Raw genomic sequence first — 44,181 nt, 5'->3', positions numbered from 1 at the left:
CTCCGCAGACACGACGCGCCGCCGCTACGCGGCGGAAGACGACAACGCACTCCGTGCGTTGTTCCCGGACTTCGTCCGGGGTTGCCGGTCCACTCCGTGGCCCGGTCAGTCAACTTCGTTGATTGCGGCCCGGATCGCTCCGCGATCCGGGTGGCGGGCCATGAGTTGGGGGTGGTCTTGCTGGGATGTTCGGTGACGGGTCGTGAGGACCGGGGCTTCCTGCCCGTTCTCTGGTCCCTTGAGTCCCTGTCAGGAGGGTTCAGGGGCTGGCAGGGGCGGTCCTGCGCAGATGACAGACTAGCGGTTCGGAAACACTTCTACTGTCGGTGTGCGTCACTCTTAATGCCCAGCTAGATTAAGGAGTGGGAGCCGACACCCTGCCGCTGTCCCTGGGGTCGATTGTCTGTGCTTGGTTGTCGCTGAAAAATGCATGTTGCTGCACAGGGATCCGGGTCTTTTCTGGCTTGGAAATATGTCTGAAGCGGTTGAGGAGAGGAAGTTCTGGTGACGCTGAAGGAGTTGTTTCCGCATCAGGTGGAGGCGGTCGACGCGGTTCTGAGGGGCTTGCAGACGCCTGCGAGCGGGCACCTGCCGGCCGAGGGGCTGCGGACCCAGGTGATCGCCGCGACCGGCTCCGGGAAGACCCTGATCGCCGTCGCGGCCGCCGAGAAACTCGGCGCGCGGCATGTCCTGGTCCTGGTGCCGACACTGGATCTGCTGACCCAGACCGCGGCCGCATGGCGGGAAGGAGGCCGTACAGGGGCAATGGTCGGGGTCTGCTCTCTCCGGGCCGACGACTCCGACGGTGTGCCGTGCACGACCGACCCTGGCGAACTCGTCTCCTGGGTAAGGGGGCTGGAGCGGGTCACGGTGTTCGCCACGTACGCCGCCGTCGGACTCGGCATCCTCCAGAACGCCCATACAGTCGGCCTTGGTGCGTGGGACCTGATGGTCGTCGACGAGGCGCACCGCACCAGTGGGTACGCGGGTAAGCCGTGGGCCGCGGTGCACGACCAGGTGCGGATCCCGGCGACCCGCCGTTTGTACATGACCGCCACGGCCCGGATCTGGGAAGCGCCCGAGCATGCTCAGGGTGGTGAGTCGGGTGAGCCGCGGTTGATCGCGAGCATGGATCCGGGGTCGCGGGTGTTCGGGCCGGTGGCGTACAAACTGACGCTCTCACAAGCTGTGAGCCGGGGCCTGGTGGCCCCGTACCAGGTGGTGTGCGTCGACATCTCCGACCCTGAGTTCCATCAGCTGCGCGAGGAAGCCGGGTACGGGTCGGACGCCGCACGCGGGGCACGGCTCGCGGCGCTGCAGACCGGGCTCGTGACCGCGGCCGCCGAGGAGAACCTGCGGAAGGTGTTGACGTTCCACAGCCGGGTCAGTGAAGCCGAAGCCATGGCCACCGGTGTGGTGGATGCGGCCCGGAAGCTGTGGGAAGACGATCCGCGACGCTATCCGGAGCCGGAGCGGGTATGGGCCGACTGGCTGTATGGCGAACACTCGCCCGCCCACCGGCGGGCTGTGCTGGAGGAGTTCGCCTCCGACACCATCGAGAACCAGGGTCAGGCGCAGGGTCAGGCGCAACTGGTCGAGGGTGGCGTCGAGGGGCGCAGCAGGGATGGCAGGGGCGGCGGGCACGGCAGGAGTGGGCAGCGGTCGGGGAAAAGGCCGGTGCCGGCGGCGTTGCGGGTGCTGAGCTCGGTGAAGGTGCTGGGCGAGGGTGTCGATACGGCGAATTGTGATTCCGTCGCTTTCTGTGATGCGCGGGGGTCGATGATCGATATCGTGCAAATGGTCGGACGTGCCCTGAGAATCAAGCCTGGTCAAGGGAAAATTGCTTCTCTGATTGTTCCGGTATTCCTCGCTCCGGGTGAAACACCGGACGAAATGCTGACCTCGGATGCCTATGGAGCCCTGGCGAAGGTTCTCTCAGCGCTGCGGGCGCACGACACCGAAACGATCGAGCACCTGGCGGATCCTCGTGTCCGGAGTGGGAGTTGGCTCCCGGAGGGTGCCGAGGTAGGCGAGGCGGTAGCTGAGCGGGAAGTGTCGGAGGGTGAGCGGGGACCGAGCACGCCTGCGCAGGAGCTGCTGAAGTTCAGCACGCCCCGGGATCCTGCGTTGCTGGCGCGGTTCGTGAAGCTGCGGGTGATCGAGCCGGAGAACACGTTCTGGCGGCGTGGTATCCAGGCATGCGTTCGGTATGTGAAGGAGACCGGGGCAGGGCAGTTGCGGGTGCCGTACGACTACGTCACCCCTGATGACTGGGTGCCGGCCGGGTTCCCGCTGGGGACCTGGCTCGCCGACCAGCGGAAATCCCACAAAGTGGGGCGTCTGGATGCGGGGCGGGTGGAACAGCTCGATGGGCTGGGGATGGTGTGGTCCCATCAGGACGTTGCGTTCGAGGAAGGCCTCACAGCCGCCCGCGCCTGGGCGGCCGTGCACGGTCACCTGTTGCCGCCCGTCACCGCGGTCTGGGACGGATACCCGGTCGGGACCTGGACCAAGAACCAGCGATTCGCCGCCCGGACCGCGGACACGAACGCGGAACGCCGTGAGGCCGGCCTGGCTGTCGAGAGCAGTGCGGGTGCGTCGACCGAGGCACGGCGCGCAGCGCTGGACGAGATCGACCCGGGATGGTGCCCGGTATGGGACACCGGGTGGCAGCGGTGCTTCCGGCTCATCCAGAACCTCCTCCAGGACGGCGGGGCCCTGCCGGTGACGGCCGACAAAGTGATCGTGCAAGGAGAAGACCTCGGAAGGTGGGTCACCGCGCAGCGGCACGGGTGGGAACAGCTCCTGCCCGCACAGCAATGGCTCCTGGAAAACGTCCTCGGAATCGAACCCGCCGAAGAGACAGAACGGCCGGTGAAACGGACGCAGGACACCATGTGGGCCCTCAACCTCGCAGCGGCACGGCAGTACCACGCCCGGGAAGGACACCTACGCGTACCCCGCAAACACGTCGAACACCTGGAAGGAGCAGCAGAGGGGACGACGGGCCCAGCAAGCCGTCAAGCAGGCGCTGGAGAGCCTGTGACCGTACGGCTGGGCACCTGGCTCGACAACGTCCGCAAACGCGCCCACAAGCTCACCGAGCAACGCCACGCAGACCTCGATCAGCTTGGTATGCGCTGGTAGGCGTTGTGCCTCGCTGTCTGCCAAGAGCCGAATGCCTCGCGGGGCAGTCCATCCCGTCGGCGCGGCCCGTCCGCGTTGTCGCCCGGCCCGAGTAGTTCGCCGCCGGTACCTCCCGGTGTGGAGGGGTTTGCCTGCTCCCGGCCTCAGCTCCGGTGCGGGACAGCGCCCGTCGAAGGAACCCGGTTGCACAGACGCGCCCCGCACGGAGGAGGATACGGGGCGGGAGGGGATTTGAATGCGTTCAGAAATGCAGGATCCGGGGCAGAGGCAGGCGCGCGTAAGGGACAGGTTCGGCGCGGTGCTGACGGCTTCGACGTCGATGCTGTTCGTCGAGGCGGTGATCGGGACGATCGCGCTCTTCGTATGGGGGCTGACCCAGGCGAGCCCGGACCATCCCTACAACGCGATGGGGCTGATCGTGCTGGCGCCATTTGTTGCGGCGGCCGAAGCTGTCCTCTGCGCCCTGCTGACGGTCGGCGTCGTGATGCCGCTCCTGGTCCTGGGCGGATGGCTCGGCCGTAGGCTCTCGGGGCGCGAGGCGTGGTGGTGGATCCCGGCGCTGGCGGCCACCGCAACTGCCCTGCCCTTCCTGGCCGCGGCGGTACTCGGAGAAACCGGCCTCCTGGGGGGTCTCGGCGGGTGGCTCGCTGTGACGGCGGCGCTCGCCGCTCCGCCGCTGGTCGCCCGCAGGCTACTGCTGCCGGACCGCCCGCAGCTCTCCGGCGGCGCGATGTTCGGGTGGGTGGCGTTGTACGGGACGCTCGCTGTCGTCACCGCCGGCACGCTCGCCAGCATCGGCCTGTACGCCGCCGGGATCGGGTAGGAGCCTCCGCAGCGGAGCGCGGAACGGGTCGCCGGGACACGGTCCGACGGGAAGGGAGGCACGCTCATCCTCACAGCAGACGGCAAAGCCACGGCGACCCGCGTCGAGACGCTCGGCTTCGATCCCGAGGTGCACAAGTGCTCCGGCACCGGAACCTGGGGGTACGACCCGGGTGCCGGACCGTGGTCCCAGGAGGTGGATGCGTCCGTCGACGACTGCTCCATGGACACCTGGCACGTGTTCGGGACCCCCGAACATCCGAAGCTCTTCGTCTACGATCGACGGTCGCGCCTGCTGATCCTGCGGACCTCGACTGTCCGATAGTCATATTCCGATGAAGTTCACGGTTTCCGTCATGTCTGCCCGCCCGGTGCGCAGCGGTGGCGCGCCTTCCTTCTCGAATCCCACCGAGACACCGCAGAGCAGCACGAGCCTGTCGTCGGCCCCGACTATCTGGCTGACGGTCTTGCGATACATCGTCCACATCACCTGGGGGCAGCTGTGCAGCCCTTCCGCCCTCAGTAACAGCATGACCGTCTGCAAATACATCCCCGCGTCCGCCCACTGCCCCGGGCCCATCGTCCGGTCGAGGTAGCAGAACAGCACGAGCGGCGCCCCGAACGCCTCCGAGTTCAAGGCGGCGATCTTCATGGGCCGGTCGGGGTCGTCGCGCTCGATGCCCAACGCTTCGTACCGCTGGGCGGCCGCGGCAGCGAAGCGGTCCATATACGGCGAGGCCAGTTCGGCTGGGTACATCGGGTACTCCCGCTCGTCGCCCGGGTCGCCCGCCAGTGCCCTGGCCGTCGCGCGCCGCTTCAGTTCGGCCAGGGGCTCGCCGGCCACGACGTAGACATGCCATGGCTGGAGGTTCCCACTCGACGGAGCCCGCGTCGCTGCGGTCAGCACTCGTTCGAGAACCTCCTGGGACACCGGCTCGTCGCTGAACGCCCGCACGGCCCGGCGACCATCCACGGCTTCATACACATCCACGTGGTTCTCGTCCTCTCACTCAACGTAGCTCGACCTGCCGGTCGGCAATGATCTCCGCCAGTCCTGGATTGTTTCGGTTCAGCTCCTCCTCGACGGTGCGGAAGGTGGCCGCGGGACTGTCGGCGGGCTTGCGGGCACGGTGTCCTTCGTCGCCAGCGTGTTGCCTGACCAGCAGAGCCGATAGAGGTCGACCTCGGTCAACAGGTCGCGGCCGGATCGGTAGAACTCGCAGCGGGTGCCAGGCGGTTGGGGCGCGGAACGGGCACGGTCGGGCGGGTAGGGGTAGGCGTAGGCCGGCAGCAAGGGAGCGAGTTCGGCACGCGGGCGGCCGATGGTCAGCTCGTCGAACCGGGACGGCGGCAGCACGCTGGTTGTCAACTGCCAGGCCAGGTAGACGGCTGAGGGTACGAAGAAGGCAGCTGCGACGACAGGAGCCACGAAGGCGGCGACGGAGCGGCGACGGGCGGCATTCCGTACGGAGGCGAGCCGCTTGACGGACTCCGGTACGACGGTGTCCGTACCCGGGGCCGGGCGAGCGGCCCCTGCGCGCAGCCTGGGGAGTGCGGGCGCCACCCCCGGTTGTGACATCGGCGTCCCTGGGCAGGCCGCGACCTGGTGCGGGAAGACCGCGATGACGCGGAATCCGCCCTGGTACGGGCCGGTCCACAAGGAACCGCCGAGTACTGTCACCCGCTCCCGAAGCCCCGTCAGACCTCGGCCACCGGCGCCGACCATCGGGCCTTCGGCCGCGAGCGCTGGCCGGTCAGCCGGCGCAGCGGCGTTCACGACGCTCACGCGGGTACGGTCAGCCTCGTGTGAGATCCGCACCCTGATCTCACCGTCCGACGCGTGCTTCACCGCGTTGGTGAGTGACTCCTGCACCGCCCGGTACATGCCCCGTTGGACCAAGGGGGACAGCACGGGCATCGCCCCGTGCTGCTCCCAGCGCACCGGCACCCCGGAGGCGACCGCCCGCCCGAGTAGGTCCTCGACAGTGTCGGGGACGGGCAGACCCGCACCCGGTTCCGTTCCGGCCGGGTCGTGCAAAACTGCGACGGTCTCGCGCAGTTGCTCCACGGCGTCCGCGATCGTCCCGCGCAGCTCCGCGAGATCGGCGCGGTCGCGGTCGGTGAGGTCGGGAGAAAGTTCCAGGGCACCGGCACGCAGGGCGACCAGGCTCAGCGCGTGCCCGAGAGAGTCGTGCATGTCGGCCGCGATGTCCGCGCGTTCGGTCAGCCGCGCCCGCTCCGCAACCAGGTGCTGGCGCTCCTCCAGGCTCCGGGCCAGCCGCCAGCCTTCCCGGACCAGTTCGCGCCGGCCGCTCCAGTGCCGTCCGGCCAGCCAGGGCAGCAGGAGAGCGGCGGGCAGCACGGTCAGTGCGTAGAACCACCACACGGCCTGTGTCCGCAGCACCGCGCACGTCGCGAGATCGGCTGCAAGGCAGCAGGCCAGCACCAGGAGCGGGCGTCGTGCCGCGGCGACGCGGGCCCCCAGCAGACAGCTCAGGGCGGCCAGCGAGAGGACATGGGCGTTGGCGGGGGTCGCCGGGTCGGCCATGCCCAGCGCGCACAGTGCGTTGACCAGGACGACTGCGGTCCCCGGCCGGCGGCGGGACAGCGGCACGGCCACCGCCAGGACGGCCAACGGGAGACACAGGTCCTGGAGCGGCGATGCCGCTGCGCCCGCGTCTCGGAACCCGTAGCCGGTGGCAGCGGCGAGCACGCTCCACAGGGCCACATCACCGCACACGAGTCTGACTGGGGGCATGTGTATGTACGGCATGGTGCGTCGACCGTCCTTCTGGTACATGGCCTCACCTTTCCGGGTCGATTCTGTGGGACGGGCCCGGACGCCTGGCGAGAGAGTGGGCCGGGCGAGGGTTTCGGGCCGCCACCGGAGGCAGGGTCAGGCGTCTCGTCGACGTAGCACGTACAGGCCGATCAGGTGCGCGGTCGCGGCCCACGCCGCCACGATCAGGACCGCCGTCACCGGCGGGTACGGCGCCTCGGCCCCGAGACGCATGAAATGGTTCCCTGCACCATGCGGCAGACGATCGTTGACGTCCGAGAGCGTCGGGCCTCCCAGTCCCAGGATGATGCTCGGCAGTGCCCACAGGAGTGTGACAAGGATCGAGAGAGCGCCTGCCGGATGACGCGTGGCGAACGCCACCCCGACACTCAGCACAGCGACCAACGCCTCGTAGAGGCCCACCGCGAGGACCTGCAGAAGGCTCGGGCCGGCCGCGTAGGAGGCCCGCCCGTCGAACCCCACCCAGGCAACCGCCGTACCCACGACGGCGAACGTGGTGCCAGCGACGAACGCGACCACGGCCACCACCAGCGCCTTCGCGCCCTGGGCCCGATGCCGGCGGGGCACCGACAGCAGGGAAGCCCGCACGCTGCCCGTCGAGTACTCGGAGGTGACCGCGACCGTGGACAGGACGACGACGGTGAACTGGACGAGGACGGCGGAGGAGGCCGCCGCGCTCCCGACAGGCTGCATCGGATGCTCGTTGATGCGGGCGATCGAGGCGTAGTAGTAGGTGAAGACACCGGTGATCGCAAGGCCCGCCAGAAGACACAGATAGGGACCTCGGACGGACCACAGTTTGGTCCATTCGGCGGCGACGGCCCCGGCGAAACCTCCCGGTGCGCCCCGGCCAGGAGTGTCAGGGACGGCCCGCGGCAGGCCCGTCCGCCTGACGGGTGTCGTCGGGACGGTCACTGTCGTCCCCCTTCGTTCGGAGCCGCGGAGGCGGCGGTCATGCCCGCAGCACTGCTGCCCGTCGTGTACTCGACGCTGCGTGCGGTCAGTTCCATGTACGCCTGCTCCAGCGAGACCTGGACGTCGCTCAGCTGGTGCAACCGGACTCGGCAGTGATGGGCCAGGTCGCCGACCTCGGCCGCGGTGCGACCCTCGACGGTGAGTTCGCCGGTCCCGGAGGACTCGACGCTCACCGCGTCAGCCGCCATCAGACGCCGCACCAGCGTCGCTCTCTCCTCGGCGTCGGGCACCACGGCGCGCGCCGACGCGGGAGAGGCAGCAGCCAGGAACTCGGTCATGGAGGTGTCGCTCAGCAGCCGCCCGCGTCCGATGACGACGAGATGGTCGGCCGTCAGCTGCATCTCGCTCATCAGATGGCTGGAGAGAAACACGGTGCGTCCCTCCGCCGCCTGGTCCCGGACGAGCCCGCGAATCCACCGCACGCCGTCCGGGTCGAGGCCGTTGACCGGCTCATCCAGGACGAGCACCGGCGGATCGCCGAGCAGGGCACCCGCCACCCCGAGCCGCCCGCTCATTCCGAGCGAGTACGTGCCCGCAGGCCGACAGGCCGCCTTGGCCAGGCCCACCCGCTCCAGCACCTCGTCCACGCGGCGCAGCGAGATACCGTTCGACCGGGCCTGGGTGACCAGATGCGTGCGGCCGGAACGAGCCGGGTGGACGGCCCGGGCATCCAGCATCGCACCGACCGAGCACAGCGGCCTGCGCAGGTCCGCATAGGGGCGCCCGGCGATCAGGGCTCGCCCGCGCGTGGGATGGTCCAGGCCCAGAATCATGCGCATGGTGGTGGACTTCCCGGCCCCGTTGGGGCCGAGGAAGCCGGTCACGCGACCGGCCCGGACATCGAATGTCAGCTCGTCCACGGCAAGGGTGTCGCCGTAGCGTTTGGTCAGTCCTCGGAGGGTGATCACGGAATTCCTTCGTGTCGGTTACGGACCGCGGAGTACAGCTCGCGAAAGGTGACGGGGGCGCACATCGACGTGCGGTCGGCCCGGAGCGGCTGCCTCGTTTCCTGTACGGAAGCGACGCTAGAAGTCCGTGGCGCCCACTCCCATCGGTCGAACGGCAGCGGCGTCCTGACTTTCGTCAGGGGTGCCCTCCGTCCCCGGGCGGATCTGCGGCACTCGACGTCCGCGCGGTGGCGCACCGGCCGTAGGCTCGCCGCGTGGAAGAGACGACACCCAGCAGCCGCCAGGTCCGGGTCCTTGTGGCCGACGACGAGGCGATGGTCCGAGCCGGCGTGCTGGCCGTCCTGGCCAGGGATCCGCACGTCGAAGTGGTCGCCGAGGCGAGCAACGGGCACGAGGCCATCGCGCTCACTCGCCGGCACCGGCCGGACGTGGTCCTGTTGGACATCCAGATGCCCGGCATGGACGGGCTGACGGCGGTCGCGCGGCTCCACCGGGAGCTGGCCACGGTGGGTGTGATCATGCTGACCACCTTCGGCCAGGACGAGTACATCACCCGCGCCCTGGAGGAAGGCGCCGACGGCTTCCTGCTGAAGGCCGACGACCCGAGGGAACTCCTCAACGGCGTGCGGGCGGTGGGCGCCGGTGGCGCCTGCCTGTCCCCCAGAGTCGCCGGCCGCGTCATCACCGGGATGCGCGCCCACAGGGCGGCACACCCCCACCGCTCGCTGGAACGGCTCACGGAACGGGAGCGCCAGGTACTGGCCGGACTCGGGGCCGGGCAGTCCAACGCAGAGATCGCAAGCAGTCTGCACCTGGTCGAAGGCACGGTGAAGGCCCACGTCAGCGCAGTGCTCTCGAAGCTGGGCGCGCGCAACCGAGTAGAGGCGGCCATCGTCGCGTACGAGGCCGGCCTGGCGCCGTCACGCCGCGCCTGACCCTGTGTCAGCGTGCCCCACTGCCCATCCGTCTGAGCTGTTCAGTGCTTCCAGCGACTGCTCTGGCCGGACTGACGACGGGACAGGTTGAGCTGAGGAAGGCGCTGGAGACAGCGACGCAGAAACGGACCCCGTGATCAGCACGTCACGCCGTGCCCTCTACCGATCCGGAGGATGGGGGGAGCACCGCGGGGGCGATCGGTGCGCGGCCGCGTCGCATACCGCTAGAAGTCTGCCTCGCGGCCTTCCCCACAGCAGTGCCACCGCGACGACGCTTGCCAGGCAGGTAATCATCCCAGCCCAGCGCCGACGGCAGGCCGGTCGCGCCGGAGGTGTCCTTGGCGAGCAGTCCGGTGAGTCCGACGCTTGTGCCGAGCATGAACACCACGGTCAAGCGGGGAGCAATTGTCAAGAGTTGTGGATTGACTGAGATGCTGATGCGTTCTTACGTTCCAGCAGTGTGACCGTGACGCCGGGCGCGACTTGGCGCTCGCCGACTGGTATGAATCCGCGCTGACGATAGAGCGCGACCGCAGGCAGGTTGGCGGTTCCGGTGGAGACGACGGTCAGTTCCGCAGGCTCGATCGAGTCCAGAGCGTCGAGCAGTGCCGTTGCGACGCCGCGGCGATGCGCGACGGGATGGACCACGAGGCGGCAGATGTCCAGAGCACCATTCGACAAGCGGGTCCAGGCGACCGCTCCGACAAGTCTCAACTCGTCGCGAACCCCGAGGAAGGACTCGTCACACGCGCGCAACTGCTCAAGGGACTCGTGCAGGGGCGGGATGCCGTCGAAGCCGGTGAGCCGGGCTTCGACCGCGTAGGAGGCCCGCTGAAGGTCCCACAGATGACGCAGGGTGTCGGGATCGGACAGGTCGAGCCGGACCGGTTCAGCAAAGGGCCGGTGGGATTCGGTGGCGGCGTGGCGTTGGCCGGTCATGCTGCGATCCTCTCAGAACGCTCGACCAGGACGCCGTTCTCGAACTTCGCGCCGGAGCGGACCAGGGCGACCAGGTGGGCTCCGGTGACCGCGCGCCAGCGTTCCTGGGCGGACTCGACGAGCTTGAACACCATCGCCAGGGCGGCGGCCGGGCTGCCGGCACCGCGGGTGACCTTGGTCCGCAGCCGGACGGTGGCGAACGTGGACTCGATCGGGTTCGTGGTCCGCAGATGGATCCAGTGCTCGGCCGGGAAGTCGTAGAACGCCAGCAGTTCGTCCAGGTCGCTGGTGATCTTCTCCGCGGCCTTGGGCCACTTCGCCCCGTAGTCCTTCGCGAACTGCTTCGCCGCCTGTTCGGCGTGGGCCCGGTCTTCGGTGTTGTAGATCTCCTGCAGGGCCTTCTTTGCTCCCTGTCGGCGTACTCGTGAGAGTGCTCCACCAGGTACGGAGATCTGTGCACCAGTCTTGCCTACCTGGTCCAGCCCAAAGCCGTTCCGAGGCCGAGTACGCTCCCTTGGAGTGGAGGGGGTGTCATGGAATCGCTCGGGACGTTGTTCATGGCCGCAGCCTGGGGTGTTCCGCTGGTGAGCTTGCTGGGCGGGGTGATCGCCATTGCTGCCGTCACACGTTGGCGCCGCCGGACGATCAGCGCTCTGGAGAGGGCCGATGAAGAGCACGGCGTCTGATCGGTTGGAGGCTGCGGGGCCAGGGTGGCCGATGACGAGGGCGTCCGAGATGCCCAGTTCGGCATCTTGGCAGGTCAAGGCCGGTCCGGTGGCGGGATCTTCAGGCTGAGTCGTCTCGCTCTCGTTCGATCGCGGCAAGTCGGTTCTTGAGGCGGTAGCTTGGGCCGTTGATTGAGATGACTCCGCAGTGGTGGAGGAGCCGGTCGAGGATGGCCGTGGCCAAGACCTCGTCGCCGAACACCTGTCCCCATTCGCTGAAGGTCTTGTCCGAGGTCAGGATGATCGAGCCCTTTTCGTAGCGCTTAGAGATCACCTGGAAGACCAAGTTCGCCTCGGCGCGAGCGAGGGGCTGGTAGCCGACCTCGTCCAGAACAAGGACGGCTGGCCGCAGGTAGCTGCCGAGTTTGCTGGTCAGGCGCCCTGCGGATTCGGCGGCGGTGAGGTTGCGGACCATGTCGTCGAGGCTGGTGAAGTAGATCGAGTAGCCGGCCCGGCAGGCCGCGACCGCGAGAGCGACGGCGATGTGTGTCTTGCCCACCCCCGGCGGCCCGAGCAGGGCAGCGTTGGCCTTGGCCTCGACGAACGAGAGGGTGGCAAGGTCCTTGACCTTGCGGGGGTCGAGCTCGGGCTGGAACGAGAAATCATAATCATCGAGCGTTTTGTGATGCGGCAGCTTCGACAGCCGCAGGCCCTGGCGGAAGCGGCGGTCGTCCCGGACGGCGAGTTCTTCGGACAAAACCAGGTCGATGAAGTCGAGGTAGCCCATCTTGGCCTCATCGGCCCGCTGCGCGTACTGGGTCAGAGCCTCGGCCAGGTGGGGCAGGCCCAGCTTGCCGGCCGTGTTGCGGATGCGGGTGGAGACCAGCTCGCTCAAGACGATTCCTTCGTGCTTGGGTGGGTGGTGAAGGGGCGGGTGCCGGTCAGCTCGTCATAGACCGACAACGGCCGTCGGCCGACCTCGACCTGGGTGGCCGCCGCCCGGTTCAGCAAGGCCAACAGCGATCCCGCCTCCGACCCGCGGTTCTGCTGGCGGGGTGCGGGCAAGTCTCCGCCCGCCGTGACGCGGCGGCCGGCTCCGGTGGGCAGACCATCCCAGTGCCGCTCGTCCACGACCCTGGCACCGCGGCCAACTGCCCGCGGGTGGGTGGCCAGCAGGGTCTCTCCCTGGCGGTCGGGTGTGGTGGCATGGAGGGTGACCTGGGACTTCGTGGCCCTGACCTCGACCAGCTGCCACGGGCGGATCCGTAGAGCTGGCACCGAGTAGAGGTTCGCTTCGAAAGCGACGAGGCAGTCCTTGCCGACGTAGCGGAGATGCCGCTGGGCGACCACATATGGAGTAGCCGGCAGTGGGCGGAGAGCCATGTGATCACGGACCGCTCGCAGACCGATGACCTCGCCGTGGGTGCCGTGGACCTTGGCCCGCCGCAGCGGAACCCAGGCAGTGAACGCGGAGTCCAGTTCCTCGGTGGAGGAGAAGGCGCGTCCGGCCAGGACGTGGTCGCGGACGATCAGGACCTGGCGCTCGACCCGGCCCTTTCCAGTGGGCCTGTATGCGGCCAGGACATCGGGATCGAAGTCGTAGTGACCGGCGAATGCGACCGCCTCCGGATGCAGAGGAACGGCCTCACCAGGGGCGACATGCCGACGGACCACGGTCTTGGTCCGGTCGTAGACGATCGACATCGGGACACCGCCGAAGTGGGCAAACGCCTGACGGTGGCAGTCGAAGAACGTGGCCAGGTCCTGGCTGGTGGTGAAGCAGCAGAACGGGTCCCGCGAGTAGGACAGCGTCATGTGGAACGAGTAGACCTTCGGGGTCCCGACATGGGCGAGGATCTTGCCCTCGTCACCTCAGTCCACCTGGGCCTGAGCTCCGGGCACCACCTCGAACCGGCGGTGCAGCCCGGCCAGCTCACGCGGGCTGATGCCCAGTTCCTCCGCGACCCGCGGCCTGGCCTCCTGCAAGTACATCTTCACGCGCTGGTAGTTGCCGGTGAACCCGTACTCCGCCACCAGCCGCTCGTGGATCACCGCCCCCTTGAGCAGGATCTCCGCCCGCAGCATCGCATCGATCAGCGGCGCGACCTCGTCCACCACCCGCTGACGCGGCTGACCGTTCGCCGCCCTCTTCGGCGGCGCAACCGGCACCTCACCCGACAGGTACTTGGCGACCGTGCGACGGTTCAGCCCGGTCTCCTTCGCGATCTCCCGCAGGCTCATCGCACCGGACTCGTACAGCCCGCGAAACCGCCTCAGCTCCAGCCACCGATGCGGATCTAACACCACTGCAAGCCGCCCTCCGCCGATCCTCAACCGACGACAGCAGGCTCCCGGCCACGGCCTTTCAACGCATCAAGAATGGTGCACTCTCATCCGTACGTGGTGGTGCACGTTCACTTGTACGCCGACACCCAACGAAACAGGCCGCCGACTTCGTCGACGGCCCATCAAGAAAGATCGAGGCTAGTCGGCTCGGTCTTCGGTGGGCTGCTTGGCGAGCCAGATGCGGTAAGCCTCCTCGCCGACGATGCGCCAGAAGTTAGCCCAGCACTCCTCTTGGGTGGGCTGGCGTGAGGTACCCGGGGAACGGTCGTGCGTCAACATGACATTGACCTTTCCCCGGGTGCTGCTATGTTGGCCAGCGGCCATTAGGGTGATCGAATTACATTTCGAAAATATCCCGCAGAGAGGCAAGATATGAGGCGCGGAAGCACTCCGCCACTATGGCGTCGACCTGCTCGACTGGCACCGCGGCCGGCTCTCCTCCCGCCGACTCGCGGTGCTCGTCCAGCACCTGCCACGCGACAGCGCCCTCGTCCGCGGGACCCACGGCGAGGCCGCCGAATGGTCGGTGACCGACCACCTCCTGGCAAACGCCGTCGACCACCTCACGGTGGCGAACTGGATGTTCGCCACCGTCAACCGCGACGAGGACTCCGAAGCCCTCGACTATCCGGAACCGACCCCCCGGCCCGGCACCACCTCGGACGCCGATTCCACCGCCCCGCAAGACACCATCGTCACGGAGAACGGCATGCCCACACCGGCAGAACTCAGCGCCTTCTTCTCCTGACCGCCCGACGCCCCCGTCTCCGTTGCGGGCGGAACCCAGTCCGGCACCGCCCGCGCTCAGCCCGTGGGCGTCCGCTTCTGCCAACGCGTCACAGCACGGCGAATGCGGCGGCCCGTGCGCCACTTGGTGAATGCGGACCAGTCCCTTGTCTTCACGATGACGAAATTGTCCGGGTCACCGGGCTCCGATCCGAGCGTGTCCACAGCACCGAGGTGGACCAGAGGTTTGACGGACGGCCCGGTTCCGATGAAGACCCAAAAGACTGGATACCTGGCGGCCCTCCGTACCGTTCGTATGAAGTCAGCGCCATCGTGCGGCGGGCCGGTCAGAATCACCATGGCCAGTGTGTGGCCGCTGAGCCCGCTGGAAGACTTGGCGATCCTGTTCAGTACGGGCGCCAGATCATCCGTACCGGAGAAGAGCCGACCGTCTCCCCTCAATCGCGCGAGGCCGTTGTCCTTCTCCTCCCCTCTCGACAACTCATGGAATGTTTCGAGGGTCAGCCATTCATTCGCCCAATTTCCTGCCTTCCCAGCCTCTGGGACAGGTATACCCACCGGCCTATTGGTGAACATCCATACACCCACATTAGGCCCACCAAAATATCGCTCGGATAATTCAATAGCGAAACATGCCGCCCCCTTCTCCACAGCAGGAATCCCCGCCGTCGTACCGAAGGCTGATATTCCGATCGCAACGTTCACAACGCACCCCGCCCCTGATCGCCTGACCGAAATTCGCTCCGAGTCTTCCATCTGACGGCGTCGTGCGCAATGGGCCACGATGAAGTCCCGCACCTGAAAGCGAGCCCGCCATGGCCGGCACCGGAAAGCCAGGACCCGATTCACCGCATGCCTGGGATTGGGACACCCCAGATTTCGCTCGCCTGTACTTCAGGAAGGAAGAAGCGAACACTCTGGTGATGAAGGTCGCAGCCCTGGACCATACAACGGACCTCATGAAGGTCGCATTGGCCGGCGTGGCCACGGGACTGACCGTGATCAAGGCAGACTTCTCCCTCTTCAAGGTCGACGAGAAGGGGTTCTCCATCCTGGGAAATCCTCGCTACGCCTTCCCTTGGGCAGAAGAGGGGGACAACTGGTTCTGGAAGAAAGCCGTAGGAAAGAAGAAGATCCAGGAACTGAAGGAACTGGAAGAAGATGCGCTGAAAGAGAAGGAGGAGCACAAGGAGCTGAAGAAGAAACCGGAAGAGCTCCGGAAATACATGGACAAGACTTTCTACAGGATGTCGCGTGCGGGCGGACTGAACCTGGATCCACCGGCTTGATTTCGGAGTGATCGTTTCGGGGTTGTCCTGGCGGTCGGCGAGATGATCTGGCCGTTCGGGCAGGGAGTACCCGCTGGTCTGTCCAGCTCTTCCACGTGTTCGGCGGTCTCGGGCCCTTGCGGGCGGGGTGGCCAGGGCTTCTCAGGTGGTGGGTGGTGGCGCGTGCACCAGGTCGAAGAGGTGGTTGAAGTCGTTGGCCCAGGGCCAGTGTTCGGGCAGGTGGAGGATGAGGCGCCGGGCCGAACGGGCCAGGCGGGCCGGCACGTTGATCAGGTGGTCGCGGATCGTTGCGGTGCTGGCCTTGGCGTGGAAGGCGGACGCCAGGGCGCCGGCGGCGCGGGTCAGATTGTGCGCGAGAGCGGCCAGCGCGAACCAGGCGGCGTTCGCCTGGAAGTGCCCGGAGGGGGCGTGGGCGAACGGGCCGTTCTTCAAGTCCGCGATCACCTGTGCCACGACAGCGTGCCGCCTGTGATCACGTTCGGCATCGATGCGGGAGAGGACCAGGTCGGTCATCTCGGTGACCGGCCCTCGCCAGCGCACCGGCGGGACCGGCTTGCGCAGGGCGGCGGGGTAGCTGGCCGGGTCGTAGTCGTTGGCGAGCCGGTAGACGTGGAATCTGTGCTCGCTCGGTGTCCGTGAGGATCTGGGGCAACGCATTCCAGGGGCTCGATTCAGCTAACTCGCCTTGCTTCTCAGTAAGTTGACTTACAGGAGGCCACCTCCGGTCTTAGCATGTACACAGCTGACTCATGGGGGAAACGATGGATCCAACGGAGCTCGTGTCACAGACCGTGCGAGTATTAACAGAGTTTGCCGGGGGCGCAGCCACCGCGGCGGCCACCGGAGTCGGGCAGGCCGTCTCCGACCTCGTACGGCAGCGGCTCAGCGGTACGCCATCGGGACAGGCGGCCTTGGCAGCTGTGGACGCGCAGCCTGATGACCCGGCTGCCGTCGCAGGGCTGCACAACGAGCTCAACGCCGGGGTCACGGCCGACCAGGACTTTGCCGACGCGTTGACTGCGGCCCTTGCTCCGGTCCTTGCCGGGCCGCCGCCCGAGGAGCCGCCCATGCAGACCATCAAGAACAGTGTGGTGATCGACGGTGGGTCGCGGGTGCGCGGCAACACCATTTCGCTCGGGCCGGTGACCTTCAACAACACTCCTGCGGGACGCACCACCTTCGGTGCGATCTGCGTCGCGCTGGCGACCTTGGTGGCGCTCTTGGTCTACGGCAGTATCCAAGCCCTGGACGGTGACTCTCCAGGCTCCCAGGCCAGAGGCGGGTCGGAGCCGGGGCAGGGCCAACAGAAGACCGGGACCGACAGCAACGAAACGGGCAACGACACAGCAGGCATCGGCAATGCGGACCGTGCGATGCCACTCGCCGATGAAGAGGCCGTCCGCAACGTACTGCCGGACGCGAAAAGCCTGCCGTCGGGCTGGACCGAGAGCTCAGCACCCACCGCAGACGTCTCCTCGCAGGATGACGGCTCCACCTTCGAAGGCGAGGCCGAGTATCTGGGGCGCTACAGCATGGAGACCCAGTTCCTGGTTCGCTCCTACCCGGACGAGGACACGGCACAGACGGCCTTCGACGCGATGACCTCCAAGGCGCGGAAAGAAGGAGCGAGTTCACTGACCATGGCGCAGATCGGGGACCAGGTCGCAGCATTCTCGATCTCGACGAGCCAGGGAGACGCCTACGTCACCCACACCACCCGCAGCACCGTGGTCCGCACCGGAACGGTCCTCACCAGCGTCGTCGGCAACGACAACGAGAGCCGCAGCTACAGCAGCGCAGACCTCGAAAGCCTCACCCGACTCCTCTCCGACCGCGCCCGAGCGGCCCAGACGGGCTGACAACCCAGCCCACCCTGAGACCGACCCGTTCAGAAGCCATCTGGTGGTGTTACTGCTCCGACATGGCGGAGGCGGAGTGGCAGATCCGGCCGGGTTTTCAGAGCTTCAAGATCATCTCATGGTCCCTTTTGGCCTACCAGTTCTGGCGTCCTCCCCGGCCGGCCCGTACCGGCCAGCCGGGCGCCACGGAGTACAACGACCGTTCCCGGTCCCGGTGCCGGGCGGCCAACGCCCCACCGCTGTTACCTGGCGCCGTTCGTCATGGGGGGCGTTGTCACGTTGTTGGGTGTGCGGGTGTCTGACGGTGTGTCGAGGTGTGGTGGGGCCGGGTGCCGGCCCTGGGCTCAGGCGGCGGCAGGCCGGCCGGTGACGCCGGTGATCTGCTCCCAGATGGTGAAGCGGACGGTCATTTCGGCGGGGTGTTGGGTGCCGGTCATCAGGTGGCGGCGGGGCCGGAAGTGGGGTGAGATGCCGCTGAACGCGGACAGGAAACGCTGCGCGGCGCCCACGCTGCGGAAGCCTTTCATCGCCCGTTCGCGTTGCCGGGTGGGCTGATGACTGTTCTCGGCCCGGTTGTTCAGGCCCTTGTGGGAACGGTGCTCGACGGAGGGCATGACCTCGCGGTGGGCCGCGCCGTAGGAGCGGAGCTTGTCCGTGACGATCACCCGCGGCACCCCGCCCGTCTTGGTCAGCAGCGTGCGGAAGAAGCGCCTGGCCGCAGCCATGTCCCGGCGGCTCTGCACCAGGATGTCCAGCACGTTGCCGTCCTGGTCGACAGCCCGCCACAGGTACTTCTGCTCACCGTTGATCTTGATGAAGACCTCGTCCAGATGCTTCCCAATGCCGATGTCAAGCCGCCGTCGTCACTGAGGGTATGACCTGGTAGCACCGTCGGTCACGGATCAGAGCCCACAGGACGTTGACGCGACGGCGTGCGAGCGCGAGGACGGCCTGGACGTGCCGTTTCCCCTCGGCGCGCTTGCGGTCGTAAAACTTCCGTGAGTTGGGGTCTCGTTGGACGCTGACCAGCGCGGAGATGTAGAAGACGCGCTGCAGGCGACGGTGGTATCTCGTCGGTCGGTGGTCGTTACCGCTGACCTGGCCGGAGTCGCGTGGGGCGGGGACCACGCCGGCGAAGGCCGCGAGCCGGTCGGCCGTGGGGAAGGCGTCCAGGCTGCCGCCGACGGCGACGAGGAACTCGGCACCGAGGATCGTGCCGATGCCGGGCATGGACTGGATCACGTCGGCCAGTTCGTGTTCGCGAAACCGGCCCTCGATGAGTTTGTCGGTCTCGGTGATCTTCTCGTTGAGGACCATCACCTCCTTGGCGAGGGTGTGCACCATCTTCGCGATGGCCTTCTCACCCACGACGGCGGTGTGCTGGCGCTCGGCGGCCTCAACCACCTTCTCGGCGAGGGCAGCAGCGTTGCAGACCTTGCGGTTGCGCAGCCAGGCGGTCAGCCGCCGACTGCCCGCGCGGCGGATCGCTGCCGGTGTCTGGTAACCGGTTAGCAGCACCAGCGGGCCGACGTTACCCAGGTCGAGGGCCCGTTCCAGGGCCGGAAACATGCTGTTCAGCAGGGCCTTGAGCCGGTTGGTGGTGCGGGTGCGGTCGGCGACCAGATCGACGCGGTGGTCGGTCAGCAGCCGCAGCTCGAGCGTGGCTTCGTCGCCGGGGCGGATCGGCTGGAGGTCGCGGCGCATCCGGGCCTGGTCGGCGATCACGCGGGCGTCACGGGCGTCCGTCTTGCCCTGGCCGCGGTAGCTGTCGGTGGCCCGGTTGACCGCGATACCGGGGATGTAGACGAGCTCCTGGCCATGGTTGACCAGAAGGGCGATCAGCAGGCCGGGCTCGCCGCCGGTCATGTCAAGCGCCCAGGTCGTCTTGCCGCCGTCGGCGAGGTCCAGGACGTCACCGATCAGCTTCAGCAGTTCCGGCTCGTCGTTGGCCACCCGACGCGACAGCAGCGTGTCGCCCTCGCTGTCCAGGACCAGGCAGTGGTGGTGGGTCTTGCCGCAGTCGGTTCCCGCCCATATCCGGCTCATCGTGCTCCATTCGGTCGTACATGCCTTGCGTACCACGGACGACCTCGCCGGCATTGCTCTACACAGCGACTTGTTCGCACTTCCCAATCGGCGGCCGAGTCGTCGTGGGGAGCCAGGCGGCCAAGCACCTGAAGCCACGAACGGCAGCCACTTGTCAGCCACACCCAGCTCCCCTGGGTGTCCTCACCCTACGAACGGGAGGACCAACCCGTTCAAGAAGGTAGAGCCACTTGTCGCCGGGCTGGGGCCGCCGGCGGCGCAGTCCGTTGGCGTACTGCTGACCGAACTTCAGGCACCAGCGGCGGACCGTCTCGTACGAGACGATCACGCCGCGTTCCAGCATCAGCTCCTCGACCTCACGGAAACTGAGCGGGAACCGGAAGTACAGCCACACGCAGTGCGAGATCACCTCGACCGGATACCGGTGCCCCTTGTACGACGGCGACATGCCCTCCACGGACGACCCCCTCCACCGTGATCAGCCCGAGGATCCTCCCACCCTGTCAGCCAACGTGACAGCGCCCCAGCGGTCCCCTGGCCCACCAGGTCGAGCACGACGACGCCGGAACCGACCAGGCCCGGAGAACAGCACAGCCTGCAACCGGGCACCTCGGCCTGGTCAGGATTCGGATCCATCGGCTGATGCCCCGCCGGCACCGGCCGACCGGCCCGCCACAGCCACCTCTTCCTCACGCAATCCCCACGACGGGGGGCCACCGGGCCCGGCCAGCACCTCCAACGTGAAGGGCGCGTAGTCGTTGAGGCTGTCGCGCACCGTGAACCCGGCCGACACCAGAATCGCGGTGATCGCCGCAAGCATCGCCTCCAGCACGACCTGTTGATGGGCGAGCGCCGGATCGTCCAGGAGGTTGTGTCTGGCTGCACGCATCACACAGCTCTGCAGCCGTGGGCTGGAACTCCAGGCCACGGAAACCCCGCCGGCGTCGTCGTCGAACGGGTCGACGGTCACCTCAACGCCTTGTGACAGCACCCGATTCAGCCCTGATGCCACGACCGGCAAGCCGGCGGCCACCAGTTCGTCCCGCACCCGGGCCGCGATGCGCTCACGCTCGGCCACAACCTCAGCACCCGCCTTCTCCAGCATCCCGGCACCCTAGCCGAGGGCTGTCCGCACCGATCAGGAAGACCCCTGCCCATGACCGACACCAGCAGCACCCTTTCCCTCCCGCGTCCTCGAGCCCAAGCCCCGGCCTCCGCGGTCGCCGCGACCTCCGGCGCCGCTCTGGACGAGGCGATCGCGCTGACGCGCAAGCTCAAACTCCCGCACATCCGACGCGCCCTGAGCGAGATCGTCCCGGTCGCCAAAGCCCAGCGCTGGGACCCCGCCGAGATCGTCCGGGCCCTGCTCGCGGAGGAAGCCGCCGGGCGCGATGCCTCCAACCTGCGCACCCGCCGCCAACGCGCGGCGTTCCCCACCGGCAAGACCTTCCACATCTGGAACGAGGACGCCTCCTCCATCCCGGTCCCCACCCAGTCGGCGCTACGGACCCTGGAGTGGGTCGGCCGCCGGGAGAACCTCTGCGTCGTCGGCCCGCCTGTTATCCCCGGTTTCGTTTCTGTTTCTGGCTGACATTCCAGATCAGGTCGCTTCTGCGATCGATGGAGTGTGAGAAGCGGTCCCGTGCCTGGGCGGTAGTGATAGACAGTCGCTGTGGCGACGTTCATGGTGATGGTCGTTGGAGACGCGGGTGGGTGGCAGGTCGATCGTGACGCTCTGACCGCGGCGATCCGAGCCGGGTGGGCTGGTGTGGAGATCGATGCGACACCTCGCAGCGAGGCACGGAGTTATTGCTGGTCTTTCGAGGTGCAAGACGGCGCTGGCGAGGCATATCTGCATCAAGACGGGACGTGTCTGTACTTGGATGTCCCGGAGGCTGACGCTGTGAGGTTGGCGGCGGTATTCCGCAGGCTCGCTCCGGCGGGCTTTGACCTGGTGTATTGCGACGAGGGCTACAACTTCGACGTCCGGCTGCGCTCCGGGAGCACGGATGCCGAGCTCATCGGCCTGATGACCGCTGGGTGAGGTCAGCAGGGTCCGATGACTCGGGCTTGTGGCGGTGGGGTGTCTCCGCCGCGGCGAGCGAGTTCGCGGCGGAGGTCGAGATTCTCGCCGTGTGCCTGCTCCAGGGCATCCCGCAGTGCCTGTGATTCTTCTCGGTGCTGCTTCTTGAGGCGGGTGATCTGGCCGGTCAGCGCGAGGACGAGGGTGCTCTGCTCGTCGGCCGGAGCGGCCGGTGCGGGGGCGGGACGGGCTTGGGCCCGGAGTCGTTCGATGCGTCCTCGCAGGTCGGGGTGGTTATAGAGGAAGGCGTGGGAGACGCCGGCCTCGCGCTGGACGGCCTGGAAGGTGATCGGCTCACCGCGTTTGACCAGGGTGCGGATCGCCTTCTCTGCCGCGGCGGTCTTGGCCTGGGACTTGGCCTTCGCGGCGGTGGAAAGTGTCTGGGTGCGCTTGGCGCGAGCGTCGTCGGTCATGGGCGGGTCCTTCGGTGACGGTCGAGGTCGAGGCGGGACAGGGCCGGTGGGGGCTGCGCCGCAGCCGGCGCCCTGGACGGCGCGTCCGGGCTTGGAGCGGATGGTGTCCAGGAGCTTGGTGAGGGCCGCGCGCTCGGCCGGCCGTTGCAGTAGCCAGACGTTGTCCTCGGGCATCGGGCGGCCGTGCCGTTCCTGGAATGCGGTGGTGCTGCGGTTGAACAGGGCCTCGGTCTCGGCCAACTGCCGTTCCAGAGCACTCTGATGAGAGGCGTCGGTGACGAAGACCGAGCAGGTCAGGCAGGCGTTTCCCTTGTCGCAGGTCTGCAGTGGCGGCAGTAGGCACCAGCCGTGGGGCAGGAACCGGTCGGCCCGGTTGAACAGGTGGAGGCTGTCGTGGTCGTCGCGGGAGAAGGCGACCTGGGTGCCGTCCGCGCGGAGTTTCGCGGTGGCCAGGAACGCCTGCTCGGCGTGTTCCTGGCGGGCAGCGACGTAGTGCATCGTCATCGACGGGGTCGCGTGCCCGGCATAGCGCATCAGCACGTGGACGGGCAGGCCGAGTTCGGCGAGCCGGGTCAGCTTGGTGTGACGGAAGCGGTGGGTGTGGCTGAGCCCGACGGGCTTGCCCTTGCTGTCGGTGATCTTCACGATCTTGCTGAACTCGCGGAGCATCCAGCTGTAGGTGCCCGACGGGTAGGGCTTGTCGCCCTGCCGGTTCCCGGTGCGCTGCAGGAACAGGTGGCGCGGGATGATGCCGGGGAAGGGGACTGTCACGTTGGCTGACCAAGTGGGATGATCTTCTGGTTGGTCATGCGGGGAGGGGTCGTCCGTGGACAGTACGCCGCCGTCGTACAAGGGGCACCGGTACCCGGCCGAGATCATCTCCCACTGCGTGTGGCTGTACCACCGCTTCCCGCTGTCGTTCCGCGAGGTCGAAGAGCTCATGCTCCAGCGCGGCGTCCTCGTCTCCCACGAGACCGTGCGCCGTTGGTGCGCCAAGTTCGGCCAGGCCTACGCCGACGGACTGCGCCGCCGACGGCCCCGGCCTGGCGACAAGTGGCATCTCGACGAAGTGTTCGTCAAGATCAACGGTGTGCGGCAGTATCTGTGGCGGGCCGTCGACCAGGACGGCAACGTCCTGGACATCCTGGTCCAGTCGAGGCGGAACGCAAAGGCCGCCAAGCGGTTCCTGACCAAGCTCATGAAGAAGCAGCAGCGGGTGCCCAGAGTCATGGTCACCGACAAGCTCCGCTCCTACGGCACCGCCCACCGGGAGCTGATGCCCTCGGTCGAGCACCGTTCCCACAAGGGCCTGAACAACCGGGCGGAGAACAGCCACCAGCCGACCCGGCAACGCGAACGCGCCATGAAAGGCTTCCTCAGCGTCGGCGCAGCCCAGCGGTTCCTGGCCGCGTTCAGCGGCATCTCACCGCACTTCCGACCCCGCCGCCACCTGATGACCGCTCCCGGCTACCGAGCCGAGATGACCATCCGCTTCGCCATCTGGGACCAGGTCACCGGCGCTGCCGGCCAGCCCGCCGCAGCCTGAGCACCGGCCCGAAACCCGACCCCCGCCACGCCCCGACGCACCATCAGGCACTCACACACCCAACAACGTGACAGCTCCTCATCGACGCCTTCTTCGACCTCGCCGACGCCATCATCACCATCCGTAGTCTGATCCGCCGGGTCTGGACCACCCACCGCTGGGATACACGCCCCCACCACCGACCATGACACCCGCCTATTCGTGCGGGGTCTTACACAGGAGTACGCCGACAGTCGGCGCCGTACAAGTGATCGTGCATCACCTCGTACGGAGGAGAGTGCACCAAAGTTGATGCGGTGACGGGTGGGTGCCGCAAGTCTGCTGTGGTCGGCTTCGGGGTGGCGGAGGGGCGACTGACGATGGCTTTGGACCCGCATCGGCGGCTGGAGTTGAGGCCGTTCGAGGTCTGTCGAGTGCGGTGCGATGAGCCTGCGGGAGATATCGAAGGAGGCCGGGCCGGGCCGCCGTACGTTCACGACGTTGGTGGGCGAGGCACCGGTCGCGCCGCCGAAGAGAACGTCGGAGCACCGGGCCGCCGGCAAGCACCAGCGGGTCACGATCCGCCTCCAGGAAGCCCGGCCCAGGAGCGCCGCGGAGCCCGGTATCGGTCCGTATGAACCGGCGGGCCCGCACCGCCGGTTCGGCGTGGCCCCCTGCTCGGAGCCAGCCGCATCCCGGCCGCCTCCCTACGGATGAGCTCGCGGAACGAGGTCGGTCACCAGCCCCTCGAACGCGGCCCGTCCCGCCGCTGTCCAGCCGCACACGAACTTCCACCAAGGGCGAGCGAACCATGAACCAACCGACCACCTGCAACCGGCAGTGGGACCGGGCAGAACGCCGTGCACGCGCCTGGGCCGACCGCATGGGACTGCTCACGACCCCGGACGAGAAGCGGCGTCTGGAGAGGATGGGGCAGGGAAGGATGGCCGGCTTCGTCGCTCCCCGAGCGGACCCGGCCGAACTCGAACTCCTGGCACAGTGGGGTGCCTTCATCGCGCTGGTCGACGACAGCCTCGACCGTGGACCGGGCAACGGCAGTCCCTCGCACGTACGGGCCCTCATGGACTCCCTGGTCTCCGTGGTGGACGGGTCGGCCACCACATCTGATCTGTCCATCCCCGCGGTGCGGGCGATCGTGAACCTGTGGAACCGCTCGACACCGGCCACCAGCCCGCAATGGGCAAGGCGGTTCGCCGCCCGCTACCGCGACTTTGCCGACGCCACCTGTGAAGAATCCCTGCTGCGCACCAGGCGCACTCCCCTTGCGCTGTCCCGCTACGTGGAGATGCGCCGGCACACCATCACGGTGCTGCCGATGCTCGCTTTGGTGGAGCGCGGGTTGTCCGGCGAGGAGAGCGACCTGGAGAGTCTGCGCGAGGCCACCGCGGATCTCGTCGCGTGGACCAACGACCTGGCATCGGCGGGACGGGAATCCGCTGAAGGAACGGACAACCTCGTCTCGATCCTCGCGCGTGAACGCCGGTGCACCCACCACGAGGCTGCCGCGATCGCCCGCACGATGATCAGCGAACGCATGGACGCCTTCGACGCGGCAGCGGCAACCGCGCTCGCTCAAGGACCGCACAGTGCAGGTCTGAGCGTACGAGTCGATCGGATCCGCTCCTTCCTCGACGGGGCCCTGGCCTGGCAGGGAGAAACGCGACGCAACGACCCCGAGGCAGCAGGCCCCGACGCCGCCCGGCTGGCAGAGCCAGAGCGGGCCGGCAACAATCCTCCGCCCTTTGGTCCGGCCACCGGATCGCCCGGCCCCTGGCAGGCACCGACAGACGTGCCGAGGAGCATCGACCGCCTCACCCGGCATCTGTCGTTGGCCGTCTCGCCCGGAGGAGCGGTGACCGACCGGTGTGCCAGCCGGGTATTGGAATCGGCACTGTTCCTCGCCCTCCTGCGCGCCGCACGGACACACGAGCCCCAGCAGGAACAGCTGACCTTGTTTCTGCGCTCACGTCGGGTGGGCGCGGATCCCGTCGACGCCCTTTTGATCGATGCCTGTCTCCACCCCGCCGAAACAGCGGGACGGGCAGGCCAGGCTGTCGTGGAGCTCGCCGGACAGCTGAACCGCGGAACCGGTGGGCGCGGCCGGTTCAAGGCCGCCATGATGCGGGCAGTGCTTCACCTGCTGTGCGACGCCCTCATGACGGACGACGACCTCCTGCCGTCGATGCCGCCGGACCGGATCACGACGTACACCGATGTCAATCTCCTCGCCATCCGGGTGATCTGCGCCCGGGCGACCGGCCACCCGCACATGGTGACCGGAGCCGAACGCAACCGGCTGGTCGACTCGCTGGACACCGGCCGCAACCGGCTGTTCTGGGAGGCCGGCGCCACCACCCACCTGCTCGCCCTGCACGCCGTTCGCGGCTTCCGCCCCGGCCACCCGGTGGTGGACGACGGCATTCTGAGGATGACGCTGGCTCAGAACCGCGACGGAGGGCTGCCGTTTCTCGACAGCCAGGACCTCTGGCTCGCAGCCGTCGCCGGACTGGCCTTCCTTGCCGATGACCGGCTGCGCCCGCTCACGGGCCGGATGGGCGAGTTCGTCGCCTCCTGGCAGGCGCCCGACGGTGGCTGGCCGTTCGCCAGCGCCATGTCCCAGACAGACCTCGACACCACCACCCGCTGCATGGAGTTCCTCGAGGCCAGTGCCCCCGAGCGCTACGCCTCCCACCTGCGACGGGCCACCCGATACCTGGAAGCCATGGCCGGGCCGGACGGCGGCTTCCCAACCTGGGTCAGCAGCGATGCGCCCGACCTGGACATGACCGCCGGGGCCCTCCTCGCACTCGCCCCCACCGGGCGGCACCACGCATTGCTCACCAGGTCCGCCGGGTTCGTCCTCGACGCCCAGCGACCTGACGGAACCTTCGAGCGCAGCTGGACGATCAGCGAGTCCAGCGGGATCCTCCGCACGCTCAACGCCCTGCACGCGGTGCCGCAGCCTTCCGCTTCCCTCGCCGCCCGGATCGCCGAGGCGACCGCGCGAGCAGTGTCACACCTGACTGCCGTGCAGAACGCCGACGGAGGCTGGGGCCGGCAGAACAACGACTCCAGCGACGTGCTGTCCACGGCACAGGCCGTGCCCGTCCTGGCCCGCCACGGCAACCACGCGTGCGCCCGCCGTGGCATCAGCTACCTCCTGGCCCACCAGGACTCCGACGGCGGATTCACCTCCGTACCCGACCAGACGGGCCCCCGCCCGCTGCCGTTCGACTTTCCGGTCCTGGCCTCCCTCCACACCCTGCCGGCCCTCCTCACCTCCGCCTCGCTCACCCAGGACCCGGCCACCCCGTCGCCGTGCTCCGCGACCCACCGAAGAATCCGGTCCAGCAGCCGAACCCCGAGCACCGTGGACTGGTCGGCCCTCGACGTCAGGATGAGCGGAACACTGCTGGAGCCTCACGACGCCGGCTACGAGCAGGCACGGCTCGTGGTCAACCAGCGCTACGACGACGTGCACCCGCAAGCCGTGGCCTACCCGGCCACCGCCGAGGACGTTGCCGCGTGCGTGACCTTCGCGCGAGAGCGCGGCGTGCAACTGACGATCCGCTCCGGCGGCCACAGCTACGCGGGGTACTCCACCGGTCCCGGCCTCGTGGTCCACCTGCGCGAACTGAACTCGATCACGGTGGGCGACGGCCGGGTCAGGCTGGGTGCGGGAACGCTGGGGATGGCGGCCCACACGGCACTGGCCGCATCCGGAGCGGGCCTGCCGCTGGGGCGCTGCCCCTCCATCGGGGTGGCCGGAGCGACCCTGGGTGGCGGCCTGAGCGCCTTCACCCGGTCCTGGGGCCTGGCCATCGACCACCTCACGGGTGTGGACATCGTCACCGCGGACGGACAACTCCGCAGCGTCAACGCTCATTCCCTGGGTGCCGACCGCGATCTCCACTGGGCCATGCTGGGCGGTGGCGGAGGCAACTTCGGCGTGGTCACCGCACTGGACTACACCACCGTCGACATCAGCGACATGGCCTTCACCCGCATCGTCATGCGCTGGCCCATGAAGGACATGTCCGCCCTCATCCAAGGCTGGACAGCCTGGAACGCCGACCCGAACCTGCCGCGCGAACTGTGCACCGCCATCGAACAGCTCAGCGACAGAGGCGCACCCTCCGAACTCGTTGTCACCGGAACCTTCATCGGCACCCCCCGCCAAGTCCAGCCGCTCCTCGACAGCCTGGTCACCGCCGTCGGCAGGCCCGAGAGCGACCGCGTCACCCACCCCGTCAGCTACGTCCAGGCGGCGGCCGAACCGGAGCGCTGGGGCGGGGGAACCATCGGGCCCCGCGTTGCCTTCGCAGCCAAGTCGCAGATCGTCCGCCGGCCCATGACCCCGGTGGCAGCCGACGACATGGTCGCCGCGGTCAACCGGCTCCACCGGCTCAACGGCGTCACCGGAGCCGGAGGGCTGCTCATCGACTCCATGGGCGGGGCGGTCAACGACGTGGCACCGGACGCCACCGCCTTCCCCCACCGGTCGGCCGTCGGTGTCGTCCAATACCACTCCTACTGGCACGAGTTCACCCCGCAGCCCCACATCGAACAGCGCATGCAGTGGCTCCGCGACATCCACACCACCATGCACCCCCACCTGGGCACCGGCGGCTACGTGAACGGCATGGACCCCGAACTCGACGACTGGGAAACCGCCTATCACGGCGACAACCACCCCCGCCTGCAACGCGTCAAGGCCGCAGTGGACCCGGACCAGTTCTTCACCCAGCCCCAGGCCATCACCCCCGTCAAGACACCTTCCACCGGTACGGTCACGACGCACACCGGATCACGCCCCACCGTCCGGGCCCACGGGCACCGCTCCGACGCGGAGCTCACCCGGCTGGCACGAAGGCTTCACGGGCGGCTCCTGCGCCCGGGGGACCCGGACTACGACAAAGCCCGGGTGCTGCACAACCAGCGCTACGACATCGTCATGCCCGCAGCCATCGCCCGCATCGCAGACGAGGACGACGCCGCGGCGTGCCTGGCCTACGCCGCCGAGACCGGCACAGCGACCGCTGTCCGCGCGGGTGGCCACAACTACGCAGGCTTCTCCACCACCCCAGGGCTGGTGATCGATGTCGCCGCCCTGAACAGCATCACCGTCTCACGCGACAGGGTGCGCCTGGGCGCCGGTGTCAGCAGCACGAGCGCCGGACAGACCCTCGCACGCTCCAACCTGGCGATTGCAGCAGGACGGTGGGGATCGGTCGGGGTCGCCGGCTTGACCCTCGGTGGCGGCAAGAGTGCCTTCTCCCGCGCTTGGGGACTTTCCTGCGACCGGCTCACCGGAGCGACCATCGTCACCCCGGACGGACGCACACGCCACCTCACCTGCGCGCCCGAGGATCCCGACCGCGAACTGTTCTGGGCCCTGCGTGGCGCAGGCGGAGGCAACTTCGGCGTCGTCACGGCCCTGGACTTCCAACCGGTCGACATCACCGGCCGGTCGTTCGCGCACTTCCAGATCCAGTGGGCGCACGCCGACATGGCGAGCGCGCTGTGCGGATGGCAGCACTGGATCACCGACCCCCGTACACCGCGCGAGGTCTCCTGCGATGTACGGATCCTGCTCGATGGCAGCGGGCCCTCCCAACCCATCGTGCACGGCGCCTGGATCGGCGGCACCGCCTCGCTTCTCCGCGTGATCGACCGCCTGATCGCAGCCGTTGGACGCCCGCCGAAACGGATCAACATCACACCCGGCAGCTACGTCGAGTCCGCCATGGTCACCGACCACCCCCTGCGCGACAGCGCGACGCACTCCGAATCCGCCTGGCCCGCCCCTGCCTTCACAGATCCGGGGGCCTGCAACGACTCGGGTGACACCCCCGGCGGCGATGACCGGATGGCCTGGGCCGGGAAGTCGCACATCGTGCGTGCACCCATGACCGAAGCCGCCACCGCCATCCTGATCGCAGGCATCAACGACCTCCACGGGCTCGGCGCCACCGGCGGCTTCTACCTCGACTCCCTGGGAGGCGCCGTGGCCGACATCACCAGCAGCGCGACGGCGTTTCCACACCGAAACGCCCTGGCAGTCCTTCAATACATCACCACATGGCCCCGGACATGCCCGCCCTCCGACTCCGCCGCCCGGCTGGATTCGATGCGAAACACCCACGCCGCCATGCAGATGCACCTGGGCCCCGGGGCCTACGTCAACGACACCGACCCCGAACTCCTGGGCTGGGAACACGCCTATTACGCCGACAACTACCCCCGCCTGCAAAGGGTCAAGGCGACCTACGACCCCGGCCAGGTGCTCGACTTTCCCCAGGCCGTCCGAGTCCCCTCCCTGCCAGCCTTCCCCACCCTGCCGGCCTTCCCCACTCAGCCACAGGACACAGCCGGCACCCGCTCCACGGACGGACCCCACAGCCAACCAGCAGCCCCGATGCGTACCTCCACTCCGTGGCCAACCGGCAGGGGCGAGCCCGTCCCGCCACCATGGAAGTGACGCGATGGTCCCCCACCTCCCCTCCCTCGCGGACGGCATGGCCGTCACAGCAGCGAACCTCGGCCCCTTCGCCATTACGCTCAACGCACCGGAGATCATTCGACATGACCGCACGGTGGGACAGCCTCGGCGAGGTCGTCCCGGCCCAGGCCCAGCAGACCTCTCGGCCGGGAGAGCGGCGGTCATATGCCACGCGGCATCCTCAGAAGCTGTTGTCTTTCCGGACCTGAGGGCTGCGTTTCCGCTGGTCGGGCGTAGCGCGGTAGGTCCTGTGGGAGTAGCGGCCTGTCGTTGAGTCGTTTCCCGGGAGGTTGCGGATGCCGTCGGTGGTTGGGCTGTTAGAACAGCGTGAGCTGGGTGCTCGCCGCCGCGTGGACGGGCTACGGGAGGATGCTGACCGTATCCAGGCCGAGTTGGCCGTGGCCGAGCGGGAATGGGAGTGGTTCACCGCCCGCTCGCGGGTCGGTGAGGTGCTGGCCCCGGCGGGCGAGACCGGGCAGGACCACGCCCGGGCCGACCTGACCGCAACGGCTGCCGAGGAGCACCCGGAAAGACCGCGCAGGCGCCGGAGGCGGCGAAGGTGAACGGGTACCACGGCGGTCAACGCGCGATGCCCACCGACCAGCGCCTCGAACTCCCCAGCAAGGTCACAGCGCCGCTTGGCGTCCGTGGCCCGGCCGAGCGGCGACCGCGCAGTGCTGCGCTGCTCACCGCAGTGACAGGTAGCGACGGAGCCCCAGACCTTGCCGTGGGTGCGCAGCCACGTGTCAGCACGGTCAATCTGGCCAGATAAAGGCACTCGAGGCGCTCGAGGGTGGACATGATGCGGGAGGTGGTGGAGGAGCCGAGTCCGGTGAGTTGGGCGACGTCCGAGACGCGTACGGTCCGACGGGCTCGGCCGGCGGCCGGGGCGAAGAGAGGTCGCTGGCGCGTATTACTTCAGCGGGCGCTGTCACGTTGTTGGGTGTGTGAGTGCCTGATGGTGTGTCGGGTGTGGTGGGGTCGGGTTCCGGCTCCGTGCTCAGGCCGTGGTGGGCCGGCTTGCAGCGCCGGTGATCTGGTCCCAGATGGCGAAGCGGGTGGTCATCTCGGTGCGGTATTCGGGGGCGGTCATCAGGTGGCGGCGTGGTCGGAAGTGGGGTGAGATGCCGCTGAACGCGGACAGGAACTGCTGGGCTCCGCCGACGCTACGGAAGCCTTTCATGGCGTGTTCGCGCTGGCGGGTGGGCTGGTGGCTGTTCTCCGCCCGGTTGTTGAGGCCCTTGTGGGCGCGGTGTTCTACGGAGGGCATGACCTCGCGGTGGGCCGCGCCGTAGGAGCGGAGCTTGTCGGTGACGATCACCCTCGGCACCGAGCAGGTTCTCTTGAGCAGTTTGCGGAAGAAGCGCCGGGCCGCGGCCTTGTCCCGGCGGGACCGGACCAGGATGTCGAGCACGTTGCCGTCGGCGTCAACGGCCCGCCACAGGTACTTCTGCTCTCCGTTGATCTTCACGAAGACCTCGTCCAGGTGCTTCCCAATGCCGATGTCAAGCCGCCGTCGTCACTGAGGGTATGACCTGGTAGCACCGTCGGTCACGGATCAGAGCCCACAGGACGTTGACGCGACGGCGTGCGAGCGCGAGGACGGCCTGGACGTGCCGTTTCCCCTCGGCGCGCTTGCGGTCGTAAAACTTCCGTGAGTTGGGGTCTCGTTGGACGCTGACCAGCGCGGAGATGTAGAAGACGCGCTGCAGGCGACGGTGGTATCTCGTCGGTCGGTGGTCGTTACCGCTGACCTGGCCGGAGTCGCGTGGGGCGGGGACCACGCCGGCGAAGGCCGCGAGCCGGTCGGCCGTGGGGAAGGCGTCCAGGCTGCCGCCGACGGCGACGAGGAACTCGGCACCGAGGATCGTGCCGATGCCGGGCATGGACTGGATCACGTCGGCCAGTTCGTGTTCGCGAAACCGGCCCTCGATGAGTTTGTCGGTCTCGGTGATCTTCTCGTTGAGGACCATCACCTCCTTGGCGAGGGTGTGCACCATCTTCGCGATGGCCTTCTCACCCACGACGGCGGTGTGCTGGCGCTCGGCGGCCTCAACCACCTTCTCGGCGAGGGCAGCAGCGTTGCAGACCTTGCGGTTGCGCAGCCAGGCGGTCAGCCGCCGACTGCCCGCGCGGCGGATCGCTGCCGGTGTCTGGTAACCGGTTAGCAGCACCAGCGGGCCGACGTTACCCAGGTCGAGGGCCCGTTCCAGGGCCGGAAACATGCTGTTCAGCAGGGCCTTGAGCCGGTTGGTGGTGCGGGTGCGGTCGGCGACCAGATCGACGCGGTGGTCGGTCAGCAGCCGCAGCTCGAGCGTGGCTTCGTCGCCGGGGCGGATCGGCTGGAGGTCGCGGCGCATCCGGGCCTGGTCGGCGATCACGCGGGCGTCACGGGCGTCCGTCTTGCCCTGGCCGCGGTAGCTGTCGGTGGCCCGGTTGACCGCGATACCGGGGATGTAGACGAGCTCCTGGCCATGGTTGACCAGAAGGGCGATCAGCAGGCCGGGCTCGCCGCCGGTCATGTCAAGCGCCCAGGTCGTCTTGCCGCCGTCGGCGAGGTCCAGGACGTCACCGATCAGCTTCAGCAGTTCCGGCTCGTCGTTGGCCACCCGACGCGACAGCAGCGTGTCGCCCTCGCTGTCCAGGACCAGGCAGTGGTGGTGGGTCTTGCCGCAGTCGGTTCCCGCCCATATCCGGCTCATCGTGCTCCATTCGGTCGTACATGCCTTGCGTACCACGGACGACCTCGCCGGCATTGCTCTACACAGCGACTTGTTCGCACTTCCCAATCGGCGGCCGAGTCGTCGTGGGGAGCCAGGCGGCCAAGCACCTGAAGCCACGAACGGCAGCCACTTGTCAGCCACACCCAGCTCCCCTGGGTGTCCTCACCCTACGAACGGGAGGACCAACCCGTTCAAGAAGGTAGAGCCACTTGTCACCAGGCCGGGGCCGCCTCCGGCGCAGGCCGTTGGCGTAGGCCTGCCCGAACTTCGCACACCAGCGGCGGACCGTCTCGTGGGAGACGACCACGCCGCGCTCGAGCATCAGCTCCTCGACCTCGCGGAACGACAGCGGGAAGCGGTGGTACAGCCACACACAGTGGGCAATGACCTCGACCGGGTACCGGTGCCCCTTGTACGACGGCGACGCGCTCCCCACGGACGACCCCCCTCCACCGTGATCAACTCGAAGATCCTCCCACGCCATTCGCCAACGTGACAGTGCCCGCTGACGTGCGGGCGCACCACGTCGGCCAGGTCTCGGGCCGGGCCTGGAACACGCGATCGACGCGGCTGCTGATCCGCCGCATACGATGCGTGCGTGCCCGCACTTCAGAAGGAACACGTGGTGCAGTTGTTGCGGCCGCTGATGCGGACGCGCACCGTGCTCGAGCCAGTCCAAGGCTCGCCCGAGACACGTGTGCGTGGACGTCGGCGACAGTACGCCGCTCCTCCGCCCGTTCCTGCGCAGCCCCATGTGGCCCGGGAGTTCGCCGCCACGCGGTTCGGCGGGTTCCCGACGGTGGAGGAGGGCGAGACCTGGCCCCTGTGCAACGGCTGTGCCGACGACCTCACGTTCGTCGCGCAGGTCGACCACTCCCGCGACGGCCTGCACGACAGGCTCCCCATCTCGTTCTTCACATTCTTCTACTGCTGGAAGTGCCGCCCGTGGGGACGAAAACGCGAACGGGGCGGATGGCTTGTGCGTTCCTACACCGCACTGCGGCGCCCCAAGGTTCTCGTGCACGGCACCGAGCCCGACTTCGAGGAACGCCACGCGGTACCACGCCTGGAGAAGTCCCTGCCCGACGCGGCGGGAATGCGCCTGCACTGCCCTGAACTCTGGGACCTTGTGCCGGGCGACAGCGGCTCCCACGAGGCGTGGGCGAACTGGCACGTCGTCGACCGCGCCGCGCTCGGTCTGACGCAAGAGCGCGCCCGAGCGCCGCACATGCGCAATGGGGCGGTGGCGATCGGCGGATACCCGTACTGGGCGAACGGCGGGGATGAAACGCCATTCTGCACGGAGTGCACACAGCCGATGGAGTTGCTGCTGCAGATCCCGCCAAGCGAACTCACCGACGCGATGTGGGGTGACGTCGGAACCTTGTATCTGTTCATGTGCCGAATACACACCCAGCACACCGGGCTGCGCATCCAGTGCACATGAAACAAGCGGAAACCGCCGACCGCTACGACCGGTAGAACAACAACGGTAAGTGACCGTCCCGAGGATGCGCCTCCATCCCCCTCAGCAAGGCTCTGGCCTCCTTCGATGCTCTGTGGAGCCCCCGCATCGTCACGCGCGTCAATAACTATGACGTCCGCATCGCCAAGGTCAAGGGCGAACTGCGGCCTCGGCGGGGTTGGCGGTGAGCCGCTTGTCCTGCTGCAGCGCATCTAACAAATAGTCGCTCGCTGACCTGCAGAGGGCCGCCGGGGCCACCCCCGCCGGTCGACGGCATGACCGTGCGCCTGCTTCAGGCGCAACAGGGTCGCTGCCCGATCTGCGGAGGGCTCCTGTTGCACGCCGATCACCCGCCCCAAAACCCGCAGGAGTGGGAAGCGTGGCGGGCCGTCCTCAGGAAGGCAATCTCCAAGCAGTATGTCGCCTTCCCAGGAGGGGCCTCACCGGGCGATCAACGAATCCGTCTCCTCCACACCCACTGTCAACGGCGGAATGGAGCCGCCGATCCGACAAGCCCCGCACCTTCTCCTGACCGCGAGCCCTTGGGGCTTGCTTGAGCCGTGTGCGGTGAACAGCTGCTTGCACGGTTCTGAGGGGGCGGGGACGCAGCAATGCGTCCCCGCTACCCGACTCATCATCGGGCTGAAGCGCTCGGCGATCGGGACTCTCGTCGAGCGCACCACCAGGTTCACCATGCTGGTCCACCTGCCGCGCGAGGAGGGCTACGGTGTGGTCCCGCGCACGAAGAACGGACCCGCTCTGGCCGGATACGGTGCCAGCACGATGAAGAACGCCCTGGCCAGGACGATGACCACACTGCCTGAGCAACTCCGGCGGTCTCTCACCTGGGACCGCGGCAAGGAGTTGTCCGCGCACGCCGCCTTCACGGTCGAGACCGGCATCCCTGTCTACTTCGCTGACCCCCACAGCCCCTGGCAACGCGGGACCAACGAGAACACCAACGGCCTACTGCGTCAGTACTTCCCCAAGGGCACCGACTTGTCCCGCTGGAACAGCGAAGAGCTCCAGGCCGTCGCGGCGGTCTTCAACAACCGGCCCCGGAAAACACTCGGGTGGCGAACCCCGGCTGAAGTGTTCACCAAGCAGCTACGATCGCTCCCACCAGCCAGCGTTGCGACGACCGATTGAATCCGTCCTGGGCCCCGTGATCGGTGTGCATCACGGCGCCGGCGAGGCTGCCGCGGGTCCGCTCGGCTGCTTTCAGGGCGTCGACGACGAGGTCGGCGCGCATATGGTCGGCGATCGCCCACCCGGCCAGGCGCCGTGAGCAGAGATCGATCACGGTCGCGAGATAGCGGAACGTCCCGCCTGCCAGCGGCAGGCATGTGATGTCGCCGACGTACTTTCGGTTCACCTCGTCCACGGTGAAGTTACGGCCGATCAGGTCCGGCACCTTCGCCGCGGCGGGGTCCGGGATGGTGGTGCGATGCTTCCTGCGCAGGCGGAGGCCGGCCAGCCCGATCGCCTGCATGATGCGGGCGACCCGCTCGTGGTTCACGCGCTCGCCGTCCTCGCGGAGTTCAGCGGTGATCCTGGGGGCGCCGTAGGTGCCGTCCGAGGCCCGGTGGATCACGCGTATCCGGGCGGCGAGCTGGGCGTCGGCAGCCTGGCGGGCTGCCCGCAGCGGTGCACTGCGGCGCCAGTGGTAGAAGCTCGAGCGGGCGATGCCCAGGATGCGGCACAACCGCTTCACGCCGTAACGGCGCTGGTGGTCCTCAACGAACTGGCAGCGGTTCACCAGCCCGTCTCCGAGGCGAAATAGCGGGCCGCCTTGCGCAGGATCTCCCGTTCCTTCTTCAGCTCGGCGTTCTCCCGCCTCAAGGCGGCGACCTCGGCCTCCAGAGCCGACGGCGCCACCGGAACCGTCGGCGGCATGGCCGCCCGACGGCCGCGCGGACGACCGGCTCCGGCCGCCCGGATCCAGTTGCGCAGCGTCTCCGGGTTCACCCCCAGGTCGGCGGCGATCTGCTTGATCGTCGCCTCGGGCCGCGAATCGTACAGCGCGACCGCGTCCGCCTTGAACTCCGGCGGATAGTGCTTCATGACCACGACACGTCCATCTCTCAGATCCTCAAGATCCACTATCTCGAGTGTCCAAGATCAGGGGTGAAGGCCCCCAACTCCACGTATCCCGCCCCATGAACAGCTCAACGAGTGATCACCACATAGGACACGGTCTTACTGTAGAAGTCATCTCATTTGGTGAGCTCGGTAGGCTGTCGTTCGTCGCGGGGATCGAAGCGGCTAGAACGCCTCGCATGCTGCCCTTGGACGTAGACTGCCCGCCAGGAGTGGGGGCTCCAGCCCTCAGAGGGAGGGCGTCGTGCGGGCGAGCGACAACGAGCGCCACTGGGTCAGCCTGTGGCACGTTCCGTTGAACGTTGCCGCCATGCACGTGAGTGGCGTTCTGCTGTACATCGGCTTCTGCTGGATTCCAGCTGCGTCCGCGGAAACCTATGCCCAAACGTTCGAGATGATGATCTCGGTGCTGATGCTCCACCTCGCTATCCAGATTCCCGCTGGCCTTCTTGCCTCCCGTTGGGCAGTCCGCGGCCAGGTAGCCAAAGCTGGCCTGGTCGCACTGGGAGTAGCCACGGCAGCCACATGGATGCTCTACCTGTGCACTGGGCAAGAGCCAGCGGCGCAAGCCTTTTGGGGGCAGACCTTGGGATGTCTCTGTGTCTCCCTGAGCAGCTACGTGTGGCTGTGTACCCTGCGCCGCTCCACTGTCGAGCGACTCGTCGAGCGATTCAAATACTCTGCCCAGACACTCGCCATGTGGGCCCTGTTGCGTCCACCGCGGCGCGGCCCTCACTGACCGGAAGATCGCCAAGGCTCGTACCACATCCGTGCCAGAACGGACGGGGCCGCAGTGGCAATCGGGGTGCCCAGGGGACGATCCCACGAACTTCGCCCGGGCGGAGAACTCCCAAGTGACACCCATGACCGCCCATGGGAAGTCATCTCATTGGGCGAGCCTGCGGTAGCAGATGAGGGTGCAGGCGATGCTGGTGAAGGCGAGGAAGGGCACTGTCACGTTGACTGACCGGGTGGGATGATCTTCTGGTTGGTCATGCTGGGAGGGGTCGTCCGTGGACAGCGCATCGCCGTCGTACAAGGGGCACCGGTACCCGGTCGAGGTCATTGCCCACTGTGTGTGGCTGTACCACCGCTTCCCGCTGTCGTTCCGCGAGGTCGAGGAGCTGATGCTCGAGCGCGGCGTGGTCGTCTCCCACGAGACGGTCCGCCGCTGGTGTGCGAAGTTCGGGCAGTCCTACGCCAACGGCCTGCGCCGGAGGCGGCCCCGGCCCGGCGACAAGTGGCACCTGGACGAGGTCTTCGTGAAGATCAACGGAGAGCAGAAGTACCTGTGGCGGGCCGTTGACGCCGACGGCAACGTGCTCGACATCCTGGTCCGGTCCCGCCGGGACAAGGCCGCGGCCCGGCGCTTCTTCCGCAAACTGCTCAAGAGAACCTGCTCGGTGCCGAGGGTGATCGTCACCGACAAGCTCCGCTCCTACGGCGCGGCCCACCGCGAGGTCATGCCCTCCGTAGAACACCGCGCCCACAAGGGCCTCAACAACCGGGCGGAGAACAGCCACCAGCCCACCCGCCAGCGCGAACACGCCATGAAAGGCTTCCGTAGCGTCGGCGGAGCCCAGCAGTTCCTGTCCGCGTTCAGCGGCATCTCACCCCACTTCCGACCACGCCGCCACCTGATGACCGCCCCCGAATACCGCACCGAGATGACCACCCGCTTCGCCATCTGGGACCAGATCACCGGCGCTGCAAGCCGGCCCACCACGGCCTGAGCACGGAGCCGGAACCCGACCCCACCACACCCGACACACCATCAGGCACTCACACACCCAACAACGTGACAGCGCCGTCCCCAGTCTTCCTGGGCCTGCCCAGCCTCTCCCAGCTCACCGCACGCAGCAGCGAAGCCCCGGTCCGTGTCACACCACCGGCCGACCGTCGAGGTTGTTAGCGGAAGTCGTAGTCCTCATCCATGCCGCTGGACAGCCAAATCTCCTCGGCTCCAGCGAACGAGTGGCCCTCAGGCTCCTCCTCATGATCAAGGAAGTCCGGACCCTCGAAGTGATCCTCACCGTTCGTGCACCGGCAGGGAAAGACCTCCTGTGAGGGTTCACCGTTGACGAGGCTGTTGACGACACGGTCATGCAAAGGTCCCGTAGGCATGGCCCGATGCTACCGAGTCGGACCAACACTCCCTCCAGCCCGGTCCTCCCCTACAGTAGTGACCTCCGAGTCGTTAGTTCAGAGAAGGCGGCGCGCACATCGTCTGGCGCCGTATCGGCGGGCACGACATCTTCACCAGCCCCTGAACGGGGTCAGGTACTCAGGCGGCAGGACCGCCAGCGGTGGCCGGTGCGGCTGATCAGCCCCCGGGCTTCGAGGCGGCCGAGCTGGTAGGCGACCGAGCTGGTGCTGGACAGACCGACCCGGGCGCCGATCTGCCGGACGGTAGGGCTCTCGCCGGTCTCCGTGATCCAGTCCCGGATCACGGACAGGATCGCCTCCTGCCGACAGGACAGGGCATCGGGCCGGGTCATGCCGCTCTCAGGCATCTGCTGCTGGGTCCCAGTGTCAGCCCGGCGCGTCCATCAAGGCGGTGACATAGGCATCCAGCCGCTCCTCCACGGCTCGCGTCGTCAGCTCCGCCCTACCGGCCTCCCGCCATGGCTGCGACACCGACCGCACTTCTTCCGAGACGGCCAGCGCGTCCCGCACCCGCCAGTACAGCCGCTCGCTCGCGGTCGCGGCCAATACCCCGCCGGCCTCCTCGTACGCCTCGGCGAACCGCATACCCCACGCCGGGCCGTGCAGCAGCGCGAGATTGACGGAGCAGTGCGCCACATCGAGATCCGCCGGACCCCAGGAGGGTGCCCAGTCGACGACGCCGGTGATGCGGGCATCTTCCGGGTTTGAAGGCGGTACGTCGAACAGCACGTTGCCGGGCTGGAAGTCCCGGTGCAGGAAGCGCCCTTCACAGGGCGGCGCGGGCTTGCGGATCACGTCGATCGCCGCGGTCCATACGGCCGCGTCGGCGCCCTTCGGGACGACTACGGTGTCGGCGGTCGTCAACGTCACATATTTTCGGGGCCGCTCGGCGGGTCGTAACGCGTGGATCGCCACGAGTTGGCGGGCCAGCAGGCGAACACGCGTCTCCACTCCCTGATCGTCGAGGACCGTCCGGCCCGCCAGATGTGTCATCAGGAGCGACGGAAACTCGCACTGCGTGGCGGTCGGATCAACCGCGACCAGTGAAGGAGCCGGCACGCCGGTCCCCGTGAGCAGGGTCAGGGCGCCGGCCTCCCCATTCAGCCCGCCCTCGGCGTGCTCCACGTAGAACGGGTCGACGTAGGTCCGCAGCACCAGGTCACGGGTGCCTCCGTCCCGCGTCCCGATGGTCAGCCGCCGCATCTCGGCGGTGATGCCGCCGTGCAGCGCCGTGGCCTTGACGATCCGCTCGCCGGCCTCCAGATGCCGGCTCACCCAAGCCAGTGTCAACGGCCGGACAGCCGCCGCCTCATCGTTGTTCATCACCGTGTCACCTCATCATCCGGACGGCGGCACGCGCGAAGGTTTTTACGGGTGGCCACGGGCCTGCGGCTGAGGCCAGCAAGCCGATTCCTCTGACCGGGCTGCGGTGAATCACGGCGCGCCATCTCCCAACGGCTCCAGAGGAGCAGCGGCCTGAGGCAGGTTCGCGGAGGTAGCGCCGCGGGCCGGTCTGCTCCGCCAGCCCGAGCAGTCCGGCGATGGCTTCGTGCAGCGGGACAACCCACTCGCGCATCAGTTCCCGGCGCTCGTGGGTGAGCACCAGGTACGCCGTGCTGACCGCGGTGAGTACGGAGGCCGCGCCAATCCCGCCAGGCTCCAGCGCGGCGAGCGCCGCCTCTCGGTTCTCCAGAGGTCCTGTCGCCGGACCGCGCCGGAAACGGCCGAGCAGGGCGACGTCCAGACCCGTGCCCCCAGCCAGAAGTACAGATCCCGCCCACCGAGGGGCCGCTGCCTGAACCACTTCACCGGGGCGCAGCCGGCAAGACTCACCCGCGCCGTCCGCGCCGTCCGCGCCAGCTCGGCGGCGACCTGCACGGCGGAGTGCCCGCGCCGACCGCGAATCTCCACCAGAAGCGGGCGCTTTCGGGGCGGTGGGCGAGGCAGAGCATGCACGAGACCGGCCGGGGCGCACGTTCGGATGAACCGCAAGGTCAGACCGTCACCCGGACTGTCCCTGACCCGTAGATCCGGCATGAAGCTCCTGCGCACAGTGCTCGCTGCTGTTACTTCGCTCGCCGCCACGCCCGCTCTCCTGCTCCTGCCCTCCGGCACGGCCGAGGCCGTGCCGGGCGACGTGGTGACCGCCCCGCTGTCGGAACTGATCGCTTCCCTTCCCGTCGAGGACGAGGGGCCCCGCGCCGGGTACTCCCGCGAGCAGTTCAAGCACTGGATCGACGCCGACCGGGACGGCTGCAACACCCGCAACGAGGTGCTGCTCCGGAACGCGGTCGCACGCCGCTGATCACCGGCCGCTGCACCATCACCGTCGGCACGGGCGAATGGCGGTCCTGGTACGACGAGACCACCCAGACCACCAAGGACGACGTCGACATCGATCACATGGTCCCCCTCGGCGAAGCCTGGGACCCCGGCGCCGCGGCCTGGACCCCCGCCGAACGCCAGGCCTATGCCAACGACCTCGACGACGAACGCTCCCTCCTCGCGGTCCACGACAGTGCCAATCAGTCCAAGGCCGACCGTGACCCGGCCCAATGGATGCCCCCGGCCAAATCCGCGACCTGCCGCTACCTGAAGGACTGGGTCATCGTCAAAACCCGCTGGACCCTGACCACGGACCCGGCCGAACACGCTGCGATCGAGCAGATCGCGGCCGGCTGCGACGACACTGAAATCACCGTCACCCTCGCCCGCTGAATCCTCCTGGCCGAGATCAGCCACCGCACGGCAGCCGGGACGAACCCACGGGACGCTGCCCCCTCGCCTGACCGGGAAGCTCAAGGTCCGCGGACTACTTGGTCGGCCAGGAGGTCAGCCCTCGCTGCCAGAGCGCCGCATGACGGTGGCGGGCGAGGGGTGTTGGCCCTTCTTGGCGCCGATGGTGATGACGAGGCGCTTGGCGATGTCGCGCAGGCTCATCTCCTGGTCGCGCAGGTGGAGGGCCATGGACAGCATGTCGTCGTCGGTGACTCCGGCGCCGCCGATGGTCTTGCCGCGCTTGCGGGCGGACTCGTGTCCTTCGAGGGTGCGGTCGCGGATGTACTCGCGCTCCATCCCGGACATGGCGGCGAGCACGGTGAACACGATCCCGGAAGGGTCGTGCGAACCCTTCAGCTCCCCGGTCAGGAACTCCAGGCCGACGTCGCTCGCTTTCAGTTCCTTGGCGAGCATGGCGAGTTCGATGCCGCGGCCGAGCCGCTTGTGCTCGTGGACGACGAGGGTGACGGCGACGCCGGAGGACCGGATCTCCCCGGTGAGTTTCACGGCGGCCTCCAGCTCGGGGCGCCGGGTGGCGCGGGTGGAGATCTTCTCCGAGAAGACCCGCGTCACCCCGGCCTCGGCGAGGGAGTCGAGTTGCGCATCGAGGGACTGCCGGGCAGTCGAGGCCCGCGCGTAGCCGAGGCGAACGTGCCCGACCGGTTCGGTGCCGGCACTCACGGGCCGGGGCAGCTCGGTCCACACAGATCCCGGCATGCGTACGGCCGGGGTCGGCACGCTGAGTGCCTTGGCTAGTTGGGGCACGAGGCGGAAGCGAGCGGTGTGCTACTGGATGGCCACCTTACCCTTGCCGGTCCGGCACCGGGAGCCCGCTGGCGCGGCGCAGGTGGACATCGGGCAGTCGCGCAATTCCAGGCGCTTGAAGTCGTCACTCACGCCCAGGAGCGTTTCATGAGGGTGTTTCAGCAGTCCAGTTGTTTGCAACGACTCATGAAACGTGATCGCCGCAGGTGGTCCGCCGGACGGGTGGCTGTTTCACGAGCGATCACCTATGAAACGTCGACCTAACCGAGAACATCGGGGTTGAGCTGAAGAGGTTCGCACTGGCGGTCATGGCGTGCTCCTTGGTGTTGGTGGGATCAAGACCCCGGTGGCTCGTGTCCTGCGACGCCCCTTCGGGACGACACGGTCCGGATGCGTTGCTCGGGTCGCCGGTCTGCGCGGCTGCCCATGGCGGTTTTGCTGCGGGTCACGGCGCGGTCTTGCGCGGGTCTGCGGTGATGAACAGGGCTACCAGGACCGCGGTGCCGAGCATGATGCCCAGTGCCCAGGTCGCGGCGGTGGTGTAGCCGTGCACGGTGGCGTCCCGAAGGACGTCTTCGCCGTGGTGGTCGGCCAGGTAGGTGCTGGTGGCGCTGGCCGCGATGGTGTTGAGCAGTGCGGTGCCGATCGAGGCGCCCGTCTGCTGGGCGGTGTTGACGGTCGCGGAGGCGATGCCGGCGCACCGACAGGCCCCGGCATCAGCCCTGCGGCAGTCGGGGATGTTGAACCGCCTCCGGAGCTTTCAGGGTGACTGCTTCCTTCCACGCGACCTGTGGGTGTACCTGCCGAGCGTGCTGGTGGCGTTGTGCCCAGCGGACGGCAAGTGGTGCTACCAGGCCCGTCACGGTGAACAGAGCCCCTACGACGTACCATCCGGGTCGGCCCCAGGTGATGCAGAGCGAGATGAGCAGGGCCGGGCCGAGGGCCTCGGCCAGTCCGGCGCCGAGGCCGAACACACCGAGGTACTGGCCCGTGGCGTGCTGTGGGGCGAGGGCGAAGGACACTTCGAAGCCTGCGGCGGAGTGCCACAGCTCGCCGATCGTGTGGATCACCATCGCAGTCATGAGCAGTGTGGCGGCGGCCCACGCCGGGATCCCCGCGGACAGGGAGACCAACGAGCAGGAAACGAGGAAGGCCACGCCTGCCCGGCGGTAAGCGGCTCCGCCGGCTGCTGGGGAATCGATGCCGCGGCTGGCTCGTATCTGGAACGCAATGACGATGACGGTGTTGATGAGCATGGTGCCCGAGATGAGCCAGCGCGGGGCGGTGGTGGCTGTGACCAGCCAGAGCGGGACGGCCACCGTGAGCACTTTGAACTGGACGGCCATGATGCCGTCGAGGGCGGTGAGTAAGAGGTAGGGGCGGTCCCGCAGGGCGATCCAGCGGGGGCCGCCGGTGGCAGGGACAGGTTTGATCGGCGGCAGGTAGATCAGGATCGCTGCGGAAGCCGCGAAGGCGACCGCGTTGCCGATGACCAGGAGTCGGTAGGCGGGGACGGTGCCCACCTGGACGGCCCAGCCCGCCAGCAGAGCGCCGAGGGAGATGCCCACGTTGGTCACGGCGCGGAGATAGGCGCGAAATGCCTGCGGTCGGTCCCCTCCGTAGTGCCTGATGAGCGGACTGCGTGCGGCCAATCCGGCCGCTTTGGCGCCCATTGCCGTGCCTACCGCGAGGGCGAACAGCCAGAAGCTGTCTGCCAGTAAGAAGCCGGCAGTTGCCAGCGCCTGGACGACGAGGGTGAGCGCATAGATACCGCGTGCTCCGTGCCGGTCCGCGAGATGACCGACAGCGATACCCACGGCCAGTGAGAGAACACCGGCGATACCAAGTCCGAGGCCCACCTGGGTTGCCGGAAGGCGGACGGCCTCGGTGAAGTACAGGACTCCAGCGGTCAGATAGAGGCCGCTGCCGACGGTGTAGACGAAGTTCGAGGCGGCGATGACGCGCTGTGGTCCAGATTCCGGCATCAGGGGCATGGAGCGGCTCCTCATCCAGGGGCGATAGTAAGGGCTGATATAGCTTTCCGCTTATTACTTGTAATTGCAACAGAGTTGCAACAAGCGGCCGTGCAGTGTGCGCCTCGCCGCACGGCGACGTTGAGGGGCAGGACGAAGATTCCTTGAACGAGGCCGTTGATGCGGGTG

The 44,181-nt window shown here is 67.9% G+C and carries 35 protein-coding genes and 11 pseudogenes; 19 read left to right on the top strand and 27 right to left on the bottom strand.

Features of this window, described 5'->3' with window-relative positions; all coding sequences use genetic code 11:
• Positions 1 to 504 precede the first annotated feature (504 nt).
• Complete coding sequence (locus OG842_RS40310) at positions 505 to 3,147, top strand: DEAD/DEAH box helicase (protein WP_266726416.1); 2,643 nt, start codon at positions 505 to 507, stop codon at positions 3,145 to 3,147.
• 298 nt (positions 3,148 to 3,445) lie between these two features.
• Positions 3,446 to 3,970, top strand: a complete 525-nt coding sequence (locus OG842_RS40305; RefSeq protein WP_328512648.1) for a hypothetical protein — start codon at positions 3,446 to 3,448, stop codon at positions 3,968 to 3,970.
• Positions 3,971 to 4,294: 324 nt separating this feature from the next.
• On the opposite strand, the gene OG842_RS40300 is transcribed toward OG842_RS40305, so the two are convergent.
• The 4 genes from OG842_RS40300 to OG842_RS40285 form a co-directional block, all read right to left on the bottom strand.
• Complete coding sequence (locus OG842_RS40300) at positions 4,295 to 4,960, bottom strand: nitroreductase (protein WP_328512647.1); 666 nt, start codon at positions 4,958 to 4,960, stop codon at positions 4,295 to 4,297.
• A 78-nt stretch (positions 4,961 to 5,038) separates the two neighbouring features.
• Complete coding sequence (locus OG842_RS40295; protein WP_328512701.1) at positions 5,039 to 6,742, bottom strand: sensor histidine kinase; 1,704 nt, start codon at positions 6,740 to 6,742, stop codon at positions 5,039 to 5,041.
• Positions 6,743 to 6,865: 123 nt separating this feature from the next.
• Positions 6,866 to 7,684, bottom strand: a complete 819-nt coding sequence (locus OG842_RS40290) for an ABC transporter permease (RefSeq protein WP_328512646.1) — start codon at positions 7,682 to 7,684, stop codon at positions 6,866 to 6,868.
• A complete protein-coding gene (locus OG842_RS40285; protein ID WP_328512645.1) occupies positions 7,681 to 8,652 on the bottom strand; it encodes an ATP-binding cassette domain-containing protein in 972 nt (323 codons plus the stop codon). Before OG842_RS40285 ends, OG842_RS40290 begins: the two co-directional genes overlap by 4 nt.
• Before the next feature lie 254 nt (positions 8,653 to 8,906).
• On the opposite strand from OG842_RS40285, the gene OG842_RS40280 reads away from it, so the two are divergent.
• Entirely contained in the window at positions 8,907 to 9,587 is a 681-nt protein-coding gene (locus OG842_RS40280) for a response regulator transcription factor (RefSeq protein ID WP_328512644.1), read from the top strand.
• Between the two features lie 408 nt (positions 9,588 to 9,995).
• Here OG842_RS40280 and OG842_RS40275 read toward each other — a convergent pair whose 3' ends face one another.
• From OG842_RS40275 to OG842_RS45440, 5 genes and pseudogenes are all read right to left on the bottom strand, one after another.
• Entirely contained in the window at positions 9,996 to 10,526 is a 531-nt protein-coding gene (locus OG842_RS40275) for a GNAT family N-acetyltransferase (protein ID WP_328512643.1), read from the bottom strand.
• Positions 10,523 to 10,960, bottom strand: a pseudogene (locus tag OG842_RS40270) (transposase); the annotation flags it as partial. The pseudogene OG842_RS40270 and the gene OG842_RS40275, both read right to left, overlap by 4 nt.
• A gap of 352 nt (positions 10,961 to 11,312) precedes the next feature.
• Positions 11,313 to 12,086: an IS21-like element helper ATPase IstB gene (istB, locus tag OG842_RS40265; protein ID WP_328512642.1), complete on the bottom strand. Its 774-nt coding sequence runs from the start codon at positions 12,084 to 12,086 to the stop codon at positions 11,313 to 11,315.
• Positions 12,083 to 13,048 carry a Mu transposase domain-containing protein gene (locus OG842_RS40260; RefSeq protein WP_443064087.1) on the bottom strand — a complete coding sequence of 322 codons (966 nt, stop codon included), beginning with the start codon at positions 13,046 to 13,048 and terminating at the stop codon, positions 12,083 to 12,085. Before OG842_RS40260 ends, istB begins: the two co-directional genes overlap by 4 nt.
• A 15-nt stretch (positions 13,049 to 13,063) precedes the next feature.
• Positions 13,064 to 13,495, bottom strand: coding sequence for a hypothetical protein (locus tag OG842_RS45440; protein ID WP_443064047.1), 432 nt, complete (start codon positions 13,493 to 13,495; stop codon positions 13,064 to 13,066).
• A gap of 496 nt (positions 13,496 to 13,991) precedes the next feature.
• On the opposite strand from OG842_RS45440, the gene OG842_RS40255 reads away from it, so the two are divergent.
• Together OG842_RS40255 and OG842_RS40250 are read left to right on the top strand one after the other, a co-directional pair.
• The gene (locus OG842_RS40255) at positions 13,992 to 14,285 is read left to right on the top strand and encodes a hypothetical protein (protein ID WP_328512641.1); all 294 of its coding nucleotides are present in this window, start codon (positions 13,992 to 13,994) and stop codon (positions 14,283 to 14,285) included.
• Positions 14,286 to 15,099: 814 nt separating this feature from the next.
• Entirely contained in the window at positions 15,100 to 15,573 is a 474-nt protein-coding gene (locus OG842_RS40250) for a hypothetical protein (RefSeq protein WP_328512640.1), read from the top strand.
• Between the two features lie 141 nt (positions 15,574 to 15,714).
• Here the strand turns inward: OG842_RS40250 and OG842_RS40245 are convergent, their stop codons facing one another.
• Positions 15,715 to 16,230 (bottom strand): transposase, encoded by a 516-nt coding sequence (locus OG842_RS40245; RefSeq protein WP_443064046.1) that lies wholly within the window; start codon positions 16,228 to 16,230, stop codon positions 15,715 to 15,717.
• 122 nt (positions 16,231 to 16,352) lie between these two features.
• Here OG842_RS40245 and OG842_RS40235 point away from each other — a divergent pair, with 122 nt between their 5' ends.
• Positions 16,353 to 17,432, top strand: a complete 1,080-nt coding sequence (locus OG842_RS40235) for a hypothetical protein (RefSeq protein ID WP_328512639.1) — start codon at positions 16,353 to 16,355, stop codon at positions 17,430 to 17,432.
• Positions 17,433 to 17,776: 344 nt separating this feature from the next.
• On the opposite strand, the pseudogene OG842_RS40230 reads toward OG842_RS40235, so the two are convergent.
• The 4 genes and pseudogenes from OG842_RS40230 to OG842_RS40215 all read right to left on the bottom strand — a co-directional run.
• Positions 17,777 to 18,265, bottom strand: a pseudogene (locus OG842_RS40230) (IS6 family transposase); the annotation flags it as partial.
• A 16-nt stretch (positions 18,266 to 18,281) separates the two neighbouring features.
• A complete protein-coding gene (locus tag OG842_RS40225; protein WP_266726579.1) occupies positions 18,282 to 19,478 on the bottom strand; it encodes an IS110 family transposase in 1,197 nt (398 codons plus the stop codon).
• 226 nt (positions 19,479 to 19,704) lie between these two features.
• Positions 19,705 to 19,926 (bottom strand): annotated as a pseudogene (locus tag OG842_RS40220) (IS6 family transposase); the annotation flags it as partial.
• A gap of 171 nt (positions 19,927 to 20,097) precedes the next feature.
• On the bottom strand, positions 20,098 to 20,583 hold the full coding sequence (locus OG842_RS40215; protein WP_328512638.1) for a hypothetical protein: 486 nt from the start codon (positions 20,581 to 20,583) through the stop codon (positions 20,098 to 20,100).
• Positions 20,584 to 20,721: 138 nt separating this feature from the next.
• Here OG842_RS40215 and OG842_RS40210 point away from each other — a divergent pair.
• Together OG842_RS40210 and OG842_RS40205 are read left to right on the top strand one after the other, a co-directional pair.
• Positions 20,722 to 21,033, top strand: a pseudogene (locus OG842_RS40210) (ATP-binding protein); the annotation flags it as partial.
• A gap of 117 nt (positions 21,034 to 21,150) precedes the next feature.
• The gene (locus OG842_RS40205; protein WP_328512636.1) at positions 21,151 to 21,522 is read left to right on the top strand and encodes a hypothetical protein; all 372 of its coding nucleotides are present in this window, start codon (positions 21,151 to 21,153) and stop codon (positions 21,520 to 21,522) included.
• Positions 21,523 to 21,524: 2 nt separating this feature from the next.
• Here OG842_RS40205 and OG842_RS40200 read toward each other — a convergent pair whose 3' ends face one another.
• Complete coding sequence (locus OG842_RS40200) at positions 21,525 to 22,745, bottom strand: DUF6262 family protein (protein ID WP_328512635.1); 1,221 nt, start codon at positions 22,743 to 22,745, stop codon at positions 21,525 to 21,527.
• 55 nt (positions 22,746 to 22,800) lie between these two features.
• Between OG842_RS40200 and OG842_RS40195 the strand changes: the two genes are divergently transcribed.
• The 4 genes and pseudogenes from OG842_RS40195 to OG842_RS40180 all read left to right on the top strand — a co-directional run.
• On the top strand, positions 22,801 to 23,520 hold the full coding sequence (locus OG842_RS40195) for an IS6 family transposase (protein WP_328512634.1): 720 nt from the start codon (positions 22,801 to 22,803) through the stop codon (positions 23,518 to 23,520).
• Positions 23,521 to 23,597: 77 nt separating this feature from the next.
• Positions 23,598 to 23,708 (top strand): annotated as a pseudogene (locus tag OG842_RS40190) (IS5/IS1182 family transposase); the annotation flags it as partial.
• A 602-nt stretch (positions 23,709 to 24,310) separates the two neighbouring features.
• A complete protein-coding gene (locus OG842_RS40185) occupies positions 24,311 to 30,001 on the top strand; it encodes an FAD-binding protein (protein WP_328512633.1) in 5,691 nt (1,896 codons plus the stop codon).
• Positions 30,002 to 30,318: 317 nt separating this feature from the next.
• Positions 30,319 to 30,581, top strand: a pseudogene (locus tag OG842_RS40180) (hypothetical protein); the annotation flags it as partial.
• A gap of 20 nt (positions 30,582 to 30,601) precedes the next feature.
• Here OG842_RS40180 and OG842_RS40175 read toward each other — a convergent pair.
• From OG842_RS40175 to OG842_RS40160, 4 genes and pseudogenes are all read right to left on the bottom strand, one after another.
• Positions 30,602 to 30,886, bottom strand: a pseudogene (locus OG842_RS40175) (helix-turn-helix domain-containing protein); the annotation flags it as partial.
• 136 nt (positions 30,887 to 31,022) lie between these two features.
• A pseudogene (locus tag OG842_RS40170) lies at positions 31,023 to 31,541 on the bottom strand (IS6 family transposase); the annotation flags it as partial.
• Positions 31,528 to 32,724 (bottom strand): IS110 family transposase, encoded by a 1,197-nt coding sequence (locus tag OG842_RS40165; RefSeq protein ID WP_266726579.1) that lies wholly within the window; start codon positions 32,722 to 32,724, stop codon positions 31,528 to 31,530. The gene OG842_RS40165 and the pseudogene OG842_RS40170, both read right to left, overlap by 14 nt.
• 226 nt (positions 32,725 to 32,950) lie before the next feature.
• Positions 32,951 to 33,181 (bottom strand): annotated as a pseudogene (locus tag OG842_RS40160) (IS6 family transposase); the annotation flags it as partial.
• 162 nt (positions 33,182 to 33,343) lie between these two features.
• Here OG842_RS40160 and OG842_RS40155 point away from each other — a divergent pair.
• From OG842_RS40155 to OG842_RS40145, 3 genes and pseudogenes are all read left to right on the top strand, one after another.
• On the top strand, positions 33,344 to 34,192 hold the full coding sequence (locus OG842_RS40155; RefSeq protein ID WP_328512632.1) for a DUF1963 domain-containing protein: 849 nt from the start codon (positions 33,344 to 33,346) through the stop codon (positions 34,190 to 34,192).
• Between the two features lie 74 nt (positions 34,193 to 34,266).
• Positions 34,267 to 34,371: pseudogene (locus OG842_RS40150) on the top strand (cupin domain-containing protein); the annotation flags it as partial.
• 469 nt (positions 34,372 to 34,840) lie between these two features.
• Positions 34,841 to 35,359 (top strand): annotated as a pseudogene (locus OG842_RS40145) (IS30 family transposase); the annotation flags it as partial.
• On the opposite strand, the gene OG842_RS40140 reads toward OG842_RS40145, so the two are convergent.
• The gene (locus OG842_RS40140) at positions 35,307 to 35,969 is read right to left on the bottom strand and encodes an IS3 family transposase (RefSeq protein WP_328512631.1); all 663 of its coding nucleotides are present in this window, start codon (positions 35,967 to 35,969) and stop codon (positions 35,307 to 35,309) included. The pseudogene OG842_RS40145 and the gene OG842_RS40140 sit on opposite strands and share 53 nt — an antisense overlap.
• Positions 35,966 to 36,274 carry a transposase gene (locus OG842_RS40135; protein WP_266726505.1) on the bottom strand — a complete coding sequence of 103 codons (309 nt, stop codon included), beginning with the start codon at positions 36,272 to 36,274 and terminating at the stop codon, positions 35,966 to 35,968. The genes OG842_RS40140 and OG842_RS40135 overlap by 4 nt, the downstream gene beginning before the upstream one ends.
• Before the next feature lie 280 nt (positions 36,275 to 36,554).
• Here OG842_RS40135 and OG842_RS40130 point away from each other — a divergent pair, with 280 nt between their 5' ends.
• Together OG842_RS40130 and OG842_RS40125 are read left to right on the top strand one after the other, a co-directional pair.
• Positions 36,555 to 37,049 (top strand): hypothetical protein, encoded by a 495-nt coding sequence (locus tag OG842_RS40130; protein ID WP_266920265.1) that lies wholly within the window; start codon positions 36,555 to 36,557, stop codon positions 37,047 to 37,049.
• 274 nt (positions 37,050 to 37,323) lie between these two features.
• Positions 37,324 to 38,043, top strand: coding sequence for an IS6 family transposase (locus tag OG842_RS40125; RefSeq protein ID WP_328512630.1), 720 nt, complete (start codon positions 37,324 to 37,326; stop codon positions 38,041 to 38,043).
• 175 nt (positions 38,044 to 38,218) lie between these two features.
• On the opposite strand, the gene OG842_RS40120 is transcribed toward OG842_RS40125, so the two are convergent.
• From OG842_RS40120 to OG842_RS40110, 3 genes are all read right to left on the bottom strand, one after another.
• Positions 38,219 to 38,434, bottom strand: a complete 216-nt coding sequence (locus OG842_RS40120; RefSeq protein WP_266733919.1) for a hypothetical protein — start codon at positions 38,432 to 38,434, stop codon at positions 38,219 to 38,221.
• Between the two features lie 152 nt (positions 38,435 to 38,586).
• On the bottom strand, positions 38,587 to 38,823 hold the full coding sequence (locus OG842_RS40115) for a hypothetical protein (RefSeq protein WP_266733921.1): 237 nt from the start codon (positions 38,821 to 38,823) through the stop codon (positions 38,587 to 38,589).
• 19 nt (positions 38,824 to 38,842) lie between these two features.
• On the bottom strand, positions 38,843 to 39,799 hold the full coding sequence (locus OG842_RS40110; RefSeq protein WP_266733923.1) for a phosphotransferase family protein: 957 nt from the start codon (positions 39,797 to 39,799) through the stop codon (positions 38,843 to 38,845).
• Positions 39,800 to 40,511: 712 nt separating this feature from the next.
• Here OG842_RS40110 and OG842_RS40105 point away from each other — a divergent pair.
• Positions 40,512 to 40,781: a hypothetical protein gene (locus OG842_RS40105; RefSeq protein ID WP_266733924.1), complete on the top strand. Its 270-nt coding sequence runs from the start codon at positions 40,512 to 40,514 to the stop codon at positions 40,779 to 40,781.
• 98 nt (positions 40,782 to 40,879) lie between these two features.
• Positions 40,880 to 41,194, top strand: coding sequence for a GmrSD restriction endonuclease domain-containing protein (locus tag OG842_RS45435; protein ID WP_266733926.1), 315 nt, complete (start codon positions 40,880 to 40,882; stop codon positions 41,192 to 41,194).
• Positions 41,195 to 41,308: 114 nt separating this feature from the next.
• Here the strand turns inward: OG842_RS45435 and OG842_RS40095 are convergent, their stop codons facing one another.
• The 3 genes from OG842_RS40095 to OG842_RS40090 form a co-directional block, all read right to left on the bottom strand.
• Entirely contained in the window at positions 41,309 to 41,935 is a 627-nt protein-coding gene (locus OG842_RS40095; RefSeq protein WP_266733927.1) for a recombinase family protein, read from the bottom strand.
• Between the two features lie 105 nt (positions 41,936 to 42,040).
• Positions 42,041 to 42,151, bottom strand: a complete 111-nt coding sequence (locus OG842_RS45430; RefSeq protein WP_443064045.1) for a zinc finger domain-containing protein — start codon at positions 42,149 to 42,151, stop codon at positions 42,041 to 42,043.
• Positions 42,152 to 42,735: 584 nt separating this feature from the next.
• Entirely contained in the window at positions 42,736 to 44,004 is a 1,269-nt protein-coding gene (locus tag OG842_RS40090; RefSeq protein ID WP_266733929.1) for an MFS transporter, read from the bottom strand.
• Positions 44,005 to 44,181 lie beyond the last annotated feature (177 nt).

This window comes from Streptomyces sp. NBC_00376 (assembly GCF_036077095.1).
Taxonomy (GTDB): Bacteria; Actinomycetota; Actinomycetes; order Streptomycetales; family Streptomycetaceae; genus Streptomyces.
Note: the sequence above shows the minus strand (reverse complement) of the source record. Positions and strands in the feature narration are given on the sequence as shown.

Excerpts from the sequence above, each read along its gene's own strand:
- OG842_RS40250 (WP_328512640.1), top strand. The coding sequence starts at position 15,100 with ATGGCCGGCACCGGAAAGCCAGGACCCGATTCACCGCATGCCTGGGAT.
- OG842_RS40110 (WP_266733923.1), bottom strand. The coding sequence starts at position 39,799 with ATGAACAACGATGAGGCGGCGGCTGTCCGGCCGTTGACACTGGCTTGG.
- OG842_RS40165 (WP_266726579.1), bottom strand. The coding sequence starts at position 32,724 with ATGAGCCGGATATGGGCGGGAACCGACTGCGGCAAGACCCACCACCAC.
- OG842_RS45435 (WP_266733926.1), top strand. The coding sequence starts at position 40,880 with ATGGTCCCCCTCGGCGAAGCCTGGGACCCCGGCGCCGCGGCCTGGACC.
- OG842_RS40215 (WP_328512638.1), bottom strand. The coding sequence starts at position 20,583 with ATGCTGGAGAAGGCGGGTGCTGAGGTTGTGGCCGAGCGTGAGCGCATC.
- OG842_RS40295 (WP_328512701.1), bottom strand. The coding sequence starts at position 6,742 with ATGCCGTACATACACATGCCCCCAGTCAGACTCGTGTGCGGTGATGTG.
- OG842_RS40120 (WP_266733919.1), bottom strand. The coding sequence starts at position 38,434 with ATGCCTACGGGACCTTTGCATGACCGTGTCGTCAACAGCCTCGTCAAC.
- OG842_RS40115 (WP_266733921.1), bottom strand. The coding sequence starts at position 38,823 with ATGCCTGAGAGCGGCATGACCCGGCCCGATGCCCTGTCCTGTCGGCAG.
- OG842_RS40185 (WP_328512633.1), top strand. The coding sequence starts at position 24,311 with ATGAACCAACCGACCACCTGCAACCGGCAGTGGGACCGGGCAGAACGC.
- OG842_RS40225 (WP_266726579.1), bottom strand. The coding sequence starts at position 19,478 with ATGAGCCGGATATGGGCGGGAACCGACTGCGGCAAGACCCACCACCAC.
- OG842_RS40105 (WP_266733924.1), top strand. The coding sequence starts at position 40,512 with ATGAAGCTCCTGCGCACAGTGCTCGCTGCTGTTACTTCGCTCGCCGCC.
- OG842_RS40275 (WP_328512643.1), bottom strand. The coding sequence starts at position 10,526 with ATGACCGGCCAACGCCACGCCGCCACCGAATCCCACCGGCCCTTTGCT.
- OG842_RS40245 (WP_443064046.1), bottom strand. The coding sequence starts at position 16,230 with ATGCGTTGCCCCAGATCCTCACGGACACCGAGCGAGCACAGATTCCAC.
- OG842_RS40135 (WP_266726505.1), bottom strand. The coding sequence starts at position 36,274 with ATGAAGCACTATCCGCCGGAGTTCAAGGCGGACGCGGTCGCGCTGTAC.
- OG842_RS40090 (WP_266733929.1), bottom strand. The coding sequence starts at position 44,004 with ATGCCGGAATCTGGACCACAGCGCGTCATCGCCGCCTCGAACTTCGTC.